Origin of the sequence: Peptoniphilus raoultii, assembly GCF_900099555.1 — a bacterium.
Classification (GTDB): Bacteria; Bacillota; Clostridia; order Tissierellales; family Peptoniphilaceae; genus Peptoniphilus_A; species Peptoniphilus_A raoultii.
In genome coordinates this window covers 1267378-1325048 of record NZ_FMWM01000002.1, presented here as the reverse complement: position 1 = coordinate 1325048, position 57671 = coordinate 1267378, and the positions used below count along the sequence as shown (strand labels likewise).

Annotated in this window: 63 protein-coding genes (2 of these 63 only partly in view); 57 read left to right on the top strand and 6 right to left on the bottom strand. The window is 31.5% G+C overall.

Annotation, left to right across the window (positions count from 1 at the left end; genetic code table 11):
* The 5 genes from guaB to BQ4446_RS06440 all read left to right on the top strand — a co-directional run.
* A protein-coding gene (guaB, locus tag BQ4446_RS06460; RefSeq protein WP_071027690.1) for an IMP dehydrogenase crosses the window boundary here: on the top strand, positions 1-195 show its end. It extends 1257 nt beyond the left edge of the window; 195 of the gene's 1452 nt are visible here — the last part of the coding sequence; the start codon falls outside the window, past its left edge; it ends in the stop codon at positions 193-195.
* A gap of 90 nt (positions 196-285) precedes the next feature.
* Entirely contained in the window at positions 286-978 is a 693-nt protein-coding gene (locus tag BQ4446_RS06455; protein ID WP_071027688.1) for a response regulator transcription factor, read from the top strand.
* A complete protein-coding gene (locus tag BQ4446_RS06450) occupies positions 979-2385 on the top strand; it encodes a sensor histidine kinase (RefSeq protein WP_071027686.1) in 1407 nt (468 codons plus the stop codon). It begins immediately after the preceding gene.
* Positions 2382-3794 (top strand): hypothetical protein, encoded by a 1413-nt coding sequence (locus tag BQ4446_RS06445; protein WP_071027684.1) that lies wholly within the window; start codon positions 2382-2384, stop codon positions 3792-3794. Before BQ4446_RS06450 ends, BQ4446_RS06445 begins: the two co-directional genes overlap by 4 nt.
* Positions 3795-3803: 9 nt before the next feature.
* Positions 3804-4136 carry a cytochrome C biosynthesis protein gene (locus BQ4446_RS06440; protein ID WP_071027682.1) on the top strand — a complete coding sequence of 111 codons (333 nt, stop codon included), beginning with the start codon at positions 3804-3806 and terminating at the stop codon, positions 4134-4136.
* On the opposite strand, the gene BQ4446_RS06435 is transcribed toward BQ4446_RS06440, so the two are convergent.
* A complete protein-coding gene (locus BQ4446_RS06435) occupies positions 4137-4433 on the bottom strand; it encodes a GIY-YIG nuclease family protein (RefSeq protein ID WP_071027680.1) in 297 nt (98 codons plus the stop codon). It abuts the gene before it with no gap.
* Complete coding sequence (locus BQ4446_RS06430; protein ID WP_071027678.1) at positions 4408-5016, bottom strand: regulatory protein RecX; 609 nt, start codon at positions 5014-5016, stop codon at positions 4408-4410. The genes BQ4446_RS06435 and BQ4446_RS06430 overlap by 26 nt, the downstream gene beginning before the upstream one ends.
* Positions 5017-5139: 123 nt before the next feature.
* Between BQ4446_RS06430 and BQ4446_RS06425 the strand changes: the two genes are divergently transcribed.
* The 11 genes from BQ4446_RS06425 (at position 5140) to prfA (ending at position 15101) form a co-directional block, all read left to right on the top strand.
* Positions 5140-5580 (top strand): FHA domain-containing protein, encoded by a 441-nt coding sequence (locus BQ4446_RS06425; RefSeq protein ID WP_071027676.1) that lies wholly within the window; start codon positions 5140-5142, stop codon positions 5578-5580.
* Positions 5581-6849, top strand: coding sequence for an FtsW/RodA/SpoVE family cell cycle protein (locus BQ4446_RS06420; RefSeq protein ID WP_071027675.1), 1269 nt, complete (start codon positions 5581-5583; stop codon positions 6847-6849).
* A complete protein-coding gene (locus BQ4446_RS06415) occupies positions 6836-8284 on the top strand; it encodes a peptidoglycan D,D-transpeptidase FtsI family protein (RefSeq protein WP_071027673.1) in 1449 nt (482 codons plus the stop codon). The genes BQ4446_RS06420 and BQ4446_RS06415 overlap by 14 nt, the downstream gene beginning before the upstream one ends.
* Positions 8285-8291: 7 nt before the next feature.
* A complete protein-coding gene (gene ispD, locus BQ4446_RS06410) occupies positions 8292-8987 on the top strand; it encodes a 2-C-methyl-D-erythritol 4-phosphate cytidylyltransferase (RefSeq protein WP_071027672.1) in 696 nt (231 codons plus the stop codon).
* A gap of 1 nt (position 8988) precedes the next feature.
* Entirely contained in the window at positions 8989-9462 is a 474-nt protein-coding gene (gene ispF, locus BQ4446_RS06405) for a 2-C-methyl-D-erythritol 2,4-cyclodiphosphate synthase (protein WP_071027671.1), read from the top strand.
* A gap of 1 nt (position 9463) precedes the next feature.
* Entirely contained in the window at positions 9464-10120 is a 657-nt protein-coding gene (gene fsa / locus BQ4446_RS06400; protein WP_071027669.1) for a fructose-6-phosphate aldolase, read from the top strand.
* Entirely contained in the window at positions 10120-11085 is a 966-nt protein-coding gene (glpX, locus tag BQ4446_RS06395) for a class II fructose-bisphosphatase (protein ID WP_071027667.1), read from the top strand. Before fsa ends, glpX begins: the two co-directional genes overlap by 1 nt.
* An 11-nt stretch (positions 11086-11096) precedes the next feature.
* Positions 11097-12848 carry a transcription termination factor Rho gene (rho, locus tag BQ4446_RS06390; RefSeq protein ID WP_071027665.1) on the top strand — a complete coding sequence of 584 codons (1752 nt, stop codon included), beginning with the start codon at positions 11097-11099 and terminating at the stop codon, positions 12846-12848.
* Between the two features lie 105 nt (positions 12849-12953).
* Complete coding sequence (gene rpmE, locus BQ4446_RS06385; RefSeq protein WP_071027662.1) at positions 12954-13157, top strand: 50S ribosomal protein L31; 204 nt, start codon at positions 12954-12956, stop codon at positions 13155-13157.
* 38 nt (positions 13158-13195) lie between these two features.
* The gene (gene prmC / locus BQ4446_RS06380) at positions 13196-14026 is read left to right on the top strand and encodes a peptide chain release factor N(5)-glutamine methyltransferase (RefSeq protein WP_071027660.1); all 831 of its coding nucleotides are present in this window, start codon (positions 13196-13198) and stop codon (positions 14024-14026) included.
* A gap of 1 nt (position 14027) precedes the next feature.
* Entirely contained in the window at positions 14028-15101 is a 1074-nt protein-coding gene (prfA, locus tag BQ4446_RS06375) for a peptide chain release factor 1 (protein WP_071027658.1), read from the top strand.
* Between the two features lie 22 nt (positions 15102-15123).
* Here the strand turns inward: prfA and BQ4446_RS06370 are convergent, their stop codons facing one another.
* Entirely contained in the window at positions 15124-16014 is an 891-nt protein-coding gene (locus BQ4446_RS06370) for a mechanosensitive ion channel family protein (protein ID WP_071027656.1), read from the bottom strand.
* A gap of 150 nt (positions 16015-16164) precedes the next feature.
* Here BQ4446_RS06370 and BQ4446_RS06365 point away from each other — a divergent pair, with 150 nt between their 5' ends.
* The 6 genes from BQ4446_RS06365 (at position 16165) to BQ4446_RS06340 (ending at position 26817) form a co-directional block, all read left to right on the top strand.
* A complete protein-coding gene (locus tag BQ4446_RS06365) occupies positions 16165-17361 on the top strand; it encodes an aminoacetone oxidase family FAD-binding enzyme (RefSeq protein WP_071027651.1) in 1197 nt (398 codons plus the stop codon).
* Positions 17362-17376: 15 nt separating this feature from the next.
* Positions 17377-18648: an NAD(P)H-dependent oxidoreductase gene (locus BQ4446_RS06360; protein WP_071027649.1), complete on the top strand. Its 1272-nt coding sequence runs from the start codon at positions 17377-17379 to the stop codon at positions 18646-18648.
* A 37-nt stretch (positions 18649-18685) separates the two neighbouring features.
* On the top strand, positions 18686-19093 hold the full coding sequence (locus BQ4446_RS06355) for an RrF2 family transcriptional regulator (protein ID WP_071027646.1): 408 nt from the start codon (positions 18686-18688) through the stop codon (positions 19091-19093).
* Between the two features lie 234 nt (positions 19094-19327).
* Positions 19328-22429, top strand: a complete 3102-nt coding sequence (gene ileS / locus BQ4446_RS06350) for an isoleucine--tRNA ligase (protein WP_071027645.1) — start codon at positions 19328-19330, stop codon at positions 22427-22429.
* A gap of 105 nt (positions 22430-22534) precedes the next feature.
* Positions 22535-25438: a UvrD-helicase domain-containing protein gene (locus tag BQ4446_RS06345; protein ID WP_083329051.1), complete on the top strand. Its 2904-nt coding sequence runs from the start codon at positions 22535-22537 to the stop codon at positions 25436-25438.
* Positions 25439-25473: 35 nt separating this feature from the next.
* Positions 25474-26817 (top strand): acetyl-CoA hydrolase/transferase C-terminal domain-containing protein, encoded by a 1344-nt coding sequence (locus tag BQ4446_RS06340; RefSeq protein WP_071027643.1) that lies wholly within the window; start codon positions 25474-25476, stop codon positions 26815-26817.
* Here the strand turns inward: BQ4446_RS06340 and mnmL are convergent, their stop codons facing one another.
* Both mnmL and BQ4446_RS08660 read right to left on the bottom strand, forming a co-directional pair.
* A complete protein-coding gene (mnmL, locus tag BQ4446_RS06335) occupies positions 26818-27516 on the bottom strand; it encodes a tRNA modification radical SAM protein MnmL/YtqA (RefSeq protein WP_245149708.1) in 699 nt (232 codons plus the stop codon).
* Entirely contained in the window at positions 27464-27760 is a 297-nt protein-coding gene (locus BQ4446_RS08660; protein ID WP_245149684.1) for a TIGR01212 family radical SAM protein, read from the bottom strand. Before BQ4446_RS08660 ends, mnmL begins: the two co-directional genes overlap by 53 nt.
* A 106-nt stretch (positions 27761-27866) precedes the next feature.
* Here BQ4446_RS08660 and BQ4446_RS06330 point away from each other — a divergent pair, with 106 nt between their 5' ends.
* The 20 genes from BQ4446_RS06330 (at position 27867) to BQ4446_RS06235 (ending at position 45382) form a co-directional block, all read left to right on the top strand.
* Positions 27867-28424: a DUF1836 domain-containing protein gene (locus BQ4446_RS06330; RefSeq protein ID WP_071027641.1), complete on the top strand. Its 558-nt coding sequence runs from the start codon at positions 27867-27869 to the stop codon at positions 28422-28424.
* On the top strand, positions 28417-29127 hold the full coding sequence (locus BQ4446_RS06325; protein ID WP_071027639.1) for a DegV family protein: 711 nt from the start codon (positions 28417-28419) through the stop codon (positions 29125-29127). The genes BQ4446_RS06330 and BQ4446_RS06325 overlap by 8 nt, the downstream gene beginning before the upstream one ends.
* Before the next feature lie 5 nt (positions 29128-29132).
* Positions 29133-30029 (top strand): tetratricopeptide repeat protein, encoded by an 897-nt coding sequence (locus tag BQ4446_RS06320; RefSeq protein ID WP_071027637.1) that lies wholly within the window; start codon positions 29133-29135, stop codon positions 30027-30029.
* Positions 30030-30043: 14 nt separating this feature from the next.
* Positions 30044-30799, top strand: coding sequence for a type I methionyl aminopeptidase (gene map / locus BQ4446_RS06315; RefSeq protein ID WP_071027636.1), 756 nt, complete (start codon positions 30044-30046; stop codon positions 30797-30799).
* An 8-nt stretch (positions 30800-30807) separates the two neighbouring features.
* The gene (gene trhA, locus BQ4446_RS06310; RefSeq protein ID WP_071027634.1) at positions 30808-31467 is read left to right on the top strand and encodes a PAQR family membrane homeostasis protein TrhA; all 660 of its coding nucleotides are present in this window, start codon (positions 30808-30810) and stop codon (positions 31465-31467) included.
* Positions 31464-32840, top strand: coding sequence for an MATE family efflux transporter (locus BQ4446_RS06305; RefSeq protein ID WP_071027632.1), 1377 nt, complete (start codon positions 31464-31466; stop codon positions 32838-32840). The genes trhA and BQ4446_RS06305 overlap by 4 nt, the downstream gene beginning before the upstream one ends.
* Positions 32841-32849: 9 nt before the next feature.
* On the top strand, positions 32850-33449 hold the full coding sequence (locus tag BQ4446_RS06300; RefSeq protein ID WP_071027630.1) for a peptidylprolyl isomerase: 600 nt from the start codon (positions 32850-32852) through the stop codon (positions 33447-33449).
* Positions 33450-33460: 11 nt separating this feature from the next.
* Positions 33461-34063: a thymidine kinase gene (locus BQ4446_RS06295; RefSeq protein WP_071027629.1), complete on the top strand. Its 603-nt coding sequence runs from the start codon at positions 33461-33463 to the stop codon at positions 34061-34063.
* Between the two features lie 77 nt (positions 34064-34140).
* On the top strand, positions 34141-35193 hold the full coding sequence (locus BQ4446_RS06290) for a carbohydrate kinase family protein (RefSeq protein ID WP_071027627.1): 1053 nt from the start codon (positions 34141-34143) through the stop codon (positions 35191-35193).
* A complete protein-coding gene (locus BQ4446_RS06285; protein WP_071027625.1) occupies positions 35180-36106 on the top strand; it encodes a pseudouridine-5'-phosphate glycosidase in 927 nt (308 codons plus the stop codon). The genes BQ4446_RS06290 and BQ4446_RS06285 overlap by 14 nt, the downstream gene beginning before the upstream one ends.
* A complete protein-coding gene (locus BQ4446_RS06280) occupies positions 36099-36590 on the top strand; it encodes an acyl-CoA thioesterase (protein ID WP_071027623.1) in 492 nt (163 codons plus the stop codon). The genes BQ4446_RS06285 and BQ4446_RS06280 overlap by 8 nt, the downstream gene beginning before the upstream one ends.
* A gap of 293 nt (positions 36591-36883) precedes the next feature.
* Positions 36884-37165: a DUF503 domain-containing protein gene (locus BQ4446_RS06275; protein WP_071027621.1), complete on the top strand. Its 282-nt coding sequence runs from the start codon at positions 36884-36886 to the stop codon at positions 37163-37165.
* A 12-nt stretch (positions 37166-37177) separates the two neighbouring features.
* Positions 37178-37816 (top strand): endonuclease III, encoded by a 639-nt coding sequence (nth, locus tag BQ4446_RS06270; RefSeq protein ID WP_071027619.1) that lies wholly within the window; start codon positions 37178-37180, stop codon positions 37814-37816.
* A complete protein-coding gene (locus BQ4446_RS06265; RefSeq protein ID WP_071027618.1) occupies positions 37816-39222 on the top strand; it encodes a VanW family protein in 1407 nt (468 codons plus the stop codon). Before nth ends, BQ4446_RS06265 begins: the two co-directional genes overlap by 1 nt.
* Positions 39223-39230: 8 nt before the next feature.
* Positions 39231-39806, top strand: a complete 576-nt coding sequence (locus tag BQ4446_RS06260; RefSeq protein WP_071027616.1) for a hypothetical protein — start codon at positions 39231-39233, stop codon at positions 39804-39806.
* Positions 39797-40624, top strand: a complete 828-nt coding sequence (locus BQ4446_RS06255; RefSeq protein ID WP_071027614.1) for a CvfB family protein — start codon at positions 39797-39799, stop codon at positions 40622-40624. The genes BQ4446_RS06260 and BQ4446_RS06255 overlap by 10 nt, the downstream gene beginning before the upstream one ends.
* Entirely contained in the window at positions 40614-41894 is a 1281-nt protein-coding gene (gene rlmD / locus BQ4446_RS06250; RefSeq protein WP_071027612.1) for a 23S rRNA (uracil(1939)-C(5))-methyltransferase RlmD, read from the top strand. The genes BQ4446_RS06255 and rlmD overlap by 11 nt, the downstream gene beginning before the upstream one ends.
* A gap of 327 nt (positions 41895-42221) precedes the next feature.
* Positions 42222-43073 carry an ABC transporter ATP-binding protein gene (locus BQ4446_RS06245; RefSeq protein ID WP_040551387.1) on the top strand — a complete coding sequence of 284 codons (852 nt, stop codon included), beginning with the start codon at positions 42222-42224 and terminating at the stop codon, positions 43071-43073.
* Between the two features lies 1 nt (position 43074).
* Complete coding sequence (locus BQ4446_RS06240; protein ID WP_071027610.1) at positions 43075-44283, top strand: hypothetical protein; 1209 nt, start codon at positions 43075-43077, stop codon at positions 44281-44283.
* A 13-nt stretch (positions 44284-44296) separates the two neighbouring features.
* Positions 44297-45382 (top strand): hypothetical protein, encoded by a 1086-nt coding sequence (locus BQ4446_RS06235; protein ID WP_008902146.1) that lies wholly within the window; start codon positions 44297-44299, stop codon positions 45380-45382.
* A gap of 156 nt (positions 45383-45538) precedes the next feature.
* On the opposite strand, the gene BQ4446_RS06230 is transcribed toward BQ4446_RS06235, so the two are convergent.
* The gene (locus tag BQ4446_RS06230; protein ID WP_071027608.1) at positions 45539-46153 is read right to left on the bottom strand and encodes a hypothetical protein; all 615 of its coding nucleotides are present in this window, start codon (positions 46151-46153) and stop codon (positions 45539-45541) included.
* 455 nt (positions 46154-46608) lie between these two features.
* Here BQ4446_RS06230 and BQ4446_RS06225 point away from each other — a divergent pair, with 455 nt between their 5' ends.
* The 15 genes from BQ4446_RS06225 to BQ4446_RS06160 all read left to right on the top strand — a co-directional run.
* Positions 46609-46980, top strand: coding sequence for a helix-turn-helix domain-containing protein (locus BQ4446_RS06225; protein ID WP_071027606.1), 372 nt, complete (start codon positions 46609-46611; stop codon positions 46978-46980).
* Between the two features lie 2 nt (positions 46981-46982).
* Positions 46983-47768, top strand: a complete 786-nt coding sequence (locus BQ4446_RS06220; RefSeq protein WP_071027604.1) for an ImmA/IrrE family metallo-endopeptidase — start codon at positions 46983-46985, stop codon at positions 47766-47768.
* 72 nt (positions 47769-47840) lie between these two features.
* A complete protein-coding gene (locus tag BQ4446_RS08420) occupies positions 47841-48005 on the top strand; it encodes a hypothetical protein (RefSeq protein ID WP_002834910.1) in 165 nt (54 codons plus the stop codon).
* Between the two features lie 335 nt (positions 48006-48340).
* A complete protein-coding gene (locus BQ4446_RS06215) occupies positions 48341-48859 on the top strand; it encodes a sigma-70 family RNA polymerase sigma factor (protein WP_071027603.1) in 519 nt (172 codons plus the stop codon).
* Complete coding sequence (locus BQ4446_RS06210; protein WP_071027602.1) at positions 48847-49218, top strand: hypothetical protein; 372 nt, start codon at positions 48847-48849, stop codon at positions 49216-49218. Before BQ4446_RS06215 ends, BQ4446_RS06210 begins: the two co-directional genes overlap by 13 nt.
* Positions 49160-49453 (top strand): hypothetical protein, encoded by a 294-nt coding sequence (locus tag BQ4446_RS06205; protein WP_071027601.1) that lies wholly within the window; start codon positions 49160-49162, stop codon positions 49451-49453. The genes BQ4446_RS06210 and BQ4446_RS06205 overlap by 59 nt, the downstream gene beginning before the upstream one ends.
* Positions 49453-50565, top strand: coding sequence for a DUF2800 domain-containing protein (locus BQ4446_RS06200; protein WP_071027597.1), 1113 nt, complete (start codon positions 49453-49455; stop codon positions 50563-50565). Before BQ4446_RS06205 ends, BQ4446_RS06200 begins: the two co-directional genes overlap by 1 nt.
* Position 50566: 1 nt before the next feature.
* Positions 50567-51118: a DUF2815 family protein gene (locus tag BQ4446_RS06195; RefSeq protein WP_019125147.1), complete on the top strand. Its 552-nt coding sequence runs from the start codon at positions 50567-50569 to the stop codon at positions 51116-51118.
* Positions 51119-51127: 9 nt separating this feature from the next.
* On the top strand, positions 51128-51328 hold the full coding sequence (locus BQ4446_RS06190; protein WP_002834902.1) for a hypothetical protein: 201 nt from the start codon (positions 51128-51130) through the stop codon (positions 51326-51328).
* Positions 51303-53234: a DNA polymerase gene (locus tag BQ4446_RS06185; protein ID WP_071027596.1), complete on the top strand. Its 1932-nt coding sequence runs from the start codon at positions 51303-51305 to the stop codon at positions 53232-53234. Before BQ4446_RS06190 ends, BQ4446_RS06185 begins: the two co-directional genes overlap by 26 nt.
* 12 nt (positions 53235-53246) lie before the next feature.
* Positions 53247-53447, top strand: a complete 201-nt coding sequence (locus BQ4446_RS06180; RefSeq protein ID WP_071027594.1) for a hypothetical protein — start codon at positions 53247-53249, stop codon at positions 53445-53447.
* A complete protein-coding gene (locus BQ4446_RS06175) occupies positions 53440-53826 on the top strand; it encodes a DUF7768 domain-containing protein (RefSeq protein ID WP_071027592.1) in 387 nt (128 codons plus the stop codon). Before BQ4446_RS06180 ends, BQ4446_RS06175 begins: the two co-directional genes overlap by 8 nt.
* Positions 53827-56055, top strand: coding sequence for a phage/plasmid primase, P4 family (locus BQ4446_RS06170; protein ID WP_071027590.1), 2229 nt, complete (start codon positions 53827-53829; stop codon positions 56053-56055). It begins immediately after the preceding gene.
* A 133-nt stretch (positions 56056-56188) separates the two neighbouring features.
* A complete protein-coding gene (locus BQ4446_RS06165) occupies positions 56189-56470 on the top strand; it encodes a VRR-NUC domain-containing protein (protein ID WP_019192408.1) in 282 nt (93 codons plus the stop codon).
* On the top strand, positions 56471-57671 hold the 5' portion of the coding sequence (locus BQ4446_RS06160) for a DEAD/DEAH box helicase (RefSeq protein WP_071027588.1). The gene runs 143 nt beyond the window's last position; 1201 of the gene's 1344 nt are visible here — the first part of the coding sequence; the start codon lies at positions 56471-56473; its stop codon lies off the right edge, out of view. It begins immediately after the preceding gene.

The window sequence follows — 57671 nt, the reverse complement described above, 5'->3', positions numbered from 1 at the left end:
AAGGGAAAAGTCGGGGACATCATCTATCAATTAGTAGGCGGTATAAAATCAGGTATGGGCTACTGCGGAGCAAAAAATCTTGAAGACCTAAGAGAAAATACAAAATTTGTTAAAGTTTCTCAAGCATCACTTCAAGAAAATCACCCACACAACATTACAATTACAAGAGAAGCTCCAAATTATAGCGTTAAATAAAAAATTAATAATACTTTATAAAACTCATATTTTCATTTAATTGAATTTATGAGTTTTTTTCTTTATAATTAATTAAAGAAGGTGAATAGATTGGCAACAAAAATTTTATTAGTTGAAGATGAAGAAGCGATTAGAAAATTTGTTAAAATAAATTTAGAAAGAGAAGGTTACAATATTTTAGAAGCTGGAAGTGGCGAAGAGGGAATTGAAATTGCTAGAAAAGAGCATCCTAAAATTTTAGTTTTAGATATAATGCTTCCCGGCATTGATGGCTTTGAAGTATTAAAAACCCTAAGGCCTGAATTTCCATCACTTGGAATTATTATGCTTTCAGCTAAGGCTGAAGATTATGACAAAATTATGGGCTTTCAATATGGGTCTGATGACTATTTGACAAAGCCTTTCAATCCAACTGAATTAACTTTAAGAATAAAATCTCTTGAAAGAAGACTTGAAGAAGATGATGAGGAAGCTTCTGAAAATATGCTTATCCAAGGTGCCTTTAAATTAGACTATTATTCCAGAAAATTTTATAAGGATGGAGTAGAAATTGAACTTACACCAACGGAATTTCAAATCATGAAGATTTTTATGGAAAATCCCAAAAAGGCCATGAATAGGGATGAGATATTAAAAATTGTATGGGGAACGGAATTTATTGGTGATTCAAAAATTGTTGATGTAAACATTAGAAGGCTTCGAGCAAAAATAGAAGAAAATCCTGCCAAGCCTGAATATATTGAAACAGTTTGGGGACTTGGCTACAGGTGGCAAGGTGAATAATTGAAAAACAGAATAGGTAAAAGACTTGTAAAAAGTTATTTAATCATAATCGTAACTACAATTATTATTGTTGATATATTTTTACTTATAGGATTTAAAAAATTTTACTATAAAAATGTAGAAAATGAGCTGAAAAATAGGCTTAAATTTTCTATTTCCATTTATAATAGAAATTTTTCTGAAAATTCCTTAAATGACATAATTTTAGATGATAATGACCTCTTGTGGACTTATACTAGGGCTCAGGTGCAAATTTTAGATCTAAAGGGCTATGTTTTATTGGACTCAATAGGTGCTATTTATAAGGATCCAATTGCTACTGATGATTTTTTGGCTGCAAAAGAAAATTCTTCAAGGGTTTGGACTGGGATTGACAATAAAACTTCCGCCCAAGTTATGGCCCTAACAAGTCCTCTTATTAATTCAAAAGGGGAAACTATTGGGTATTTAAGATTTATTTCTTCTTTAAATGAAGCTAATAAATCAATAATAAAAACAGTGCTGAGTCTTATAATTTTTTCTATAATCCTTACAATAATTACTGCCATTGTTTCAATTATTCTTTCAAAATCAATTGTTAAACCAATTGGCCGTCTCACTCAAATGGCTAAGAGGATGTCAAATAGCCAGTATGAAAAAAGTGAGGAGTCTTGGGAAGATGACGAAATTGGTGAACTTGCCAAGGCCTTAAATGTTATGGCAGATGAAATTGTAAAAAAAGATAAGATTAAAAATGATTTTATATCCTCTATTTCCCATGAATTAAGAACTCCACTAACATCAATTAAGGGCTGGGCTGTAGTTTTAAGGGATTCAAAATCTGAAGAGGAACTTATGGATGAAGGCCTTACAATTATTGAAAATGAAAGTGATAGACTTTCAAAAATGGTGGAAGAACTTCTTGACTTTTCAAGATATATTTCTGGCAGAATGACCCTAGATTTGGAACTTTTTGATATTTCTCAAACTGTAAATGATGTCGCAAAGCAAATGAAGCCAAGGGCAAATTCCAATGGCATTGATTTTCAAACAGAACTTATGGAAGAACCCATCCTTACAATTGGTGACGAAAATAGGATTAAACAGCTTTTAATTAATATTATTGATAATGCCATAAAGTTTACATTTGAAAAGGGTTGGGTAAAAGTTCAGTCAAGATCAGAAAATAATAAGTTTTTAGTTTTGGTTTCTGATAATGGATGTGGTATGTCAAAAAAAGACTTGCAACATGTTAAGGAAAAATTTTATAAGGGTAAACATTCAAAGTCCCATTCTGGCCTTGGCCTTTCAATTTCAGACGAAATTGCAAAGATGCATGGGGGCAATTTAGAAATTTTCTCTGAAGAAAATATTGGAACAACAGTTGAACTACAAATTCCCATTAAGGGAGAGGGGGAAAGTGCATGAAAAAAATAATAATCTTAATTTTAATGGTTTTTTTGTCAGCCTGTTCCTTTATTAATCCGGAGGGATCAAATATAGAAACACCTGAAACTGTAAAACCTCCAATTTATGGGAAGTGGGTTGTTACTAAATATATTTATTCAGATAATTTATCAAATGACAATTTTATGTGCAAGGAAATTATAGGTATGGACGTTTTATTCGCCAATAAAGAATCCTTTATTGCAGGAGAATATATTCAAGGTCCTATTTATAAGACAAAGAAAATTAATTTAGAAAATTATTTATACAACAAATATAATTTAAATCATGAGATTTTAAGCGTTGAAAATAAGGACGCCTATGCCATTTCCATAAAGCAAAGTGATTTGGGGGCCTATGAAATTATTAAAGTTACTGAAGATAAGGCCTTTATCTTTAGAAATGGATTTATTTTTCAGATTTCTAAATCTGATGATGAGATTAAAGATAATGAGCTTAGCCTTGCTATTGCCAGTAAAAAAGATGAAAACATTGACGCATCCATAGAAACTTTGGGATCAAAAGCTGAAAGCGGCCTTTTATTAGGTCTTAAAATTCCAGACACTTCCAAGCTTCCAACCTATAATTACAAGACAATTTATATTAAATTTTCAGATGCTGGAGTTGAAAATCTTTATGAAAGTTCAAATATTTTGCTTCCTAGACTTGATGGTTTTTCAGAAGTTGAAATACAAAGACTTTTTAAGGGAAACGAAACAACTGATAATTTAATTATAAAAAAGAGACTAGACAGCATTGATGAATCTCAAACCAAGGAAAAACCCATTCAAATTGAAGATAGAAATGTCCTTAAAAATATTATTTATATTTCTGACGACATAATAAATATTGAAAATTATGATACAAATATGGGGATTAAAAAATTAAGAATTTATGAAATAGATAAATTAGAATCAAAAAAAGCCTTGGAAGTTAAAGATTTTATAGATCCAGATAAAACTCAAGGGGAAAATCTATTAGATATTGAAAATAGACTAGAAGACTCAAGAAATATAGGAATTTTTAGGCAAAATGGTTTTTGGAAATTAATGGGTAGAAATTATAATGAAGAAAAAAATACCTATAATGATTTTGACTTAAATCTCGTTCTACCAACATCAATAAATAAATATAATTCACTGCCAATTCCCATGAATGAAATAAAAAAATTTCATTCTAGGATTAAGGATGCTTTTATTTCTCCTGACAATAAATTTTTAATAACATTGGAAAATGACATGCTAAAGATATATAATATAGAAAAAGGCGATATTATTGAAAATCCACTTTTTGAAAGGGAAATAGGAGACAACGCAGATATTATTATGAGCCAATGGGCCATGGGTAGGTATTCAAGGCTTTGGCAAAAAGAAATAAGCAGAAAAAATTAGAGGTGTAAAATGAGTGAAATAAAAGAATTAATTACAGCAAATGCTGATTATTTTATATTGACTATAGGCATAATTATTTTAGGTATTATCCTAACATTTATAGTTAATTTTACAGCCAGGGACTTGAAATTTTTAAAATATATTCCGGGTCTTATGTTATTTTTCATAGGTATGTTTTCAATTTTTATGGTAACGGATAAACTTTTTGAAAAGGAAAGTTTAAATAATTTAATAGTTTTTGTAATTGGAGTCAGTTCCGGGCTTATATCTTTAATATTTGCCCTCATTATTGGAATTGCATCATCAAATAAAAACAGATATAAGAGAAATGGCAGAAGATAGTCATTTCTCTATTTTTATATCTTCAAAGGATAATAGACCCTTGATTAGTTTTTCTTTTTTTGTTCTCGGCAGTTTTTTTATGGCAATTTCATATTTTAAGGCTGCTGACTTATCCTTGCAGGGGTGCTTATAAATAAGACTAACAGGAAGGCGGGACCTTGTATATTTTGAAGCGATACCCTTGTTGTGATTTATTAGCCTTTTTTCCATATCATTTGTAATTCCAGTGTAAAAAGAATTGTCACTGCACTTTAGGATATAGACAAAGTAATTATTCATATTCCTGTCTGACTTCATATAAAAAATCCTTAATCATTTCATAAGCATAACCTTTATTTATTAAATATTTTACAGCCTTATTAATATTTTCAGTACTATAGTCATCTTTTATTTTTCTTGTAAACAAATTTCTAATATTTTCTCTTTCAAGGTCATAATCAAGGCTTTCTAAAGCATCTTCTACAGTATATTTATCAATACCTTTTGAAATTAAATTATATTTAATCTTATTTTGACCATATTTGTTTAATTTCTGACTATCACGAATATAAAGCTTTGAGTAGTTTAAATCATCTAAAAATCCCTTGTCTTCAAGCCCAAATATTATTTCTTCAATAATTTCATCTGGAATTTCTTTTTTTCTTAGATAATCTTTAACATCTTTTGTTGCCTTAATATTTTTTAAATAAGAGCAGGCCAAATTAAAGGCCTTAATAAAATTATTTTCTTCCCTTAATTTTTGGGGAAAATCATCTGCAACTTCCAAATTTTTATAGAGATTAAATTTGACTAGAGTATCTTCAATTATATTTACCTTTTCAAAATTTGAAAATTCAATTTCATAAGAATTTTTATAAAAACTAATACTTTTTATAAACATAAGATCACCACCTCTAGTTTAACAAAATTTCCTAAAATTTGCTAAAAATTAAGTGAAAAAAAATTATTAGCAATATAGGCCTAAAAAGTATATAATGTAATAAGTATTTATTAGGAGTTTTATATGTTTGAATTATTATCCCAGGTTTTAAGATACATATTTATTATAATTATCTATCTATTTATCTTTAGTATCTTAAGGCTTATGTATTTAGATATAAGACAAATGGGCAAAAGGGGATCTTCACTTGACAATTCCTATTTAAAAGTTGTCAATAGACTCGACTCCTTATCCTTTAAGATGCAGGAATATTATGTGCTTGGAGGCTTAATAAGCCTTGGCAGGTCATCAAGAAATGACATTGTTATAAAGGATAAATTTGTCAGCAAAAATCACTTAACTATTAAAGAAATTAATGGCAGTTTTTATTTAAAAGACCTTCATTCAGCAAATGGCACTTATTTAAATGGAGAAATAATAAATCCTGATGAGCAATTTGAACTTTCTAATGGTGACAAAATTGGGGTTGGATTTATTCAATTTATTTTTGTGGAGAACAGATAGATGTTAAGTTTTTTATTGAAAAATAGGAGACCGGGAAATCTCTTATTAATATTTGAACTTCTAAGTATTTTTTTGTTGTTTTTTTTCAATAACAAACACTTGGACAGGTATATAGTAATTTTATTTATAGGACTTATTCTTATTGTCTACATTTCAAATTTGGTTTTGGGCAGGGTTTCGACAGGAGATAATTATTTATTTTTAATTGTGTCCATGCTTTTAACTATTGGAATTATAACAATTTATAGAATTTCACCGACCCTCGGTTTAAAACAGCTCGTGTGGGCCCTTGTTGGAATTTTATCATTTTATTTAACATATTTCGTCATTAGAGCCATGAGAAGGCTTGAAAATCTTACAAGTCTTTATCTTTTATTATCCATATTGTTTTTTCTTTTAACTCTTATTTTTGGTAGTGAAATTAAGGGTGCTAGAAACTGGATTGTCTTTGGTAATGATGCTTTTTCCATTCAGCTTTCAGAAATAACAAAAATCTTAACCATATTTTTAATAGCTTCCTTTTATACAAAATTTCAAAATAAACTTGAAAGACACGGTGTCAAACATTCGTCTTATTATTTGATGCTTGTAATGTATATTTTTGTGGGATTTTTATTTTTACAAAAAGATTTAGGAACAGCTGTTGTCTTTATGGCAATTTATACCTGTCTGCAATTTATTTATGACAAGGACAAGACATGCCTTTATAGCAATTTACTTTTAATGGTTATTGGCGGGATAGCTTCCTACTTTTTATTTTATCATGTTAGATCCAGGGTTGAGATTTGGCTTAGCCCAATGGGAATGATAGATGGAAAAGCGGGGCAAATAACTCAGTCGCTTTTTGCCATTGGAGAAGGGGGATTTTTTGGTCAAGGGATTGGACTTGGCTATCCAAATCAGGTTCAGGTTAATGAATCAGACTTTATCTTTGCAGTTATTTGTGAAGAGATGGGAATACTTGTGGGCATTGGTATAATTATGCTCTTTATGCTTTTAATTTATAGGGCAGTAAAAATTGCCCTTAATCAAGAATTTATTTTTTATAGAATACTTGCAGTTGCAGTTGCAGTTTTATTTGCAATTCATGCCTTTTTAAATATTGGAGGAGTTATAAAATTAATTCCTTCAACAGGTCTTACTCTGCCCTTTGTATCCTATGGGGGATCTGCTATGATTTCGTCCTTTGTTGCTCTTGGAATTTTGCAGTTTACAGGTGAAGACTTATCTTATTTATATGATAGGGGAATCAAAGATGAAAACAAATGAAAATAAAAGAATTTTAATACTTCTCATATTTCTTATAGTTCTTCTCCTATCACCAGTTATATATTTAACTTATTTTACAATTTTCAAGGCTCAAGATGCTATAAAGAATCCTGCCAACAGAAGGCCGGCACTTGCTGAAAATTCTGTTAAAAGAGGAAATATTTATGATAGGGACGGGAAGGTTCTTGCCTATTCTACAGGAGAAAAATATCAGTATCAAAGGGTTTATAATTATCCGGTAATTTATTCACACATTGTAGGCTATTCCAATAGAATAGTTTCTAAATATGGCATAGAAAAAGAATTTAATGAATATTTAGTTGGGAAAAATGGATCTAAACTTGCAAAGACCTTTAAATCCCTTGTAAATAAAAATATGGATTTAAATATGGGAGATTCAGTAACCTTAACAACAAATACTGATCTTCAAAAGAAAGTAAGACAGGTTCTTGCCGACAATTATGAAAAGGGTTCAATTGTTATGATGAATCCGAAGACGGGAGAAATTCTTGCCATGGTTTCCATTCCTGATTTCAATTCCCAAAATATTGCCAAGGACATGGAAGAAATAAATAAAAAAAATAACGGAGCTTTATTTAATAATTCTACACTAGGGAAATTTGCTCCTGGTTCAGTTTTTAAAATTGTAACAACTGCTGCAATTTTAGAGTCAGGAATTTCGCAAAATTATATAGATAAGGGTGTAGAAAAAGTTGACGATGGTAGGGAATTTAAAAATTCAACGGGCAAGGCCTATGGACATATAAATTTAAAAACAGCCTTTACAAAATCAATAAATACTTATTTTATAAGAAAGGCAATTGATGTAGGCACAAGTATTTTTTCATCAGTTTGCGAAAAATTTATGATAAATAAAGATGTAGACTTTGATTTGCCTCTTGAAGTTTCTACTTGGTCCTATAATAGGCAAGGCTTTGATAAAACTGCACTTGGCTCAGCTGGCATGGGTCATGATGATATTTTAGTAACCCCCCTTGAAATGTGTTTAATTACTTCAACAATAGCAAATGAAGGGCTTATGATGAAACCTTATCTTGTTAAGAGTATTGACGGTTCTGACGGAAAAAATATTTTAAGGAGAAATCCAGAAGTCCTTTCAGAAGTTATGACTAAAGAACATGCAAATTTAATTAGGGACATGATGGTTAATGTTGTAAATAATGGGACTGGAACTGAAGCCTATGTTAGGGGTTACCAAGTTGCTGGTAAAACTGGAACGGCTCAGTTTAACATTACAGAAGGAAAAAATAATGCTTGGTTTGTTGGTTTTGCACCAGCAGATGATCCTAAAGTTGCGATTTCGGTTGTAATTCCCAATATTGCAGATTATGGAGGAAAGGTTGCCGCCCCTCTTGCAAGTGAGCTTTTAAAATATGCTCTTGATAATATAAAATTTGAAGAAGTAGAAGATTGAGGTTTTTATGATTAAGGGAAAATTTGTAACTGCTTTTATTGCTGCTGCTGGCATGGGCAAGAGAATGAATTTAGGCATAAATAAACAGTTTCTAACAATTGATGATGTGCCAATTCTTGCCCACACCATAAAAAAAATTGAAGCATCATCATACATTGACTTTATAATTTTAATCATTAAACATTCAGATATTAATTATTTGGGAGAAATTATTTCCAAGTATAAAATATACAAGGACTATAAAATTGTTTATGGGGGCAAGGAAAGGCAAGATTCAATTTATCAGGGCCTTTTAAATATGCCTAAGAAGACGGATATAGTTTTAACTCATGACGGGGCTAGGCCCTTTGTTTCTGTTGAAAAAATTGATGAAGCCATAGAAAAAGTTTTTGTTACTGGAGCAGCAGCCCTAGCCAATAGGGCCAAGGATACTATTAAGGTTTCTTATAACGGAACAACAGTTGATTACACTCCAAATAGAGATTTTTTATGGCAAGTTCAAACGCCTCAAGTTTTTTTGTCAGATATTTTACTTAAGGCCTATGATCAGGCCTACAGAGAGAGATATTACGGAACCGATGACTGTTCTCTTGTTGAAAAGACTAATAGAAAAATTCTTTTAATAGATAATTCCTATAAAAATATAAAAATAACAACAAGAGAAGATTTGATTTTTGCAAGGGCAATTTTAAATAGGAGTTAAGATGAGAATAGGTATAGGATATGACGTTCATAAATTCGCAAGCGATAGAAAATTATTTATTGGTGGTTTAGAAATACCTTATGAGTACGGACTTTTAGGTCATTCAGATGCTGATGTTTTAATTCATGCAATTATGGATGCCCTTTTGGGAGCTATGGGAAAAAGGGATATTGGTTTTTACTTTCCTGATAATGATGAAGAATTTAAGGATATTGATTCAAAAATTTTGTTAAAAAAAGTTTTTCAAATGATGAAGAATGAAAATTACAAGGTAAGTAATATTGATTCAATTGTAATTTGTGAAAAACCAAAACTAAAAAATTATATTGAAGAAATGAGAAAAATTTTGGCGAAAATTTTGGAAACTTCTCCAAGTAATATTTCCATTAAAGCTACAACAACAGAAAAATTAGGCTTTACTGGAAGAGAAGAGGGAATTGCGGCTCAGGCTGTATGTCTTATAGAAAGGGAGTAAAATGAAATTATTTATAGATACGGCAAATATAGACGAAATTCGAGAAATTAATACATGGGGAGTCTTAAGCGGAGTTACAACCAATCCATCTTTAATTGCAAAAAATGGAGGTATTGTAAAAGATGTTTTAAATGAAATTTGTGAGCTTGTTGATGGTCCAGTTTCTGCTGAAGTAAATGCAGAATGTAGTGAGGGTATGATTAAAGAAGCAAGAGAACTTGTAAAAATTCATAAAAACATAATTATTAAAATTCCAATAACAGAAGAGGGTTTAAAGGCTTTAAAAATTCTTTCTAAAGAGGGAATTAAAACAAACCTAACTTTAATTTTTTCTGAAAGTCAGGCTCTTCTTGCTGCAAGAGCTGGAGCGACTTATGTATCTCCCTTTATGGGAAGACTGGATGACATTGGAGAAGACGGTTTAAAACTTGTAGAAAATATTAAAAAGATTTTTGCTCTTCATAATATTGAAACAGAAATTATAGCTGCTTCAGTAAGAAATGTAAGTCATGTAAGAGGAGCTGCCCTTGTAGGATCAGATATAACAACAATTACCTATAAGATTTTTAAGGAAATGATTAGGCATGATTTAACAGTTAAGGGACTAGAAAAATTTAAGGAAGATTTTAATAGAGTTTATAAGAAGGAGATAAAATAATGGATAGAAATTTAGCACTAAATTTAGCAAGAGTTACAGAAGCAGCAGCACTTTCTGCTGGCAGATGGCTTGGAAAAGGCGATAAAAATGGAGCAGACGGAGCAGCTGTTGATGCAATGAGAAGAATGTTTGATACAGTTGAAATTGACGGAACAGTAGTTATTGGCGAGGGAGAAATTGATGAAGCCCCCATGCTTTATATTGGAGAAAAAATAGGCACTAAATCTGGAGAAGAAGAAATTGACATTGCTGTGGATCCAATTGATGGCACAAATTCTGTTGCCAAGGGCGGAACAAATTCAATTGCTGTTCTTGCGGTGGCACCAAGGGGATGCCTATTAAATGCTCCTGATACTTATATGGATAAAATTGCCTGCGGACCAAAGGCCAAGGGAGCCATTAAACTTGATGATAGTGTTGAAGAAAATATTAAAAGAGTTGCAGAAAAATTAAATAAAAATGTTGAAGATATTACGGTTGCAATTTTAGATAGACCAAGACATGAAAAAATAATTAAGGCTATTAGAAAAATGGGTGCAAGAATTAAAAAAGTTTCTGATGGTGATATTGTTACAGCCATTGAAACCTGTTTTGATAATTCAGGAGTAGATTTAATAATGGGTAGAGGAGGAGCACCTGAAGGAGTTATTGCAGCAGCAGCGCTTAAATGCCTTGGCGGTGATTTCCAAGGAAGACTTCACCCCTCAGATGAAAAACAAGAAGAAAGATGCAGACAGCTTCATTCTGACTTAAATAAAATCTATGAAATTGATGATTTAGTAAAGGGAAATGAAGTAATTTTTGCTTTTACCGGAATTTCATCAGGAGAAATTTTGGAGGGAGTAAAATATTACGAAGGAAATATTGCAACAACAGACACCTTAGTTTTAAGACTTCCTTCTGGCACTCAAAGATTTATTAAGTCAACTCATAAACTTGATTTAAAACCAGATTACGCAAAGTAGTAGGAGAATTTATGGCAAATGAGAAAGATAATTCAAGGATTTTAAAAAATAAATCTCTGGAAGATTTAAAAAATATGGCCAGGTCCATGGGAATTAAAGAAGATAATTCTTTTACTAGAGATGACTATTATAATTTTATAGTTTATGGAAAGTTACCAGAAAAAGATATTTATAATCCTGAAGACTTAAAAAAATTAAATATTAAAGACCTTAGAAATTTGGCAGGTGAACTTGGCATAAAGTCTGCCTATAAATTTAAAAAAGATTTTCTTATTGATGAAATTTTAAAGGGAAAGAATGAATCTACCACTGATGAAGAATATGATTTAAATAAAAAAACTGTAGTGGATTTAAGGCAAATTGCAGAAGAACTTAATATTGAAAAGGCCTATTCCTATAAAAAAGATGAGCTTATAAAATTAATTGAGGAAACAAAAGAAATTTCTGAAGATGAAGACTTTTATAAAAATGATGACCTTGATGAAGAGCTAGAAAGTGATTTTTATGAAGAGGAAAAGAAAGAAGAACATTCTTTTGTAGCAGATGATGAAATAGATAAAAAAGAAAAGGCTAAGGCAAAAAAATTTGGCATTGAAATTGAAGGAATATCTGATAATGCAACAGTAGCACTGGGGCAAATGGATAATGCGGAATATGTCTGCGGAATTTTAGAACTTCACCAAGATGGCTATGGTTTTTTGAGATTTAATAATTATCTGCCATCGGACGGAGATATCTATGTTTCTCCATCACAAATAAGAAAATTCAAGCTAAGAAACGGGGATAAGGTTAAAGGAATTGTTAGACCATCAAAGGATGGAGAATCTTTTAACGGACTTATTTATATAGCGGAAGTAAATGATAGGTCGCCAAGCCTTTCAGTTAAAAGACCTTATTTTGAAAATTTAACTCCCCTATATCCAAGACAAAAGATAACCCTAGAAAATTCTGATGAGGATTTGGCAATGAGAGTTATTGATTTAATTTGCCCAATTGGAAAGGGGCAAAGGGGTCTAATAGTTTCTCAACCAAAATCAGGAAAGACTTCTCTTTTAAAGAAAATTGCAAAGTCAATTGAAAAAAATTACCCCAAGATAAAATTATTTGTATTATTAATTGATGAAAGGCCAGAAGAAGTTACAGATATGATTAGGTCTGTTAAGGGAGAGGTTGCCTATTCAACTTTTGATGAAACTCCAAAAAATCACACAAGGGTTGCAGAAATGGTAATTGATAGGGCAAAAAGAATTGCTGAACAAAAAGAAGATGTCGTAATTTTACTAGACTCCTTAACAAGACTTTCTAGGGCCTATAATTTAATTACTCCATCATCTGGCAAAACTCTTTCAGGCGGACTTGATCCTCTTTCCCTTCACAAGCCAAAGAGAATTTTTGGATCTGCCAGAAACTTGGAAGAAGGTGGAAGCCTTACAATTTTAGCAACGGCTTTAATAGAAACTGGCTCTCGTATGGATGACATAATTTTTGAAGAATTTAAAGGAACGGGAAACATGGAGTTACATTTAGACAGAAAACTTTCAGAAAAGAGAATTTTCCCGGCTATTGATATTTATAAATCAGGTACAAGAAAAGAAGAATTTTTGCTTAAGGATGAAGAATTAAATTTTGCCTATAAAATTAGAAATGCTATGGCCTATAATTCTTCAGGAGAAGTAACTGAATTTTTATTAGATGAACTTGTAAATAGCAAAAACAACCAAATATTTTTAAAAAAATCAAAAAACATGACTTTTTCTTATTAAGACTTGTAAAATAAGTAAAAAAGTTGTATAATACTTAAGTAATTCATTTGGAAATATCTATTTTTATGATATAATAAAAAATTAGATGAGATAGGGGGCTTGAGAATGAAAAAGGGAATACATCCGGAATATAAAGAAGCAACAGTAACTTGTGCTTGCGGAAATACTTTTAAAACCGGTTCAGTAAAAGAAGATCTTAAAGTTGAAGTTTGTTCAGAATGTCATCCGTTCTTTACAGGAAAACAAAAATTTACTGATACTGGCGGAAGAATTGAAAAATTCAACAAGAGATATAAGAGAGAAAAATAAAAGGTTAGCAGGCGCTAGCCTTTTTTAATTAAAAAATTATGAAGATAAAAGAAGCTTTAGAAATGGGTAAGGTCTATTTAAAGGGAAGAGAATATACTGACCCATCAAGGGAGTCTACAATGATTTTACTTGAACTTTTAAATAAGGACTATTCATTTTTAGAAATTTATAGGGAAGAAGAACTTACTAAGGAAATAGAAGATAGTTTTTTTGATATTTTAGAGAGAAGAAGGAAGGGAGAGCCCCTTCAATACATAATGGGAAAGGCAAATTTTATGGGCTATGAATTTAAAGTATATCCAGGAGTTTTAATTCCTAGGCAAGATACAGAGCTTTCCCTCGAATATTTATTAAAAATTATTAATGGAAATGCTATAAATTCTATGCTTGATCTTGGATGCGGAAGCGGAATTGTGGGTATTATGGTAAATAAGCTAACTAATATAGAAGTTCATGCTATTGATATTAATGATTTGGCCCTAAAGAATACTGAAGAAAATGCCAGAAAATTTGGAACAGACCTTAAAATTTATAAGAGTAACTTATTTTCTAAGGTCAAGGAAAAGTTTGACATAATCTATTCAAATCCCCCCTACATTAAAACAAAAGATATAGAAAAGCTTCAGGTTGAAGTTAGGGAATATGAACCGAGAAATGCCCTAGACGGAGGAGAAGACGGTCTTTATTATTACAGGGAAATCATCAAAAATTCTAGCGACTTTTTAAATCCCTTTGGATATTTAGTATTTGAAATTTCCTTTGACCAAAAAGAAGATTTAGAAAAACTAATGAAAGATGAGTTTTACCTAGCCTTTAAAAAGGATTTACAAGGCTTTGATAGAATAGTAATAGCTAAAAGAAGGTGTTAAAGTGTACGAAAAATTATCTGTTTTTGAAGACAAATATTTAGAACTAGAAAAAAATTTAATGGATGTAAATATTATAAATGATTCTAATCTTTATCAAAAAACAGCCATTGAGCATGCTGAACTTATGCCTATTGTAAATAAATATAGGGAATATAAGGAAGTTAAGAAAAATTTAGATGATTCTAAGGAATTGCTCAAGGACAAATTAGATGATGATATGAAAGAACTTGTTAAAGAAGATATATCTAATAACGAAAAAAGCCTTAATCAAATTGAAGAGGACTTAAAAATTCTCCTTATCCCAAAAGATCCCAATGACAATAAAAATGTAGTTGTTGAAATTAGAGCAGGAGCAGGAGGAGATGAAGCAGCACTTTTCGCCGGAGTTTTATATAGGCAATATGTTAGATATGCCGAAAGAAGCGGCTGGAAAGTCGACACAGTTTCAAGAAATGAAATAGGAATTGGTGGTTATAAGGAAGTTGTCTTTATGATTTATGGTAAGGGAGCCTATTCAAGATTAAAATATGAATCTGGGGTCCACAGAGTTCAAAGGGTTCCCGAAACTGAAAGTGGAGGCAGAATTCATACGTCAACGGCAACAGTAGCAGTTCTTCCTGAAGTTGAAGATGTGGAAGTGGAAATTGATCCTCAGGATATAAAATTTGATGTTTTTAGGGCATCGGGAAATGGAGGTCAATGTGTAAATACAACTGATTCTGCTGTAAGACTAACCCATCTTCCAACGGGGATTGTAATTTCTTGTCAAGATGAAAAATCTCAGCTTATGAACAAGGAAAAAGCTATGAAACTTTTAAGGGCAAAATTATACGACCTTAAGCTTCAGGAACAAAATGAAAAAAATTCTAAGGAAAGACTTTCGCAAGTGGGAACTGGAGATAGGTCTGAAAGAATTAGGACCTATAATTATCCTCAAGGAAGAGTAACTGACCATAGAATTAATTATACCACCCATCAAATTGAAGCCATAAATGATGGTGAGCTTGACGATTTAATAGATGCTTTAACGGCTCAAGACCAAGTTAAAAAACTTGAAAATTTAGATACAAATTAAGGACAGTTAGCTGTCCTTTTTCTTATTGTTTATCATCGCTATTTAAAATCACAAGTCTTCTTCTAGGCACTTTAATTTTATTTTTATCAAGTTCTTTTTTCATATTTTCAATTAAATTTGCCCTAGTTACAATATAATCAGAAGCCTTAACTTGGCCTCCCATGGCAAATTTTAAGGAATAGTCTGTAATTTCTATAAGCCTTAAATAATATCCTTTTTCATGAATTATATTTTTTTCATTATCTAAAACTTTCTTGCCAAGGGACTTTATAAAATCTTGGTCATAATTAAGAGGGACTTTAAAATTAATACTACATGAAATAGAATCCATTATTGAAAGGTTTGTAATCTTATTTTTCATTATCAAGGAATTAGGGTAGGAAATCATATAGTTTGATGAGTTTAAAAAAACTGTATTAAAAAGCTTAACTGAATGAACTTTTAAAAGCTCATCTTTGTCATCAATATATACATAATCACCAACCCTTAAAGGATTTATGGAAACTATCATAATGCCGCTTGCCAGGTCTTGTAAAGATTCTTTTAAGGCTAAGGCAATAGCTATACCAAAAGAACCAACAAGGGTAATAAGTGACGAGGTGTTAAGGCCTAGATTTCCTGCAATTATAATAATTAAGATAAAAAGATAGACAAAGGAAATACTTTTAACTAAAAAATAAGTAAAGGACCTATTAATATTTCGCCTGTCCATAATTTTTTTTATAACATTTGTAATAATTTTTAAAATATAGACTCCAACAATGTAAATGGCAAGGGCTAAAAGAAATTTTTTAAAAATATTTGACCAGTCAATGGATTGCCAAAAGCTAGGTTTTGTTACTTCTTCAATAACTTCATTTACATCATTTGCATTTGCAACTTTATTTGTTGTTCCAAGAAAAATTTTAGTCATTTTTACTCCTATCCTAAATTATTATATAATTATATTAACATATTTTGAATTAATACAAAAAGCATTTTAATTTATACCCACATCATGAACTTTATTTAGTGAATTATTGAAATTTAAAAGCTAAAAGCTTATAATATTAGGGGAGTGAATATGGATATTATAATAATTGGCGGTGGAGCCAGCGGAATTTTTGCTGCTATTAATTTAAAAAAAAATAATAACAGGGTTCTTATTTTAGAAAAAAATCCTAGAATTGGAAAAAAATTACTTGCCACAGGAAATGGAAGATGTAATTATTCTAACATGAATCTTAGTCCAAGTAATTACAACAATCCTGATTTTGTTAGAAATTCACTGGAAAACTTTTCAAATGAAGACTTAATAAATTTTTTCAAGTTAATTGGTTTAAATTCAACCTATGAAAATAATAGACTATATCCCGTAACTTTAAAGGCAAATTCTGTCCTTGCAGTTTTAATGGCCCAGCTTAAGAGAAAAAAAGTGGAAATTGAAACTGATAGCGAAGTTATAAATATTAAAAGGCAAGGGAATAAATTTAAATTATTTACTAAGGATAAAGTTTTTAGTTGTGATAAGCTTATTTTTGCCTGTGGGGGATCATCTATGCCTGGGTCTGGTTCTGATGGAAGGTCTTATAAACTATTAGAAAATTTAGGCCATACTATTACTAAAATATATCCTGCACTCACACAAATTAAATTAAAAAGCTCATACCTAAAACACCTAAGTGGAACAAAAGTTGTTGGCGAAGTTAAAATATATGCCGGTCAAAAATTAATTGACAAGAGATATGGGGATTTGCTTTTTACTGAATATGGAATTAGCGGACCTCCAATCCTTGACCTATCTAAATATCTAAGCTTATATAATGACATTAATCTAAAGATGCCCTTAATAAATCACTCCGAAAATTTTAATAGAGATGAAATTTATAGTTTTTTCTATATGCATGGAGATTATTCTATTGAAGATTTATTAGTTGGTCTAGTGGATAAAAAATTTATTCATTACATTTTGGGAATATTAGAAATTGATAGGAATGAACCTGTAGGAAATTTAGAAAAGTATTACAGGCCTATAATTAATATGCTTTTTGAATCAGAATTTGCTGCAATTAGCACAACTGGTTTTAAAAATTCTCAGGTGACAGGTGGAGGAGTTACGACAGATGAAGTTTCAAATATTACATTTGAATCAAAAATCCAAAAGGGTCTTTATATAATTGGGGAGGTCCTTGACATTGATGGAGACTGCGGAGGCTATAATCTTCATTTTGCCTTTGCATCTGCTTATAATTTAGGAATAAATTTTTATAACACAAAATGATTTACTGGAGGATATATGTTTTATTTATTAAATAAAATTAAAGATAGAGATCCTATTAAGGTCGGAATTGTCGGTCTTGGAATTATGGGCAAGTCTTTACTTACTACTTTAAGAATTTTAGATGGTTTTGGTCCAGCCTTAATTGCAGCAAGAAGAAGAGAATCTTTGACTGAAGCTTTTGGCGTTGCGGGAATTTCTGAAAATGAATATATAATTACAGATGACATTGACAAGGCTAGAATAGCCTTAAAAAATAATAAGTATGTTGGAAGCCTTGATATAAATCTTGCCTCAACTCTTACAGATGTTGTTGTGGATGCAACAGGAGATACAAATACAGGTACAATTATTTCCCTTAATGCCATTAAAAATAAAGTTCATATAGTATCCTTAAATGTAGAAATGGATTCAACAGTCGGTCCTTATCTTAAGGATTTGGCAAAAGATGCTGGTGTTGTTTATTCAGGAACAGCTGGCGATGAACCTGGAGCAATTATTGATTTATATGATTTTTGTAAGTCTTGTGGTTTTGATGTTTTAGTTTTAGGTAAGGGGAAAAATAATAAACTTGATAATTTTGCAAATCAAGATGACCTAGCAGATGATGCAAAGAGGAGGGGCATAAATAAAAGAATGCTAACATCTTTTGTGGACGGAACAAACACTATGCTTGAACTGAATGCAGTATGCAATGCAGTTGGTTTTGCACCAGATGTGAGAGGTTGCCATTTCTTTACATCAAGTCCTAAAAAACTTACTGATGATATAAAATTAAAAGAAGATGGAGGACTTTTAAATTCCTATGGGATAGTTGACTTTGTCAAGGGAATTGCACCTGGAGTTTTTGCCATAGTTAAGACAAAATCTACCTTCATCACTGATGAAATGAAATATCTTTCCATGGGAGATGGAGAAAATTTTGCAATTTATAGGCCCTACCATTTAACAAGTCTTGAAACTCCAAAATCAATTATGAGGGCTGTAATTCTTGGGGATTCTACAATTGCACCTAAGGATAAACCCTATGCAGAATCTGTAACCGTAGCAAAAAAAGATATTAAAAGAGGAGAAAAATTTGACGGAATTGGTGGTTATACAGTTTTTGGATCTTTGGAAAAAGCTGAAATTCAAAAAAGAGATATACTTTTACCAATTGGGATATTGACAGAAGGTGCTCTTGCAAAAAGAGATATAAAAAAGGGAAGCCTTATAACTTATGATGACGTAGACTTAAATGAAGAAAGTCAAATAGTAAAGATAAGAAGATTGCAGGATGAAATTTATTGACATAATTTTGAAATTATAATAGAATTAGGAGAGATTAATGAGAATTACGCAAGAAACGGATTACGCCTTTAGAATAGTTAGTTTCTTAGCTAAGCATGAATTTGAAATTATAGGAGCACCAATAATAGCTAAAGAAGAAGGTGTAAGTGAAAGATTCACTCTTAGAATACTCAGAAAATTAAATTTAGCTGGTATTACTTATGCTTTAAGGGGTGTTAAGGGTGGTTATTCTTTAAAAAAACCTAAGGAAGAAATTACTCTATATGATATAATAGTTGCAGTTGACGGTCCGATAATTATAAATAAATGTTTAGAAAATGGACCCTATTGCTCAAAACACACTAAGGACGGAATGAAACACTGCAAATTTCATGTTAAGTTAAATAAAATTCAAAGCAGTATAATTAATATGTTTGAAAGTGAAACAATAGATAATTTTATATAAAACTTTGAAGAGAATGGTATAAAAAAGCTCTCACAAGAGAAGAACTGGTTGGTGAAAAGTTTTGATCTTTTTTATACGGATCAGCTTGGAGTTTATGGTTAATAGCTATATATATTTTGAGAGATTTACCTAAATAAATAGGGTGGTACCGCGGCATGTTCGTCCCTTCTTTAAAGAGGGGATTTTTTTATTAGGAAAAAATAGTTAATTTGTATATATAGAGAGGAGATTTAGATGAGTAAATTTAAAAATTTATCCAAAGAATCGGCTTGTCAAAGAGAAGGCAATATTTCAAAATATTGGGAGGAAATTGATCTTCTTCACAAGTGTGTAGACGCAAAAGAAGGCGGGGAATCTTACATTTTTTATGAGGGTCCACCAACAGCAAATGGCAAACCAGGAATCCATCATGTTATGGCAAGAACTTTAAAGGATTTAACTTGCAGATACCATACCATGCTAGGCTATAAAGTTAAGAGAAAAGCAGGTTGGGATACTCATGGACTGCCAGTTGAAATTGAAGTTGAAAAAAAATTAGACCTTCATAACAAACAGGATATTGAAAAATATGGTATTGAAAAATTTAATGAAAAATGTAAAGAGTCTGTATTTGAATATGAAAAAGAATGGAGAACTCTTACAAAAAGAATGGGATATTTAATTGATTTAGACAATCCATATATAACTCTTGACAATAATTATATTGAAAGTGTTTGGAATATTTTAGATAAGATGTTTAAAGATGGCCTAATCTATGAGGGTCATAAAATTCTTCCCTACTGTGCAAGATGCGGAACCGGTCTTGCATCTCACGAAGTTGCTCAAGGATATGAAGAAATTACTACAACAGCAGTTACAGTAAAATTCAAGAGAAAAGATGGGGACAATGAATACTTTCTTGCATGGACAACAACTCCATGGACCCTACCTTCAAATGTTTCCTTAACAGTGCATCCGGATGTAGATTATGTTAAGGTAAAAATGGAAGACGAATTTTATTATTTAGCTGAAAATTTACTTGAAAAAGTTTTACAAGATAGGGACTATGAAATTGTAGAAAAAATGAAGGGAAAGGATCTTGAATATATTGAATATGAACAGCTTCTTCCTTTTATAAAAGTAAATAAAAAGGCCTTTTTCATCACTCTTGCAGATTATGTAACAACTGAAGACGGAACCGGTATTGTCCATTCTGCACCAGCCTTTGGTGAAGATGATTATCAAACCGGAAGAAGGTATAATCTTCCTGTTGTAAATCCTGTTGATGAAGAAGGGAAATTTACAGAAACTCCTTGGAAGGGAAATTTTGTAATTGATAGCGACCCGGAAGTTATTAAATATTTACTTGAAAATGATATTTTATTCGCCAAGGGTAAAATTAAACACAATTATCCTCACTGTTGGAGATGTCATACTCCATTAATTTATTATGCACACCCATCTTGGTATATTGAAGTTACAAAATTTAAGGATAAGATGGTTGAAAATAACAAGGGAGTAAATTGGTTCCCAGACTTTGTAGGAGAAAAGAGATTTGGGAACTGGCTTGAGAATCTAAATGATTGGGCAATTTCCCGTTCCAGATATTGGGGAACTCCTCTTCCTCTTTGGAAATGTGAATGTGGTCATGTTGAATCAGTTGGATCAAGAAAAGATTTAAAGGAAAGAGCAATAGAAGATATTAATGAAGATTTAGAACTTCACAGACCCTATGTTGATAATGTTCATTTAAAATGTCCTGATTGCGGAAAAGAAATGAACCGTGAAAAGGATGTAATTGACGTCTGGTTTGATTCTGGTTCTATGCCTTTCGCTCAATGGCACTATCCCTTTGAGCATAAAGAAGATTTTAAGGATCTTTTCCCAGCTGATTTTATCTGCGAAGGGATTGACCAAACAAGAGGATGGTTCTATTCTTTAATTGCAATTTCAACATATCTAACAGGAAAAAGCCCTTATAAAAATGTACTTGTAAATGATTTAATCCTAGATAAATTTGGCAAAAAAATGTCTAAGTCCAAGGGAAATACCGTTGCTCCCTTTGAACTTTTCGATAAATATGGGGCAGATGTTGTAAGGTGGTATTTAATTTATGTTTCACCACCATGGACTCCAACAAAATTTGATGAAGACGGCCTTAAAGAAGTTGAATCAAAATTCTTCAGATCTTTAAGAAATACCTATAATTTCTTTAGTCTTTATGCCAATACTGATAATATAGATCCAAGAGAATTTAATGTCTCATATGAAGTTAGAGATGAAATAGACAAGTGGCTTCTTTCAAAATACAATAAACTTTTAAAAAATGTAAAAGAAGATATGGATAAATTTGAACTTACAAAAGTTGTAAGAGAAATTCAGGATTTTGTAATTGAAGATCTTTCCAATTGGTATATTAGAAGAAACAGAAGAAGATTTTGGAAGACAGATAAGGATGATTCAAAATTTGCAGTATATGCCACAACTTATGAAGTTTTAGTTGGAATTTGCAAAATAATTGCACCGATTGTACCCTTTATTTCAGAGGAATTGTTTAAGTCCTTAACAGATGAAGAGTCAGTTCACCTTGCAGAATATCCACTCGCTAATGAAGAACTAATAAATCCTCAAATTGAAGAAAAAATGGACCTTGTAAGAGATTTAGTTGCTCTTGGAAGAGCTTCAAGAGAAGATGCAAAAATTAAAGTACGTCAACCACTTTCAAAAGTAATAATTGACGGAAAATATAAAGACATTATTAGCGATTTAACTGAACTTATTATGGAAGAATTAAATGTAAAAGAAGTGGATTTTGAAAATGACCTATCTCAATTTATGAACTATGAATTAAAACCAAACTTTAGAGAAGTTGGAAAAATTTTAGGACCAAAGATTAAAGAATTTTCAAAATATTTAAATGAGGTAAATCCTAAGGATTTTATAGAAAAATTAGAACAAGGACCAGTTAGCTTAAAATTAAATGGGGAAATTGCAGAAATTACAAAAGATTATATTTTAGTAAACATTAAATCCAAGGAGGGATTTGACGTTAAAATGGAAAATAACATCTTTGTAATTTTAGATACTGAACTTAACGAAGGCCTTATTAATGAAGGTTATGTTAGAGAATTTATTTCTAGAATTCAGCAATTTAGAAAAAAACTTGACCTTGACGTTTTAGATAATATTAATATTTTCTACAAGTCAGATGAAGAAGTTACAAATGCATTAAAAGCTGAAGAAGAATTTATTAAAACAGAAACCCTTGCACAAAATATTGGAATTAAAGATAATGACGGGGAAGAATCTAATTTAAATGGCCACGACATTAAAATAAATATTGAAAAAGTAAAATAATTTTTAGCAAAGCCTTTTTATAGGGCTTTGTTTTTTGCCTTATTTTAAATTTTCACATTTTATTATATACTAGTAATCAGATAAAGAATAAAAAGAGGAATTTATATGCTGAAATTAAATGAAACCCAAAAACTTGCTTCTACAAATTTAAAGGATAATATTTCCCTGGTGGCAGGAGCTGGCACTGGTAAGACTAGAGTTTTAAAGGAAAGATTTATAAATATTGTTAAGGCTCAAGGGGGCAGATGTGACAATATTTTAGCCATAACTTTTACAGAAAAGGCTGCTAATGAAATGAATAACAGAATTTGTGAGGATCTTGCAAATCTTCCTTATTCATCTTTTCTTGAAAATTTAAATATTATGACTATTCATTCCTTTTGCAGGGATTTAATTTCTTCTTATTCAAGATATGTTAATATCAATCCTCAGTCCATTGTTGACAGCGAGTGGACTTGTGCCAATTTATTTGACCTTGCCCTTAATGAAATTTTGGACAAGAGGAAAGATGACTTATATTTTAATTTTATTCTTGATTTTGATATAAATAAAAAGATTTTTAAAAATATAATAGCTGGTCTTTATAATAAAATTATTGATAATGGCATAGGAATTGATGATTTAGAAAATCTTACTTTTAAAAACTATTCAAGTGCTTATAAATTTGAGGACCTAAGAGATTTACTAATTGACCTATCGTCAAATAAGTCTTTTAAAAAATTAAGAAATTTTATGGAAGAAGATTTTGATAGTATTTTTGCAAAAGATATTTTTTCGGAGGAAGATTTAAATTTAGTAAGGGATTTATTTTCAAGTATAAAAAAGGAAAATCCAAAAATCACAAAAGTAAGAGAAATTATAAGTTCTCTTTCCCTTAGTCTTGATAAGAAAAATCATCCCTACTATAAACTTATATTTGAAATTTTATGGACCTTAAAAAAATCTTATGAGAAAATGAAAAGGGATAATAAACTTTTAGATTATAACGACCTTTTATTTTATGCCCAAGAACTTGTTAGTCTTCCTGAAATTAAAAATAAATTAAAATCTTCTTATGACTATATTCTTGTCGATGAATTTCAGGATACAAATATGGTTCAAAATGAGATTATTAAATCCTTTGAAGGAGCAAATTTATTTATTGTTGGTGATCCCAAGCAATCAATTTATTCTTTTAGGGGAAGTGACATCTATTCCTATTATGAAATGACAAAGACCTTTGAAGAAGAGGGCATTAGTCTAAATATGGATATTAATTATAGGACGGATGCAAAAATTATAGAAGATATAAATTTACTTTTTCAAAATAAATTTGATAATTATCAAGGCCTTGAAGGTGCAAGAGATAAAACGAGGGGTGCTGAATATTTTATAGAAGAAGATGATAGGTCTTTTATTAAACTGATAAAAAGCCTTTTAAAGACATCTGAAATGAAAGATATAGCTATCCTTGCAAGAACAAATAATGAAATAAATAGCCTTGAAGAAATCCTTAAAGATGAAAATATACCTGTAAATAAAGGGACAATAAAATTAAAGAACCTTGAAATTATTAAGTTTTCCTTAAATTTTATTGAACTAATTTATAATAATAATGACTTTAAGGCTTTTTCAACTTATATTTCATCACCCTTTGTAAATCTTTCCTTTGATTATCTTGTGAAAGTTCTTTTAAGGGGAGTAAGAGATATTTCAAAAGCTCTTGACTTGGAAATTGACTATAAATATAAAAAAGCCATAGATTTTTATAAGAAATATGCAAATATTAAAAATTCTTTAGCCCTTGATGATTTAATAAAAAATATTATAGGGGATCTTGCAAATTTTACAATTGACAGAAATGATATGGACTATCTCTATGAATTTTATAATTTAGCTGTAGAATTTACAGATCTTGGATACAAAAACCTAGGACTTTTTTCTAAGTATCTTGATATTAAAGAAACAGAAGATCTTTCAAAGGGTCTTAATCTCTTGACAATTCATTCATCAAAGGGTCTCGAATTTAATAATGTAGTAATTTACAATATGTCAAAAAGTTTAAATTTATCTTCCTCTTGGAAAGTTAATTTTGATAGGGAATATGGCCTTGCTATAAATTCGGATAGGTCATCAGGAAAATATTTTTTAGTTGAAGATAAGTATAAAAATGAGGGGCTGGAAGAGGAAAAAAGGATTTTATATGTTGCCATGACTAGGGCAAGGGATAGGCTAATACTTGTAAAAAAACCAAAAGATGGTTCTAATTCTTATATCAGCCTCTTAGAATCTTATGATAACTTAAGTATACTTGAAATTCAAAATGAAGAAGAATTTAAAGCTTTAGATAAAAAGGCTAGATTATTTTTAGATAATGATATAGAATTTTTATATAAGTATAGGCAAAATTATTCAGTTACAGATTTCTTAAATTATAAATTGGATCCTAAGGCCTATTTTGATAAATTTTTCTTTGACAAGGAAGTAAAAGTTCTTGCTGGCAAAACATTTTTTGTAGATGCAAAAAATAGGGGTAATATTATTCACCTATTTGCCAAGACCTATAGGGAAGGAGAAAATATTGACTCTCACCTTAAATCTCTCTTTAAATTTTTTAGGGAGGATATAAACCAAGAAAAATTTAAAGAAATTAAGGACCTTGCAAATAATTATTTGAAGCTTAAGGATAAAGATATTTTGTTCAAAGAACTTGAATATTTTTATGACTTTAGGGGCAATATTGTAAGAGGATTTATTGACCAAATAATTTATAATAAGGGTATTTATATTGTGGATTTAAAAACATCGGATCTAAATGAAGAGGAACTTTTAAAATATTATAGTCCTCAGCTTAGACTTTATTCTAAAATTTTTGGTCATAATTATAAAAAAGAAGTTAAGGGAGCTTATATTTATTCCCTAAAGCATGGAAAGAAAATTCCCGTAGACCTTTCAAGGGAAGCCATGAAAAAAACGGAAGATGAATTTTTTGACTTTATTGAAAAATCTAAGAAATTAGAATTTAAATAGATTCCATAGATATATGTTTTAATTAAGGAGGAAATATGGATTATAAGAAAATTTTTAATGAGAAATTAATAAGTCCCAAGCAGGCCGCAGGACTTGTTAAAGACGGGATGAAAATTGATTACGGCTGGGCAGCTGGCATGTGCCAAACATTTGATAAGGCCTTAGCAAAAGACCTTGACAGATTAAATGAAATACAGGTTAGTTGCGGGGTTATTCTTTGGAAGCCTGCAATTTTTGATGCAGATCTAGATGGCAAAAAAATAATTTGGAACTCTTACCACTCAGGTGGTCCTGACAGAAAAAGAATTAATGCAGGTGAAGGTGGATTTTATGTTCCCCTAAGATATTCAGAAGTTCCAAGATGGATTAGAGAAAATATTGATATTGATATTGCAGTTGTTGTTGCTACACCAATGAATAAGCATGGATATTTTAATTTTGGAATAAGTGCCTCTCACCAAATGGCAGTAATTGAAAAGGCAAAAAAAGTTATAATTGAAGTTAATGAAAATGTACCTTATTGTCAAGGTGGAATGGAACATGAAATTTCTGTAAATGACGTTGACTATATTATTGAAAGCGGAAATCCGCCACTAGTAGAAATCCCTGAAGGAGCTTTTACTGATGTTGATAGAAAAGTTGCCAATTTAATTGTAGAAGAAATTCCAAACGGTGCAACATTACAACTTGGTATTGGTGGAATGCCAAATGCAGTAGGATCACTTATTGCAGAATCAGATTTAAAGGATTTAGGTGTTCATACAGAAATGTATGTTGACGGATTTGTAGATATGACTTTAAAAGGAAAAGTTACTGGAGCAAAGAAAAACATAGATAGATTTAGACAAGTTTATGCTTTTGCTGCTGGTTCAAAAAAACTTTATGACTTCTTGGACAACAATAGTGAAGCCATGGCAGCTCCAGTTGATTATACAAATTCAGCTGCAACTTGTGCACAAATTGACAATTTCATTTCCATTAACAATGCAGTAAATATTGACCTCTACGGCCAAGTATCTTCTGAATCATCTGGTTTAAAACATATATCAGGCGCAGGCGGACAATTTGACTTCACTCTTGGAGCATATTTATCAAAGGGAGGCAAGGCATTTATCTGCTTGTCATCACAATTTGCCAATAAAAAGACTAATAAAAATGAATCAAGAATAGTTCCTCAATTTGATTATGGAACAGCTATTACAATTCCACGCCCATGTACTCATTATTTAGTTACTGAATATGGAAAATTTAATTGCAAGGGTCGTTCAACTTGGGAAAGAGCAGAAGGAATTATTAACTTAGCTGCTCCGGAATTTAGAGATGACCTAATTAAAGAAGCTGAAAAATTAAATATTTGGAGACATTCAAATAAGAGATAATTAATAATTTTTCCAATAAGAAACAGCCTTATTAATATCCTCGTCCTTTAGGATGGGGATATTTTTTTCTTTTAATATTTTATCTATAGTAGAAACAACCTTTAATTTGTCGCCACACCATCTTGGCCTATAAAGAGTTTTTATGTCTGGGTCTCCTGTAATCCTATGGACAACTGTGTAGTCATTTAAAGTTATAAGGCTTTCAATAACAAGGTCAATATATTCATTCATCGAAAGAAGATTAAAGGGATTTTCTAAATAATAGGCATAAATGGGAGAATTTTTTTGTATATATAAATTATGAAATTTTATCCCAAAGGGTTTCAAAGAATTGGCATATGTAAAAGTATTAGTAAAATCTTTTTTATCCTCTCCTGGAAGACCATAAATAAGATGAAGGACATATTTTATTTTATTTTTATCCAGCTTTTCTATAACTTCATTAAATTTATTATGGCTATAACCTCTATTTATTAATTTTAAGCTTTCATCCTTTGTAGTTTGAAGACCAATTTCAAGCCACAATAATTTTTCCTTAGATAATTCTTTTAATAATTCAATTTTTTGATCATCAAGGCAGTCGCATCTTGTTGCAATTGAAAGAGCCTTAATATCATCCCTATTTATTACATAGGAGTATAAATTTTTAAGGTGGAAAAAATCTCCATAGGTGTTGGAAAAATTTTGAAAATAAGCTATGTAATTTTGGGCTTTCCATTTTTTTAGACAATTTTATTTTTTGATCTTTAATTTGGTCTTCAAGAGAAAGTTTCTTAGAAGATGTAAAATCGCCACTGCCAAAGTCAGAGCAAAAAAGACAGCCTTCAAAAGACAAGTTGCCGTCACGATTGGGACAGGTAAATCCACCGTCAAGGGAAAGCTTAACACTTTTTCCTGACAAATAAATTTTAAAAAAATCATTAAAAGATAAAAATCTTCTCATATTCTCACCAAGCTTATTTTATCAAAATAAATATTTAAATAAAAGAGCTTGCTTTATGCAATGACATGTTTTATACTTTATTTAGTATTAGAAACTAGGTGATGATATGATAAATTCTGATGTAGTAAAGTATTCAAAATCTTTAGAAAATTTGCACATTGCAAGGTGGTACGAACTGCCAGATTTTGATTTATATGCAACGCAAATTATAGAAATTGTTAAGAAGGAACTTTTTTTTCTTAGTATTTTTGATGAAGAGTTTTTAACAAAATCCATGCTAAATAACTATGTAAAAAATAAAGTTATCCCTAAGCCAGAAAATAAAAAATATACTAGGGAAGCTTTGGCAAAACTTATAGTTATAACTCTTTTAAAACAAATTATGGAAATTTCAGATGTTAAAGATGGAATGAGACTGCAAATCCAAAATTCAGGTGGAGTTGAAAAAGCCTATAATCTCTTTTGCGGTCAAATTGAAGAAGCTGTGAGGTTGATTTTTGTCAATAATTTAAAAACTGACAAGACTTTTGACCTTACTATAAAAAATATTGACAAGATAAATATTATTACAAACCTTGCTGCTCTTGCCCTTGTTTCAAAACTTATGGTTAAAAAAGTTGTGAGCTCCAATGGTTTTATAATAAAAAATGATGATTATGAATAAGATATTTTATATTGTTGAAGGCCCTCCAAATCTGGGTGAGGATAACATTGAAAGCTTTGAATTTTTAAATTCTGAAAAATCTCCCATTGACTTAGTAGAAGAGTTTTATAATAAAATTGATACTGAAAATATTTTTATAATATCTTCGTCTAAGGCTCTTAGTGGAAGGGAGTATATTTTCAGATCTGCAAGGCCCTTTGGAAAGAATGTTTACTTTCTTGAAAGTAAATCCTTAGGCTCAGGACCTTATCTTTTAGCTAAATATGGCTCTACCCTTGAGAAAATAGGTTTTAGACCAAGAGAGGTCTATAATATATTAGCTGATAAGAGAAGGGATTTAAAATTTTACTGCCTACTAAATAATTTAGAATCCCTTAAGGATAAAAATATTCTAGGAAATATTAAATATAAAAAACCTATTTTTAAGGATAATTATTATTTATTATCAGTAGATGAAAGGGGAATTTTGTACGAAATTTCAAAGGCCCACTCTCTTAAAAAAGTTTTATCTAAATTCGAGGAACTGATTAAAGAAGATTTAAGGCTGAAATTCAACTATTCTATGACAATGACCTATGGAGATGAAAATTTAAGAATTGAAAGTGAAGAAATTATCTTAAGGGATATTGAAAAGGCAAATTTTTATAAGGCTTTAGAAATTAATCTTCCTTATGGTCTTTTGACTGTGAATATATTAAAATAGATTTCATGGGAAATAAATATAATAACTATATAATTATAGCTAATGAATTTTTATATAAGGAAGAATATAAGTCTTCCCTTGAAAGTTTTGAAAAGGCCCTGAAATTTGCAAATAATGATAAGGAAAAAATTGATGCTTTATATGAAATGGCAGACCTTAATATAATTTTAAAAAATTATGAATCTGCCCTTGATAATTATAGGCAAATTTTAAGTCTTGATGAAAATCAGCCTGGGGCCCATTATGGGCTTAGCATTTCAAATGACTTTTTGAAAGGCGATTTTGATTTTTCCATAAGGCATTATCATGAGGCCATAAAGCTTGATCCTTCCTACGATAGGGCCTATTACTATCTGTCCAGCCTATATGACAAAATAGGTGAGGGTGAGAAGGCAATTGAGGCCTTAAAAAAATGCGTTGAATTAGATCCTTATGACTACACAAGCCATAATATTATTGCTGCAATATACGAGTCAATGGATCAAAACCAAAAGGCTTTAATCTATGCTAAAAAGGCTTTAGAAATAAATCCCAATTTTGGGGATGCACTTTTCAATATGGGAGTTATAAATAAGAAATTAGGAAATAATAGGGAGGCTTTAAAATATTATGAAAAGGCCCAAAGTGAATTTTTAAATCCTAATTTATACTTAAATATGTCTGCCATTTATATTGAAGAAGGAAACTTTAAAAAGGCAGAGAAAATTTTAAAGGAAGGCTTAAGGACCTATCCGGACTCAGTAAATCTTCATTACAATTTAGCCTGCACCTATAAAAATTTAGATGAAATTTCCCAGGCTCTCTTAGAGCTTAAAGATACTATTAATATAGATCCTGAGGCCCTCACTTGGGTAAAAAAGGACGACGATTTAAAAGATTTAATAAAATTTATTAAAGACTGATTTGAGGTGAAATTATGGTAATAATAAAGACAAAAGAAGAAATTGAAAAGATGGTTTTGGCAGGAAAAATTCTTGCAGATGTTCATCATAAATTAAGAGATTTTATAAAACCTGGCGTAAAGACAATAGAAATTGATAAATTTGTTGACGACTATTTAATTTCACGAGGGGCAACAGCAGAAGAAAAAGGGTATGAAGGTTATCCCTATAGCGTATGCACTTCCGTTAATGACGAGGTATGCCACGGTTTTCCTTCTGAAAGAGTTTTAAAAGAAGGAGATATTTTAAATGTTGACCTTGTAGTAAATTACAAGGGATGGCTTGCAGATTCAGGCTGGTCTTATGAAGTTGGAGAAGTTTCTGACGAGGCTAAAAGATTATTACAAGTTACAAAAGAATGTATGTATAAAGGAATTGAACTTGCTCAAATTGGAAATAGGCTTGGTGATATTGGCTATGCTATTCAAGAGCATGCTGAAAAAAATGGTTATTCAGTTGTTAGAGAATTTGTTGGTCATGGTATCGGCAGAGAAATGCACGAGGATCCGCAAGTTCTTCACTATGGAAAACCTGGCCATGGATTAAGAATTAGAGAAGGAATGGTTTTTACTATTGAACCCATGATTAATCAAGGAAAAAAGGAAATTTATATAGATAAAAATGGCTGGACGGCGAAAACTAAAGATGGGTCCCTTTCAGCCCAATATGAGCATCAACTGGCCATAACGAAAGATGGTCCAATAATAATTACAGATCAAGGAGATTGTTAGGTGATTAAATGGTAAATTATGGATCTTATAATTTTAAAGAAGAAATTTTTAATGCTATCAGTCATTGGATTGGTTTTGCCCTTGGTATAGTGGGTCTTATATTTTTAGTAATTTTTGGAGCGAAAAATAAAAGTACCCTTCAAATAACAGGATTTTCTATTTATGGAGCTTCCCTTATAATTTTGTACCTTTGCTCAGCACTTTATCATTCAATTCCTTTCATGAGAGCAAAAAATGTCCTTAGAATTTTAGATCATCTTAGTATTTACCTACTTATTGCCGGAACATATACTCCAATTATTTTAAATTCCTTTAGGGGTAGGGAAAGGATTATCTTAATCTTCGTAATTTGGGGTCTATCTCTAGCGGGAATAATTTATAAATTATTTATAAAGGGTAAGTTTTCTAAATTTGCAAAGCTGTCAACTTTTATTTATTTATTTTTAGGATGGGTTAGCCTTCTTTTAATTAAACAAATTTTGCTGACAACGTCAATAAATTTTGTAGTTCTACTATTTGTTGGAGGTATTCTTTATTCTATTGGATCAATATTCTACATTGACAAGAAAATCCCTTACAACCATTTCATTTGGCATATATTTGTCTTGGCTGCATCATTTTCTCATTATCTTGGAATTATGGGTGCCTATGCCTTGGGAGGAATATGAAAAGAAATTTAAACTTACTTGAAGGAAATATTTTAAATTCAATACTTGCTTTATCAGTGCCTCTAATGGCAACTGCTTTTGTTCAAATGTGCTATTCTTTAGTGGACTTAATGTGGCTGGGAAGACTTTCAACGGAGGCAGTAGCCGCAGTGGGCTCTTGTTCATTTTTAATATGGATTGCCCAAGCAATTACTCTTATTGCTCACACTGGACTTTCAGTTGGTCTTTCTCAGGCCTATGGCAGAAACAATAAGAAAGAAGCTGGAGATATAATGGTTGCTGGTTTTTGGGTTAATTTATTTTTTTGTCTACTTTTAACTGGCATTTATTTAATTTTCAAAAAACAAATTTTAGGTTTTTATAAATTGGAAGAAGGAGTTTTTTCCCTCGCCATAATTTATTTTACAATAGTTTCTATTGGTCTTATTTTTACATTCTTAAATCCTGCTCTATCAGCAGTTTTTTTATCTAGGGGAAATTCTCTAACACCCTTTATGATTTCCATAATTGCCCTTGTATTTAATATTATCTTTGACCCATTAATGATTTTTGGTTTAGGTCCTTTTCCAATAATGGGAATTGGAGGAGCAGCCCTTGCCACAGTTTTAGCACAAGCTTTGGCGACCTTTCTTTATATTTTTTCAGGCATAAGGTCAAGAGAAATTTTTACAAAAGTTAATTATTTTATATTTCCTAAATTTAAATATTTTATAGATCAATTAAAGCTTGGTCTTCCGCCATGTCTTCAGTCTTCAGTTCAGGCTCTTTGCGGAATTGTTTTGACAAAATATATTGCAGCCTATGGAGCAAGTTCTATTGCAGTATATTCAATTGGCTCTCAAATAGAATCTATTTCTTGGATGACAAGTGATGGATTTTCTGTTGCCTTTGCTACTTTTTTTGGACAAAATTATGGTGCAAAAAATTATGAAAGACTAAAGGAGGGAAGAAGTGCAGGACTTAAAATAATAAATTTTGTAGGAATTTTTTCTTGCCTACTTTTATTTATTTTTCCAAGGCCCCTTTTCAAATTATTTATACCAAATGATATAAAAGTTATAAATGAAGGTGTAACTTATTTAAGAATCCTTGCAATTTCGCAATATTTTATGCCGGTGGAAATTGGAACGACAGGAATGATGAATGGTCTTGGCCTTACAAACTATCCTGCCATAAATGCTATAATTTTAAATTTAGCACGTATTCCTTTTGCCCTTTTAATGATGCCTTTTATTGGAGTAAATGGAATTTGGGCTTCAATGAGTCTATCATCAGTTTTAAAAGGCATTAGCCTTACAATAATTTATTTTTATTTGCGTAATGTTACAAAAGGTTTTAAAATAAATATGAATAAATATGTTTCAAGAGAATAAGGAGAAATTATGTTAGAACAATTACAAAAGCCTCAAAAGGGCGAAAAAGTTGCTGTGCTTACAACAAATCACGGTGAAATAAAAATTAGATTATTTCCTGAAGTTGCACCAAAGGCAGTAGAAAATTTTATAGGACTTATAAATAAAAACTATTATGATAATACTGTTTTTCATAGGGTAATTAATGCCTTTATGATTCAAGGTGGAGATCCAAGTGCAACAGGTCGTGGAGGAGAAAGTCTTTGGGGCAAATCCTTTGAGGATGAATTTGATCTCAATCATAGAAATATAAGGGGAGCTCTTTCTATGGCAAATGCTGGCCCGAATACAAATGGTTCGCAATTTTTTATAGTTCAAGCACCAGCTGTTGAGGAAGATATAATTAATCAAATGAAAGCAGCAGGAGAAGCTAAGGGCTTTCCCGAAGATGTAATAAAGGCTTATGAAGAAAATGGCGGAACTTTTTGGCTTGATGGCAAACATACAGTTTTTGGACAAGTCTTTGAAGGTATGAATGTTGTAGATGAAATTGCTTCACTTCCAACAGATTTTATGGATAAGCCCCTTGAAGATGCTACAATAATTAAGGCAGAAGTTATAGAATATTAATTGGAGGAATTATGCATCAATATAAGGGCAGAATGATTCTCCACACGGGATCAATGTTTTCAGGAAAGACAAGTTCCCTTGAAAGAGATTTAAAAAGATTTGCCATTGCAAATTATAAGACAATTGCCTTTAAACCCAAAATAGATTCTAGGTATTCAAAAACTGAAATTGTTAGTCATGATCTTAATAAATATACTGCAATTCTTGTTAATGATTCAGAGGAGATATATGACTATGTTATAGAAAATAATCCCCAAGTTATTGGAGTCGATGAAATTCAGTTTTTAAAAGATAGACCAGAAGAACTTATAAAAAATTTAGGGAAAATTTTAAGCCTTGGAATTACAATAGTAATTGCAGGCCTTGATATGGATTATTTGGCAAAACCCTTTGAACTTGTCAAAGAACTTATGCCCCTTGCTGACTATGTAAATAAACATCATGCAGTATGCAAAAAATGCGGCTCTGATGCTTGGGTAAGTCATAGAAAAGTTAAGGGACAGTCAAGACTTGTTTTAGGAGCAGAAGAAGAATATGAGCCCCTTTGCAGATCTTGTTATATTAAGGCTTTGGAAGAAGATAAGATTAATTTAAATCAGGAAAAATTTTTATAGGCATGAAAGTGCCTATTTTTGTTGACAAAATTTCATATTTTCAATAATATTTAATCAAATGATTAGGAGGATTTATTATGACTCCAATAGGAAGAAATATAGTAGATTTATTAATAAATAATCCATTTATAACTAAGGAAGAAATTGCTGGAAGGTTAAATATTAGCCCTAAAATTGTTGTAAGAGAAATTGAAAAACTAGAAAGTCAAAATAATTTAAAGACTGGAAAGTATGTAACAGTTGTTGGGGCTTGCAATATTGATATTTCAGGAGCAAGCACAAATAATCTTGTAGCTAAAGATTCAAATCCTGGAAAAATTTCAAATTGTATGGGCGGCGTTGCCAGAAATATTTGTGAAGATTTAGCAAGGCTTGAAATAAAGACATCATTTATTTCGGCCCTTGGGACAGATAACTGGGGAGATTTAATTGAAGGTCATTTAAGATCTTTAAATGTTGATACATCAAATTTAGTTTTTTTTAACGAAAATACATCTCAGTATCTTGCAATTTTAGATGAAAACCGTGATATGGCACTTGCTATTTCAGATATGGACCTTATTAAAAAGATTGACCCAAAATTTTTGGCAAGTAAGAGAGAAATTATTGAAAATTCTCAGTTCACAATTTTGGATACAAATTTAACTGAAGATGCCCTAAATTTTATTCTTAATAATTTTAATGGAGATTTTTTAATAGATGGAGTTTCAACTGCAAAAGTTGTGAAATTAAAGGGACTACTTGAGAAAATTAAATTTTTAAAAGTTAACCAATATGAAGCCCAAATTTTATTGGCTGAAAATATTACAGATCCTGTTGAAATAGGCAAAAAGCTAATTGATAAGGGTTTAAAAAGTCTTGTGATTTCTATGGGTAAAAAAGGTGCCATGTATTTTCAGGATGATTATTTCTATTTTGAAAAGGCAAGACCTTGCAAGGTAAAAAGTGCATCAGGAGCTGGAGACGCCTTTATGGCAGGATATGCCTATGGGCTTTTTAATAACATGGAATTAAAAAATAGACTTGCATTTGCTTCTGCTGCTGCAAGAATAGCCTTAAAATCCATAGATGCAAGTTCGGAAGAATTTAATATTAAAAATATAGAAGGAGAAATGTATGACAATAAATAAAAATTATGAAAAATATCTTGAGTTTTCAGATGAAGTAAAAAAAGCAAAAAAAGAAAACAAGCCAATTGTTGCCTTAGAATCTACAATAATCTCTCATGGTATGCCCTATCCAAAAAATTTGGAAACAGCTAAAGCCTGTGAAGATATTATTAGAAAGGCAGGTGCTGTACCAGCAACAACTGCCATAATTAATGGAAAAATTAAAGTTGGCTTAAGTGAAGAAGAGTTAGAGTTTATGGCAAGTTCTAAGGGAATTATTAAGACTTCAAGTAGAGACATTCCCTATATTATTGCCAACAAATTAAATGGTGGTACAACTGTTGCCTCCACAATTATCGTAAGCCGTTTGGCAGGGATTAAAATTTTTGTAACTGGAGGAATTGGCGGAGTTCATAGGGGTGCTGAAAAGACATTTGACATTTCGAGAGACCTTGAAGAACTGGCAGCAAATGATATTATGATTGTATGTGCTGGATGCAAATCAATATTAGATATTGGGCTAACTCTTGAATATTTGGAAACAAAAGGAGTTTCAGTTTTAGGATATAAAACTGAAAAAATGCCGGCATTCTTCACAAAATCAAGTCAATTTAAGGTAGATTATAAAATTAACGATCCTAAAGAAGCTGCGGAAATTGCTAAAGCAAAATGGAATTTAGATATTAAGGGCGGAATTTTACTTGCAAATCCAATTCCTGATGAGGATTCTATGGATGAGCAAGCAATCGACAAGGCAATTGAAGATGCTTTAAAAGAAGCGGAAGAAAAGGGAATTCATGGCAAGGAAACTACACCATATTTACTTTCAAAAGTTTTAGAAGAAACAAAGGGAAAATCACTTGAAGCAAATATTGCTCTAGTTAAAAATAATGCAAAAATCGGTGCGGAGGTAGCAAAGTATATTTATGAGTAAAAAAACAGTAAGCGAGTCAAAAGTTTATTATGATTATGGAGTTATGGCTGGTGATTTAAACACTGGCGGCTCTATGTATGGCCCAAAAATTATTGATATTTGCGACCATTGCTCTGGTCAATGTGCAACAAGACACATCAGGGGGCCTGTTGCAACAATTTCTGTTGACACGGTTCAGTTCATTAGACCCTTATTTTTAGGAGATTTTCTTCATGCTGAATCAATGGTTTCTGGAGTTGGTAATACATCAATAGAAATTTTTACAAAAATATTTGTTGAAAAACCCCTTACAGGTGAAAAAAATCTTGCCTGCATTTGTTTTCTAACATTTAAGGCCAAGGAAGCAAAAAAAGGAGAACTGCCTGAAATAATTCCTGAAACAGAAGAAGAAAAACTTTTAATTGTTGGCTACGAGGAAAGAAGAAAAATTAATAAAGAAAGACAAAATTACAACCAAAAAATCAGAGATTTTTATGAAAATTAATTATTTAATTTTCAAATTTTAGGAAGGAGTTATTTAATTGAAAAAAACATTTTTTATGTTTTTACCATTGGCTTTGTCATTGGTGGCATACCTAATTCTACTTACAATTGGAATACTTGTAATACTTGCCCTAATTAAATATTTAAAAAAATAATTGCATAATATTATAGTGAGATTATCTTAAGAATATTAATTAAATTTAGTGCTTATAAATTTTATAGGCACTTTTTTATTATTTTATACAAATAACTTTATGATTATGTAAAATAAAGAACTTATGTTATAATTAAGCTATGAATGTTGGAATTTGTACTTTAGATTTATATATTTACAATGTAAATTCTCTTAAAGAAAAAAGATCAGTTATAAAATCTTTAATAAATAAAAGTAAAAATAAATTTAATATATCTATAGCTGAAACTGGCGAAAATGATAAATGGCAAAAGAGTATTGTTTCTTTTGCCTGCCTTTCAAACGACAAAAAAGTTATTGATAGCACAAAAGAGACCCTTATAAAATTTATTTTATCTAATTATGATTTAGAAATTTTAAATATAGAATCTGAAATTTTGTAAGCAGGTGATCTTATAAAATTATTAAATAAAAAAGAAACTGACCTGTGTTTAGATATTTTGGAAAATACTTATCCAGACGCTCATTGTCAGCTTGATTATAAAAGCCCTTTTGAACTTTTACTTGCAACTATTTTGTCAGCCCAATGTACTGATGTAAGAGTAAATAAGATAACAGAAGAGCTTTTTAAAGGATATAATAAGCCTTGTGATTTTTATAAAATGCCCCAAGAAAAGCTTGAAGGTCTAATTAAATCTGCTGGATTTTATAGGAACAAGGCCAAAAATATAATTGAAACATCTAGAGTTTTAATGGACAAATATGGGGGCGAGGTGCCTGGAAATTTTGAAGACCTTGTAAGACTTCCAGGTGTTGGAAGAAAGACGGCAAATGTTGTTCTTTCAAATGCCTTTAATGTTCCTGCCTTAGCAGTGGATACTCATGTTTTTCGGGTAACTAATAGAATTGGAATTGTTGCAGAAAAGACTCCTGAGGATACTGAAATTTACCTTTGCAAGAAAATAAAAAAAGAAAGATGGTCAAAGGCCCATCATTTATTTATTTTTCATGGCAGGAGAATTTGCTCTGCAAGAATAGCTAAGTGTCAAATCTGTCCATTAACAGATTTGTGCCGATATTATAAGGAGAATTAATGGAAAAGACTAAATCTTTATCTAATAAGTCGAAGTCAAAAGTTAAAACTAATAAAAAACTTCATATTGGTCTTATAATTCTTGTCTTTGTTGGAATTTTGCTTATTATTTCCTATGCCTCACAAAAGAGAAAGGACGTTATTTATAGTGGGGTTAAGGTTTCAGGCATAAAACTTACAAATTTGTCAAAGGCAGAAGCCTATGATTTAATTAAATCCAAGGGTGATGAAATAATTGCTACAAGGGATTTGAAATTTATAGATGGCGAAAATGTCTATGTATATCCTATAAGCGATTTTGGCTATAGTCTTAACTATGAAAAAGCAATAGAAGAGGCTTACAACCAAGGAAGATCAGATAGTAAATTAAATAATTTTTTTAGAGTATCAGTTGGAAATTTAAAGCCGGTAAATATTAAACTTGAAGAAAGTTATGATCATGATAAAACTGAAAAACTTGTGGAAGACTTGCAGGAAAAAATTTATGTAAAAGCTCAAGATGCTGCCCTTTTTGTAAGTCCTGAAAAAACCATTGAAATAGTTAAGGAAGTTCCTGGAAGATACTTAGAAAAATCTGAAACCTTAAATTTAATTAAAGATAATCTTTTAGAGGGTGGAGAAATAAAGCTTCCCATTTATAAAATTGAACCAAAGGTTATGAGTACAGATTTTGGCGGAATTGACAAACTTATTGGTGAATTTTCTACTAACTATGAAAAATCAGAACAAAATAGAAAGGATAATATTGCCAAAGGTGCTTCATTTTTTAATGGCAAGCTTGTAAGGTCAGGTGAAGAAGTTTCCTTTAACAAAACCATTGGTGAAATTACAGAAGAAACTGGTTTTAAAACGGCTGGAGTTATTGTTAATGGAGAATTTGATAGGGGAGTTGGCGGAGGAATTTGTCAAGTTTCCACAACATTATATAATGCTCTTTTAAGAAGCGACTTGGAAATTATTGAAAGATCAAATCACACAAGGCCTATTTCCTATGTACCTCTTGGAACAGATGCTGCCGTTGCAAGTGGTTATAAGGATTTAATCTTTAAAAATAATACTAAGCATCCAATATATTTACTTGCAAAAGCAAATGGCACTGACCTTGATTTTATGATTTTTGGAAATGGAGTGGACAGAGATTATCAGGTTAATATTGTGCCCAAATTAAAGGATGTTATTGAACCAAAAACCAAGGAAAAATATACAGAAGATATGGAAGTGGGCGAATCAATTGTTGAAAAGAAAGGATCCAAGGGTTATTCTTATGTAACTTTTAAGGAGATTTTAAAAAATGATGAAGTCATAAGGACTGAAGAAATTTCCAAATCCTATTATTCACCCCAAGATAGGGTAGTTTTAGTAGGTGATAGGGATCCAGATGATAATAAAGATAGGGAAGAAGATTAAGTTATTCAATGAAATTATTTAATTTTAAAAATAAAAGGCAGAGCTCCATTTACAAGGACATAATAAGGACAAACTTTGATAGGGAGAGATTAAAGGCCCTTAAACTTTCAGATGGGGAATATGAATATAGGATAGTTTGCGGAAAGGATAAGATAAATAGTATATCAACAAGACCAATAAATAATGCCCTAGATAATTTTTATGCCAATGAAAAATCATCTCTTAAGGAATTTGATGATTTTTTTAAAAGCAACAGGGCTTTAGAAGCAGAAAATCCTTTTTTAACAAATCTACTTCAAAAAATTGAATTTTCAGAAGATAGGCTTCTTGGACTTTCAATACTTTTAATGAGAGATTCACAAATAGAAGAATCAGTTAAATTTGGCATGCTTTTAAGTAAGTATTATGATTTAAGAAATTATAATAAAGTTGAAAAAATATTTATAGATTTAATGAGTCATCCCACCTTTGTTTACTATGGTTTAGACTACTTAATGACAGTTGACTATTCAATAATTGACGAAATATATGAAAATAGTTTTTATTTTGCTAAGCAAATAATAGAGGAGAAAGTATGGATTTAGGGAAAATTCAAAATCTTAGGCTAAAAAAAATAGAAAATTCTAGGGGAATTTTAGTTGATGATGATGGAAATGAAGCCTTAATTGACAAGGAAGAAATTAAGGATGTAAAAATAAGTGAGGAAGTTAGGACCTTTATTTATAATGGCCATAAGGGAGAAATTTGGGCAACTAGAAAAAAACCCTATATTGAACTTGGACAGCTTAAAAAATTAAAACTTTCTGAAAAATCAAAGTTCGGATATTTTGTTGACATTGGACTTGACAAGGATATTCTTTTACCCTTTGCAGAAAGTTATGGAAGATTAAATTTAGGTAAAGAATATCTTTTATATTTGTATCACGACAGATCAGATAGACTTGCCCTAACTATGAACATAAAAGATAAATTAAAAATAAATGATAAATTTAAGGTAAATGATATGGTGAGGGGAATAATTTATTCTATTGGTAAGCCCGGATATTTTGTTGCAGTAGATAATACTTACGATGCCATGATCCCAAAAGAAGAAGTCAAAGGTCTTTATGTTGTTGGAGATGAAGTTGAGGCGAGAGTTGCAAGAATTTTAAAAAATGGATTTATCACTTTAACCTTAAGAGAAAAGGCCTACAAGCAAATTGATGCGGATGCTGACGAAATTTTGGATTTATTAAGGGATAACAGCGGAATTATATATCTTGGTGATAAGTCCAGACCTGAAGAAATAAAAGAAATAACAGGTCTTTCAAAATCAGCCTTTAAAAGAGCCTTAGGTAAACTTTACAAAAAAAGACTTGTAGAATTATATGATAGGAAAACAGTTTTAAACAATGGAAAATAAAATATTTACAGGCATAATTTCAGATTTTGACTATAAAGCTATGGGGATTACAAAATTAGATGGAGTCCCCGTTTTTTTAAATGGCGGAATAATTGGAGATAAAATTGAATATATAGTTACAAAAGAAAAGAAAAACTTTTTTGAAGGAGAGATTTTAAAAACATTAAAAAATTCTAAATTTAGAGTTGAAAGTCCATGTCCATATTCAGAGGAATGTGGTGGCTGTGATTTTTTGGAATATGATTATCAAAAAACATTAACTTGGAAAAAAGAAAGAGTTGATAACAACTTTTCAAAAATTGCAGGCTTACATGAAAAAGCTCAAAATATTAATGAAAGCCCCAAAAGATTTGCCTATAGAAACAATATGCAATTTCAAGTGAGAGATGGAAAAGTTGGCCTTTATAAAAAAAATTCAAGAGATATAATAGACATCAAAAACTGCCTAATGCAAAGCCACAATGCCAATAAAGTTTTAAAAATATTAAGAAGCTTTAAAAACCTTAAAGAATTAAAAACACTTGGAATTAGGACAAATTATAGAGATGAAGTTATGGTAATTTTATCCTCAAAAAAAAGAATTTCAAAGCTTAATCTGTTAATTGGAAATTTAATAGATGCAAATGTAGTTTCGATTTATGAAAATATAAATAAAAAAAATAAATTTCATTATGGAGAAGAATTTAATTTAATATATGGCAATAAATATTTGGAAGATAAAATTAATGACATAAGCTATAATTTATCACCCCAATCATTTTTTCAAATTAATAGGGGGCAAGCATCAAAATTATATAGAAGAGCTATGGAATATTTAGATGTAAGTAGCCAAGAAAGGATTTTTGACCTATATTGCGGAGTTGGCACTTTAAGCCTTGAAATAGCAAAAAGGGGCGGAAATGTTATAGGAGTTGAAATAGTAGACTCAGCTATAGAAGATGCCAGAAAAAACGCAGAAAAAAATAAATTAAAGGCAAGATTTATAAGAGGAAAGTCAGAAGAAATACTAGAAAAATTAGAAGAAAATGAAAAAATAAGAGCAGATAAAATATTAGTAGACCCGCCTAGAAAAGGTCTCGATAAAAATTTGCTTGAATTTTTGTGTAAAAAAGAATATAAAAAAATAGTTTATATATCATGCAATCCCGCAACCCTCGCAAGAGATTTAGGAATATTGAAAGAAAAATATAGGCTAGAAAAAGCCGAAGTGTTTGACCTATTTCCAAATACCGTCCACGTTGAGACTATAGTATTGATGTCAAAGAATTAAGATAAGAAGTTATAAGACTGCTGAAATCAATGGCTTTTAGGATTTTTAAGAAAATCTTAAAAGCCATTTTTCTATTAGAAAAACACCTTGTGGGAACATATTAATAGTAAAAATCGTAGGGGTGTGTAGACAGGATAGATATTTGAAGTTGTGTGGACAGGATGGTTTAAAACATAAAGTAAAAGATAATAAATACTACTAATGGAGTATAGCCTGAGAAAAACATTAAAAATGCAATATATTTGATTTAGTGGTAAAATATATTTAGTGAAATGCTTATTGTGTTATCAATTTTTTAAATTGTGCAATAAAAAGGGGTGTGTAGAGTTGAATATAGTTGAACTAAAAGATATTGGTAAAAATTATGGGAAGAAAGTTGCCTTAAAATCGGTGAACTTACAAATACCAGAAGGGATTTATGGTATCTTGGGAAACAATGGAGCTGGTAAAACAACTCTATTACGTATGATAACCAACGTAATGAAACCTTCGACAGGTGAGATTCTTTGGAATGACAATAATATTATGTCCATTCAAGATGCGTATAGGGATGAAATAGGATACGTTCCGCAAGAGTTTTCAGTTCATCCTGCCTATACAGCAAAAGATTTTTTATCTTACATAGGAGCGCTTAAAGGATTAAGAAATCAGGAATTAAAAACGAGAATTGAGGAGGTCTTGGATTTTGTTAACTTGTCTGATGTGGCAGATAAAAAGGTGTATAGTTTTTCAGGGGGAATGAAGCGTCGAGTTGGAATTGCACAAGCGATATTAAATGATCCGAGCATTCTAGTTTTAGATGAGCCAACAGCAGGATTAGATCCAAAAGAAAGAAATAGGTTTTCCAACATTATCAGTAAGATGAGTAGTGAAAAAATTATTTTATTTTCTACACATATTATCTCCGATATTGATGCTATTACCTCGAAAGTAATTCTTGTAAACAACGGTGCAGTGAGTGGCATTAAAAAGGTTTCTGAATTGGTAGATTCTATTCATAATATATACGAGATTACAGTTAATACAGATACCTTTGAAGAATTAAGAAAAGATATTTTTATTATACGTATTAAAGTAATTGATGGGGGGATGATTGTACGCTATCATGGGCCAAAAATTGAAGGGGCTACTGAAGTCAATAGTAATTTAGAGGATTATTTTATTGTAAAAGGAGATTGATATGAAAGGATTAACAAGGTTAGAGCTTAAAAAAATCATACATAGCAATAGTGCCATATTGCTTGTTATTTTTTTTCTTATCATACTATCCTCCATTGTCTCCATATCAAGTGTCGATATTATAGACAACAATGGTGAATTTTATAGTGGTATAGGTGGATGGAAAATATTATCAGAACAAGCCAAAGTTTCGGATGGATATGTCACCAAAGAATACATGCTTAAAGAAAAAGAACGTTATGATAGAAGTAATGGGAAACCATATATCGAAGGAACTCGAACAGAGGATAGGAAACTTGGATTAAAATTAGTCTATCCACAAGATTTTCTATTCATGACGTTAAATGCTCCCTATGGACAAGATATTTTAACGACCTATATAGACATGAATTTGACAGAACAAGAAATGGAAGATTTTTATGTTAATTGGCCAAAGACAGTTATTGAAGTGCTTAAAAGGACAGAAACGCCGTATTCTGACCAAGAGTATAAATTAATATATTCCAAAGCGAAGGCGGTCGAAGAACCTTTCTATTATGCGTATAATATGGGGTGGCAGGCGTTTTCGAATTCTTTAGAACAGACTTGGTGGGGTTTTGCGATTTTTTTAAGTGTCCTCTTTGCATCTGCATTTCAAAAAAATTCAACGGTAGGCATGAGTGAAATTACGCTTTATAATCGAGAATCAAGAAAGAAATTATATGGTCATAAAATATTCGCTCAATTGCTATTTGGAGCAAGTATATACTTAATGTATATTTTATCAATTCTTCTAATTGTAGGTGTTATTTATGGACTTCACGGTTGGAATTCGTCCATACAATTTATTGATTCAATGAATATCTTTTCTCTCAAAGTATGGCAAGGGATATTATTTAAGATAGCAGTAGGGTTACTAGCTACGTTTATTTATGTATATTTTATATCCTTTTTATCTTTGTTATTAAAAAACGATAAAGGAACAATTGTAGTATTTACTTTATTAGAAGTGTTGTTAACATATAAATCTAATTGGCTGGCTAACACTTCTGAAGTAGTATTCAATCTACTTCCGCAAAATTTTATTCGTGGGATATTGAGTACGAATAAACTTTTTTTTATAGGAGATCAGATAGTTCCGTATGGGTTTGTAACAATACTAGTTGGCTGTCTATACATTCTTATTCTCGAATTTGCTAGTAAATGGTTATTGAGAAATTATTATGTTTAAGGAGGGATCAGGAATGAAAAAGTTAAATACACTCCACAATGAAAACTTAAAAACGCTCTTAAGAGAAAAAATTGTTTTTGTTTACGGAATAGCCATTATCTTCATCATCCTATCCGGCCTTTTCAGTGTCTCAAAAGAATATTTATATCAAGAAAATATGGAAATTAGTGATGGAACAGAATGGAGATTTTTTATTGAAGATACTAAATTGTCTAATGAATCAATTTCTACAATGATAAAAAAATATATAGATGCTGATGTCTCCGAACGAAATACGATTGATGTTCAAGATCAGTTTATTGTAGAGAAGATAAAAAGAGTATATGGGGAAAATTGGAATACTCTTGAAAATGCCAATAAAAAGTTTTTTGGTGAAAGGGCGAAACTTATTGAATCACAAGATTCAGGAAAAACACCTACTTTACAATCATTACAAGATGGTTATGTCGAAGGTTGGAAAGTTATCGATACGCTTTTCCCACAAACACTTTATGTAATATGGCTATTTATTATGCTCATGTCAATCCCTATTTACCATAAAAGTAAAAGATCGGGATTTCATGAAATAAATATCAGCACAAAATATGGAAAAGACCAAATTAATAAAATCAATTGGATTAATGCCTATGAACTTTCAACTGGTATGTTCATCTTTGGGATCGTACTTCTCTACTTATTTGTTTGGAGTAGGTATAGCCTAAATGGATACCATCTAAATATTCAAACAATACCTAAATATTTTTTAGCAACGACATCCTGGAGCATATATAAAACATTTATAATGCAAATCCTTATTGCTTATATAGAAACACTTGTCATAGTAAATATTAGTTTAATTATCAGTATTCTAAGTAAAAGCGTCAAAGTGGGTTATGGTCTAATGGTTTTATTGGGTGCATGGCAGTTTACTTTGTTGAAATTATTTAGAAATAAGAGTCATATGATTTTCGTTAACTACTTACCTTCTGAAATTTTTAAAATTGAAAATTTCATCTATGTGGGGATAAAACTGGTGTTATTTCTCGTCTTATTATTTTTGATAAGTGAGTTGATCCTTTATGGATTTATTAGAAAAGTTAAAGAGCATGAATATGTATAGTACTTTTTTAATGTTTCAGAGGGCTGAGCATAAAAAACTATTCAATACTCATGAAGGATCGACAAAGTTATAGATAGGTGGAACAAAAAAAGTAATGGGAGTATATGATGTCCCATTACTTTAGATAATCTTATATTTTAAAAATTAAAAAACAATCTATTTCTTAAATAAATCATCTTTAATCGAATAGTAATTGCCAACAAATAAAACTTCCCAAACTCCATCAGTATTTTTTTGCATAAGGACATCATCATAATTGCCATCAAGTCTTCGTGCTTCCATAACAATCAAATCAGATTTGTCGACATTAGCTATTAACTCGCTATTAGCTCGTGGTTCTCCATAAATTAATTTTTCAAATCTAGGGTCTACTGAAGTGCCTACAGTCATTTCTTCAGAGAACTCATCATATTTTGGATAAAGATCAGGATGCTCATCAATGTACTTGCTAAGCCCATTCATTATAGATACAAAATCTTCTTTTGATCTTTTTGGAGCTAATCCACTTCCAGCGACAAAAGTACCAGAAATTCCATCTTCTTTATATGTCTTTTCATTTTTCTTGCGTTGTTGAGAAATCTTTTGATCTATTGCAATATCTTCCTTACTTCTATCGAATTCATCCAAGTTATCATTAGACGTTAATTTAGAATTATTCATATTAGACTCAGTAGATTTGATATTTTTATAACCTGAAAATTTATTAATAGAAAATAATAGAAGTATAATTACAACGATAAAAACTGGTAAAATAAGATATTTTCTTTTCATTATTTTCTCCCCACCTCCAATTACTACATGTATTATACTCCTTTATTCTATAAATAGCAATTGAATAGACTAGAAACAAAACAATCAGGTCCTGGATGTCAATGCTCTTGTAACGGTAGTACAAATTACGCCTACAATAAGGATTCAGCTAGAAATTAACTGAGGAAAAATCTTTAAAAAAGTGCACAAATATATAGTGTGGTAGCTAAGTATTAGTGCATAATCAGTCGTAAAAGTATAATGTGTCATGCATAGTGAAAGGGATGTTGCGGGGGTGTTTCCGTAACATCCCTTTTTCATATTTTCAAACATAAGCTGAATTATACCATTTTTTCACAACACTATCAATTTTTTTTACTTACAAAGGACTTATGGTAGGCTATTGACTTAAGAAAAACAAAGATGTATAATATTTTATATTAGCAGATTAGCTAATAAAGTAATAGGAGGTAATCATGAACAATCACGAACTGACTTTTGGGAATTTTATTTCTCAGAAGAGAAAGGATTTAAGAATCACCTTAAAGGATATGGCGGACAGGCTTAATATTTCCTCACCGTATCTAAGCGATGTAGAGAAAGGAAAAAGAGATTCCTTTGACTTAGAGAGGTTGAACCAAATTGCTAAAATATTAAACTTGGATGAAGAAGAATCATCCATTATGATGGATTTAGCTGGAAAGCAAAGAAATACGGTGGCACCTGATTTGCCAGAGTATATTTTAAAGACTAAAGGTGTAAGTGTAGCTTTGAGAAAGGCTAGAGACTTAGATGTTAAAGAAGAAGAATGGATAAAATTCATTGAAGAAATTGAAAAAGAGAGGTAGGCATGTATCAATACAATTTTAGTAAATCGAGTACAGGTGCTCCATTTATTACTTTACATCAAATTGAAGAACTGACTGAAAATATTCTCAACAAATATTGTCCATCTGCAATCGAAAATTTTGAAGCAGTAGATATTGAAGGACTGGCAGAATTTGATCTAGGATTTAATGTGGAGTATGCCTACTTATCTAACAACGGATGCTATGCAGGAATGATGGTCTTTAATGATGACCAAGTAATAAGAACAATGAAAAGCCTAATGCCAAATATAAAAACGGGACAATGGGAATTAGAATATCTAACAGATAGAGCCAATACTATTCTAATAGATAAACAATTAGACAATCCAAGAGATAAGGGGTTTAGAAGGTTTACCCTAGCTCATGAATGTGGACATGGAGTAATCCATCCGTGTGTATTCTATAGAGATCCAAACCAACTATCTTTTTTTAATGAAGAAGAAAAGCCTGCTTCACTAGCTTGTCGAACTGGCGATGTTAATAAGAAGAAAAATAAACGCTGGGGATTTATGGATACAATAGAATGGCAGGCGAATACATTTGCTTCTTGTCTTTTGATGAATAAAAAAGCGATTATAAAGTATCTATACTATCTAGGTTATGATAAGCACATTAAGGATGAAACTTATCTATTTGATTTCATCATGAAAGTATCAGAGCAATTCCAAGTATCAAAAACAGCAGCATTAGTTCGATTAAAAGTATTAGGCTATGCTCCTAATGACTTTGAATTAACAAAAGAACTATATAACGAATTTAGTTTTTAAAATATAGCTTAGCTATATTTTTTTAAGAAAGAAATTAGCAAAGAAGCTAACAAGGAAAGATAAGGAGGTATTATGGAACAAATGGCATGTCCAGTCTGTAAAAAGAGATTTTTTGATGTATCAAGAATTCCTTTAGAGAAAATAGAGATAGCAGCAAAATGTCCACACTGTGGGAAAATCTCAACACTGGAAATATCAAACAAAAATAAGAAAAAACCATACCGAGCAAAGAAGTAAATGTAACTATCAAATAGCCGGATGAGTATTCGAAGGAAACTCATCTGGCTATTTTTATATACTAAGGAGGTGATCCTATAGAAATAAGGAACAAAGAAGGAAAAAGAGTCTGTGATATTAGTGAAGACAAGAAAAAGCTAACTATCAGACGAGGTAAAAGTACAACCATAGCCTATGTAGTTAAAGGCGAAATTAAAATTTTAAATAAGTAAAAGATATCCGCAAGAACGCTAGACGGCAGTCGGAAAACCAAACCATGGTTTTCTATTGCCGTCTTTTTTTGTTTTTACGGATGGCCTTCTTGCGGATCTAGAGATTTTGCAAGGAGGCAAAAGATGGCAAAGAAAAGATATTTAGAAATAAATGGCAAAGAAATCGAAGTTAGTGAAGAAGTCTACAAAGAATATATGAAACCAATCTGGAGAGAAAAAAAGAGAATCCAAAGAGCCTACAAGAATTTAGAAGGGCTACAGGATAAAGAAAGAATTAAAACAGCGGCTGAGAAAAATGGAAACTACGTCCAAGCAGGAAGCTTAGAAACAGGATTTGTCGAAACAAAAGAATATGGTCTTCCCTTATCCCTTGATGTTGCTGAAGAAGAATACGACTTTGAAGTAACTAGCGTTAAAAATACTGAGGACATAGTAACGTACAAACTTCTAGAAGAAGCATTCTTAGAAGTCATTAGTGAATTTTCTGAAAGAGATAAAAAAGTTCTAAAACTACTTTTTCTCTACGAAATGAAAGAAAGAGAAGTCGCAGAAGTAGTAGGAATATCCCAAAAAACAGTTAATAACATCAAAAATAAGCATTTACCAAAGATTCAAGAGAAATTGAGACCTTGGAAAAAATAATTACTCAAAAACTTACTAGATGTCCTAAGGAATATGAGGGAAGAAGTCTTACTCAAATACAAACAGGATGTCCTAAGAAGTGTGAGGAGATACAACTTACTCAAAATGAAGGCAAATGTCCTAAGGAGTATGAGAGGAGAAATCTTACTCAAAAATTTAATGAATGTCCCAAGGAGTGTGAAAGGAGGAACAAAGTGGACTTAGTAAAAAACGAACAGATGGCAGAAAGTTTAATAGCCATCTCAATTGTTGCCAAGAAGATAGCTATGGAATTAATGCAACCAGAGAAAGGAGAAAAAAGTGTCAAGAATAAAGCTACTAATGGAAATCAAAGAAGATGCAGAGAATCTTGCATCTAGTATAGGCATCCTTCTCACAGCACTAGAAAGTGATGAGGAACTACCTAAAGAGGAAGTAAAACAAAATGAAAAGACCTATGAGATTGAAGATGTTAGAAAGATACTAGCCGATAAATCAAGATTAGGTCATACAGCTAAGATAAGAGAACTTTTAGAAAAGTATGGAGCTAAAAAGTTATCTGAGATTGAACCAAGTAACTATGAAGACTTGATAGCAGATGTGGAGAAACTCTGATGGGTGATCACGCAATATTATCTGCATCAAGTAGTTCACGCTGGATCCACTGTCCACCAAGCGTTAGGCTTTCTGAAAAATATGAAGATGAAGTTAGTCCCTATGCCCTTGAAGGCACCTCAGCTCATGCCTTAGCAGAATATAAACTAAAGAAGTTATTAGGCTTGGATCTCAAAGATCCTACTGAAGATTTGGATTTTTATGATGAAGAAATGGATGAGTTAACTGAAGGATATGCCTCATATGTAACAGAAGTAATAAGTAGTTATGAAAGCCCAGCCGTATTTGTAGAAGAAAGGCTTGACCTATCAGAATATGTTAAGGAGTCTTTTGGTACAGCTGACTGTGTAGTTGTTGGAGGAAAAGAACTTCATGTAATAGATCTAAAGTATGGTCAAGGAGTTTTAGTAGATGCTAAAGAGAATTCACAACTCATGTTATATGGACTTGGTACTCTGACTCTCTTCGATGGAATTTATGATATTGAGAAAGTAATTCTTCATATATATCAACCAAGAAGATGCAATATCTCAACTTATGAAATTAAGAAGATAGAACTATATGAGTGGGGAGAAACCATACGAGAGATTGCTGAGAAAGCATATAAAGGCGAGGGGGAATTCTCTTGTGGAGAATGGTGCATCTTTTGCAAAGCTAAGAATAAATGTAGGAAAAGAGCGGAAGAAAACCTGAAACTAGCACAAGAAGAATTTACCCTACCACCAGAACTATCTGATGATGAAATTGAAGAGATTCTACCAAAACTAGACGAACTGGAACAATGGGTCAAAGATATCAAGGCCTATGCTTTAGAAAGAGCAATGAAGGGCCATAGATGGAAGAACCTAAAACTTGTCGAAGGCAGGTCAAATAGAAAATACCGAGATGAAGATGAAGTTGTAAAAAAAGTAAAAGAACTGGGATTTAATCCCTTTGAAGAGAAGTTACTTGGCATCACAGCTATGACTAAGTTACTAGGTAAAAAAGTCTTTGATGAAAATATCACTGACTTATTAGAAAAACCAAAAGGAAAGTTAACCCTAGTTAGCATTGATGACAAGCGAGAAGAAGTAAAAATTGACAATGTTAAAGAAGAATTCGGAGGTAAATAATATGTCAAATATGAATAAAACAAAAGTAATTACTGGTGAAGTTAGATTAAGCTATGCGAATGTTTGGGAGCCAAAGTCAATCAATGGTGGCAAAGAAAGATACTCAGTATCTGTCATTATTCCAAAGAGCGACCAAAAGACAATTGAGAAGATTGAAAAAGCAGTAGATGCTGCTATTGATGAAGGACTTTCTAAATTCAATGGAAAAAAACCTAATAAAAAAGCTATCAAACTTCCATTAAGGGATGGTGACACAGAAAAAGATGATGAGGCTTATGCTGACGCATACTTCTTAAATGCTAACTCTATGACAGCACCTCAAATTGTGGACAGAAATGTAGAACCTATTCTTGATAGAAGTGAAGTCTACTCAGGAGTTTATGCAAGGGTATCCCTTAACTTCTACGCCTACAATGTAAATGGGAATAAAGGAGTGGCCGTTGGCCTCGGAAATATTCAAAAACTAAGAGATGGTCAACCTCTAGGAAATAGGTCTAATGCAGCAGATGACTTCGATGCTATGGACGATGATGATGAAGATTTCTTAGCATAGGAGGTAGAAATGGACTATTTAATTACAGCGATAGTTTTAGCTATTTGGTCCTTTTTATGGTATAAGCTTGGATTTTTACAAGCTCAGCTAAAAGAACTAGATAGAGATATCAGAAAAATAGAAAAACAAATAAAAGAAGATAGAAAAAATAATTTAGCAGAATTAACAAAGCTTAGTGATAGCTATGAAGAAATTGTCCATAGATCTTGAGACCTATTCTTCAGTTGATTTAGGCAAAAGTGGTGTATACAAATATGCCGAGAGTGAGGATTTTGAAATCCTCCTCTTTGCCTATTCTATAGATAATGGAGAAGTGCAGGTTTTAGATTTGGTAAGTGGAGAGATTATTCCTGAAGAAATATTGTCAGCACTTAGTGATGAAAGTATAGAAAAGTGGGCCTTTAATGCAAACTTTGAAAGGGTGTGTCTATCTAGGTTTTTAGGTAAGAGACTAAAACCTCAAGGTTGGTATTGCACCATGATTTGGTCGGCCTATCTTGGTCTACCTCTATCGCTTGAAAAAGTAGGAGAGGTTTTGAAACTTGATAAGCAAAAGATGAATGAAGGCAAGGCCCTTATTAGATATTTTTCTATTCCTTGTAAACCAACTAAGACAAATGGTATGAGGACAAGAAATCTACCACATCATGATTTAGAAAAGTGGTCTACATTTAAGGAATATAACAAAAGAGATGTGGAAACAGAAATGGCGATTAAGAAAAAATTATCAGCATTCCCTATGCCTCAATCAGAATGGGAAAACTACTGGATAGACCAAAACATCAACGGCAGAGGAATTTTAATTGATGAAGTTTTAGTTGATTCAGCTATTAAATTTGATGAAATCTTACGAGAAGAAAACATGGATAGAGCCATAGAGTTAACTAACCTTGAGAATCCAAATTCTCCCTTACAGCTTAAAGAATGGCTTAATAAAAAAGGCTTAGAGATAGATTCTTTAGCTAAGAAAGATGTAGAGTCTGCTCTTAAAAATGCAGAAGGAGATATTAAAGAAGTGCTGGAACTTAGACAGGAATTATCTAAGTCTTCAGTTAGAAAATATGATGCTATGAAAAATGTAAAAGGAAAAGATAATCGAGCAAGGGGTCTGATCCAATTTTATGGAGCAAATAGAACTGGAAGATATTCAGGCAGGCTTATTCAAGTCCAAAACTTAAGGAGAAACAATCTAAAAGATTTAGACCTAGCTAGAAATCTTGTAAAAAATAGAGATTACGAAACTATGGAAATCCTCTATGAATCCCCGTCTGATGTTTTATCTCAATTAATAAGGACAGCCTTCATACCAAAAGAAGGCACTAGATTTATTATTTCAGACTTTTCAGCAATAGAGGCTCGTGTTCTTGCATGGCTTGCAGGAGAACAATGGGTACTGGACGCTTTTGAAAATGGAGAAGATATCTATTGCAGAACAGCATCAAGGATGTTTGGAATGCCAGTTGAAAAGCATGGAGTAAATGGTCATCTCAGACAAAAAGGAAAGATAGCGACTTTGGCCTGTGGTTATCAAGGGGCATTGGGAGCTCTTAAAGCAATGGGTGGAATTGAGATGGGTTTATCTGAAGACGAACTTCAATCAATAGTCGATTCTTGGAGAGAGGCTAATCCTAACATCGTAAGCTTGTGGTGGGATATAGATTCTGTCGTAAAAAGAATTGTAAAGACTAGAAGTAAAGAAGAATACAAGAACCTAGTTATTAGCTATGAAAAAGGCATTCTTTTTATAGAACTTCCTTCAAAAAGAAGACTTGCTTATCCAAAAGCAAAAATCGGGATGAATCGATTTGGTGGAGAATCAATTGTCTATGAGGGAATCGTAGTAGGAAACAAGTGGGACAAGATTGAATCCTATGGTGGAAAATTTGTAGAAAACATAGTTCAAGCCATCGCAAGAGATATTTTAGCTGAGACTATGATGAGACTTGAGGAAAAAGGATTTAATATCGTCATGCATATTCATGACGAAGTTGTTATAGAAAGTGATTCATCTAATATCGAGGAAGTAAATCAAATTGTGTCCGTTGTTCCAGAATGGGCGAATGGACTTATCTTAGATGCAGATGGATTTGAAAGCGAATTTTATAAGAAAGACTAAGGAGGTTTATTCATGTTTTATGTTAAAGAAAAAATAAATGATGCTATGGAAGTAAGCATTGAAATAAATGATGAGAATGTCTTTTGCACTTGCCCAAAGTGCGGAAAAGAAGTTCGAGTAGATTTATTTGAAGTATTGGAAGAAGGAGATTTATTTTCTACTCAAGTTTGCTGTAATACTTGTAGTGAAACAATGAGGGATATTTATGAATAAAGAACTATACAACAGGAGTGGGTGCAAGGATCCCACTCCTTATCAAGCAATTAAAAATGCAGAGAAGAGATACTATCCCCTGGTATATATCTGCAGTCCATTTTCTGGAGATGTAGAAAATAATGTAATCAAGGCAAAGAAGTATTCTCGCTATGCCTTGGATAAAGGAAATATACCAATAGCACCACATCTTTTATTTCCTCAGTTTATGAGTGATGAAAGTGAGAGAAGACTTGCCATGCATTTTAATTATGTCCTTCTTGGAAAATGTGAAGAAGTATGGGTCTTTGGTGACTATATAAGTCCCGGAATGGCTGAAGAAATAAGAGTTGCTGAGAAGAGAAAAATGAAGATTCGCTATATAAAGGGGGTAGCCTAATTGAAAATATACACCTCAAATTTAATAGGAGTGGAGTCAAACTGTGTTTATCCAAATGAGATTAATGCAGTAGATGTAAGGTCTTTTGAGAAAGCAGCAAGTTTTGATCATGTAATGGCTAAGTATAAAAATTCCTATCGATCCAACGATAATTTTATAGAGTCGGAATGTGTTCCCATGGATATAGACAACGACCATTCAGAAAATCCAGATGATTGGATTTCATCTAATGATTTAAAGAGAATATTTGACGGAGTTAAATTTGCCATAGTTTACAGCAGAAACCATAGAAAAGAAAAAAATGGAAAAGCTGCAAGACCAAGGATGCACATATATTTTCCAATCCCAAATGCAACAAATCTTGATGAATATGTAGGCATAAAAGAAAGGCTGGCGGAGACCTATGCTTTCTTTGATGGAAATGCCCTAGATGGAGCGAGGTTTTTCTTTGGAGTAAAGAACCCTGCTGTTGAAATAGTTAGGGGAAGGAAATATATAACTGATATTCTAAAAGATGACTTTGAAGACTTCGATAACTCTCAAGACTTAATTCAGCAAGGCTCTAGAAATTCAACTATGAACCATTTTGCTGGTAGGGTTCTAATTCGATATGGAAATACAGATGAGGCAAGAGAATTATTCGATAAAAAAGCTAGTCTTTGCTCACCACCACTTTCAGATGATGAACTAGAACAAATCTGGAGGTCAGCTTGTAAATTCTATAAAAAGGTAGCTGCAAGTGAAGATTATGTTCCACCTGAAGAATACACTGAAGGCATAAATTTGAGACCATCTGAATTTTCAGACATAGGTCAAGCAGAAGTTTTTGTAAGAGAATACCAAGATAGAATTCGTTTTTCTCCTTCTACAGGTTTTCTTGTGTACAACGACTCCTACTGGGAGGAATCTGAACTAAAAGCACAAGGATGTTCTCAAGAATTGGTTCTAAAGCAACTAGCAGAAATAGACAACGAGTTTCTAAAAATGGAAGAAGAAATAAAGAAATCTGGTGTTAGAGAAGCAATGTCTTCTATGAGTGAGAAGAAAGCCTTGGCATCTTTTAATGACAATCAGAAATCTCTATACTATAAACTTATTTCTTTAGAAGCATATAAGAAATATGCTGTTAAACGAGGGGACACCAGAGCCATCCATGCAACTTTAAAAGAATCAAAACCAATGCTCGAAATAGATCAAAGAGACCTTGATACGGATGAATTTTTGCTTAATACACCATCTTTTACAGTAGATTTGAAAACTGGAGAGTGTAGAGACCATAAGGCAGAAGACTATATAACAAAAGAAACATCTGTAGATCCAAGTGATGAAAATATGGATATATGGCTTGATGCCTTGGGTACATTTTTTGTAAAAGATAGTGAACTTATAGAATACGTGCAGAAAGTTGCAGGGATTTCTCTAATCGGAAAGGTCTATATCGAGGCTCTAATTATAGCTTATGGTGATGGAAGAAATGGGAAGTCCACTTTTTGGAATACTATCTCAAGAGTTCTAAATCTATATAGTGGGTCAATCTCAGCAGATATTCTTACTGTTAATTCTAAGAGAAATGCTAAACCTGAACTTGCTGAAACAAGAGGTAAAAGACTTTTAATTGCAGCTGAACTTCAAGAAGGACTAAGGCTAAATACTTCAAATGTAAAACAGCTTTGTTCTACAGATGAAATTGTAGCAGAGAAAAAATATCGAGATCCATTCAAGTTCATACCCTCTCATACCCTTGTCCTATATACTAACCACCTACCAAAGGTGGGTGCCTTAGATGAAGGAACCTGGAGAAGACTTATTGTAATTCCGTTTGAGGCAAAGATAGAGGGTAGTAGTGATATTAAAAACTACACTGATTATTTAGTAGATAAGGCTGGGGGAGCAGTTCTCAAGTGGTTAATCGAAGGCGCTAAAAAGGCTATTGATGAAGATTTTAAATTCAGCCTACCTAAAAAAGTAGCAGATGCCATCAATGAATATAAAGAATCGAATAACTGGTTCAAGCATTTCTTAAATGAGTGCTGTGAGCTTGATTCATCCTATGAAGAAAAGTCTGGAGAAGTCTATCAAGAATATAGAGCCTATTGTTTAAGAACTGGAGATTATGTAAGGTCTACAACAGATTTTTATTCTGCTCTTTCATCCAATGGATTTATGAGGAGAAAAACTAATCAAGGAATTGTGATTAATGGACTTAAATTAAAGTCAGATTTTGTGTAAAAATACAAGAAGTGCAGGTCGTGAATGTCATATATATAACTATTATATAGTAAGTAAATTAAATTTTAGTTATATATAAAGGTTATATAATAGAGTTTCACGACTTGCACAATGGCTAAAAATAGAGGTTTATATGTTAGAAAATGAAATAGAAAAAGCCTTAGTCGACAAGGTAAAACTCCATGGTGGTCTTTGTCTTAAATTTACATCTCCTTCAATGACGGGAATACCAGATAGGTTAATACTTCTTCCTAAAGGAAAGATAGGATTTGTGGAAACAAAAAGACCTGGAGGAGAACCAAGACCAATTCAGAAAAAAAGAATAAGACAATTTAAAAAGTTAGGTTTTAAGGTTTATGTTCTTGATTCCAAAGAAAACATTGACGAAATAATAAAAAGAATCGGAGGTGACTAATTGGAATACACTCCACATAAATACCAAAACTATGCTACTGAATTTATAAAAGAAAACAAAGAATCAGCACTTCTACTTGACATGGGTCTCGGTAAGACGGTTATAAGTCTAACCGCCATAAAAGACTTACTCTTTGATTCTTTTGAAATTTCTAAAGTTTTAATCATAGCACCACTAAGAGTTGCCAGGGACACTTGGAAGGAAGAAATAGAAAAATGGTCTCACCTTGATATCTTAGAATATTCAGTAGCAATAGGAAGTGAAAAAGAAAGAATAAAAGCATTAGAAGAACAAGCAGATATTTATCTAATCAATAGAGAAAATGTAGACTGGCTAATAAATAAGAGTGAAATACCCTTTAACTACGACATGATCGTAATTGATGAACTATCATCCTTTAAATCTCATAGGTCAAAGAGGTTTAAAGCTTTGATGAAAGTTAGACCAAAGGTAAAAAGAATAGTTGGTCTTACTGGAACTCCATCATCTAACGGACTAATGGATTTATGGGCTGAGTTTAGACTGCTTGATATGGGAGAGAGACTTGGTAGATTTATTGGTCAGTACAGGGAAATATACTTCAAACCAGATAAGAGAAACGGACCAATCATTTATTCCTATAAGCCACTTCCTTTTGCTGAAGATGCAATCTATGAAAAGATATCAGATATCACAGTTTCTATGAAAGCTGAAGATTACCTAAAAATGCCAGAGAAGATAAACAATGAAGTCTTTGTAAATCTATCAGATAAAGAAAGAGATATCTACGAAACCTTAAAAAAAGACTTGGTTGTTAGTATTAAGGATAAAGATATAGATGCAGTCAATGCTGCTGCACTTTCTAATAAGTTACTTCAAATGGCATCGGGTTCTGTTTATGATGAAGATAAAAATATGATTCATATTCATGATAGAAAGCTTGATGCCTTGGAAGATTTAATAGAAGGGGCAAATGGTAAGCCTGTTCTTATTGCTTATTGGTATAAGTCAGATTTGAAAAGAATAAAAGATAAGTTTGATGTAAGAGAACTTAAGACAAGTGAGGACTTTAAAGAATGGAATAAAGGTAATATTCTAGTAGCTATTATTCATCCAGCATCTGCTGGTCATGGACTTAACCTACAAGCTGGAGGGTCAACACTTATTTGGTTTTCTCTCACTTGGTCCTTAGAACTTTATGAACAAACCAATGCCAGACTTT

Bases quoted from the DNA above. Each gene is read 5' to 3' on its own strand.
- BQ4446_RS06445 (WP_071027684.1), top strand. From the start codon at position 2,382: ATGAAAAAAATAATAATCTTAATTTTAATGGTTTTTTTGTCAGCCTGT.
- BQ4446_RS06440 (WP_071027682.1), top strand. From the start codon at position 3,804: ATGAGTGAAATAAAAGAATTAATTACAGCAAATGCTGATTATTTTATA.
- BQ4446_RS06435 (WP_071027680.1), bottom strand. From the start codon at position 4,433: ATGAAGTCAGACAGGAATATGAATAATTACTTTGTCTATATCCTAAAG.
- BQ4446_RS06430 (WP_071027678.1), bottom strand. From the start codon at position 5,016: ATGTTTATAAAAAGTATTAGTTTTTATAAAAATTCTTATGAAATTGAA.
- BQ4446_RS06425 (WP_071027676.1), top strand. From the start codon at position 5,140: ATGTTTGAATTATTATCCCAGGTTTTAAGATACATATTTATTATAATT.
- BQ4446_RS06420 (WP_071027675.1), top strand. From the start codon at position 5,581: ATGTTAAGTTTTTTATTGAAAAATAGGAGACCGGGAAATCTCTTATTA.
- BQ4446_RS06415 (WP_071027673.1), top strand. From the start codon at position 6,836: ATGAAAACAAATGAAAATAAAAGAATTTTAATACTTCTCATATTTCTT.
- ispD (WP_071027672.1), top strand. From the start codon at position 8,292: ATGATTAAGGGAAAATTTGTAACTGCTTTTATTGCTGCTGCTGGCATG.
- ispF (WP_071027671.1), top strand. From the start codon at position 8,989: ATGAGAATAGGTATAGGATATGACGTTCATAAATTCGCAAGCGATAGA.
- fsa (WP_071027669.1), top strand. From the start codon at position 9,464: ATGAAATTATTTATAGATACGGCAAATATAGACGAAATTCGAGAAATT.
- glpX (WP_071027667.1), top strand. From the start codon at position 10,120: ATGGATAGAAATTTAGCACTAAATTTAGCAAGAGTTACAGAAGCAGCA.
- rho (WP_071027665.1), top strand. From the start codon at position 11,097: ATGGCAAATGAGAAAGATAATTCAAGGATTTTAAAAAATAAATCTCTG.
- rpmE (WP_071027662.1), top strand. From the start codon at position 12,954: ATGAAAAAGGGAATACATCCGGAATATAAAGAAGCAACAGTAACTTGT.
- prmC (WP_071027660.1), top strand. From the start codon at position 13,196: ATGAAGATAAAAGAAGCTTTAGAAATGGGTAAGGTCTATTTAAAGGGA.
- BQ4446_RS06370 (WP_071027656.1), bottom strand. From the start codon at position 16,014: ATGACTAAAATTTTTCTTGGAACAACAAATAAAGTTGCAAATGCAAAT.
- BQ4446_RS06365 (WP_071027651.1), top strand. From the start codon at position 16,165: ATGGATATTATAATAATTGGCGGTGGAGCCAGCGGAATTTTTGCTGCT.
- BQ4446_RS06360 (WP_071027649.1), top strand. From the start codon at position 17,377: ATGTTTTATTTATTAAATAAAATTAAAGATAGAGATCCTATTAAGGTC.
- BQ4446_RS06355 (WP_071027646.1), top strand. From the start codon at position 18,686: ATGAGAATTACGCAAGAAACGGATTACGCCTTTAGAATAGTTAGTTTC.
- ileS (WP_071027645.1), top strand. From the start codon at position 19,328: ATGAGTAAATTTAAAAATTTATCCAAAGAATCGGCTTGTCAAAGAGAA.
- BQ4446_RS06345 (WP_083329051.1), top strand. From the start codon at position 22,535: ATGCTGAAATTAAATGAAACCCAAAAACTTGCTTCTACAAATTTAAAG.
- BQ4446_RS06340 (WP_071027643.1), top strand. From the start codon at position 25,474: ATGGATTATAAGAAAATTTTTAATGAGAAATTAATAAGTCCCAAGCAG.
- BQ4446_RS08660 (WP_245149684.1), bottom strand. From the start codon at position 27,760: ATGAGAAGATTTTTATCTTTTAATGATTTTTTTAAAATTTATTTGTCA.
- BQ4446_RS06330 (WP_071027641.1), top strand. From the start codon at position 27,867: ATGATAAATTCTGATGTAGTAAAGTATTCAAAATCTTTAGAAAATTTG.
- BQ4446_RS06325 (WP_071027639.1), top strand. From the start codon at position 28,417: ATGAATAAGATATTTTATATTGTTGAAGGCCCTCCAAATCTGGGTGAG.
- BQ4446_RS06320 (WP_071027637.1), top strand. From the start codon at position 29,133: ATGGGAAATAAATATAATAACTATATAATTATAGCTAATGAATTTTTA.
- map (WP_071027636.1), top strand. From the start codon at position 30,044: ATGGTAATAATAAAGACAAAAGAAGAAATTGAAAAGATGGTTTTGGCA.
- trhA (WP_071027634.1), top strand. From the start codon at position 30,808: ATGGTAAATTATGGATCTTATAATTTTAAAGAAGAAATTTTTAATGCT.
- BQ4446_RS06305 (WP_071027632.1), top strand. From the start codon at position 31,464: ATGAAAAGAAATTTAAACTTACTTGAAGGAAATATTTTAAATTCAATA.
- BQ4446_RS06300 (WP_071027630.1), top strand. From the start codon at position 32,850: ATGTTAGAACAATTACAAAAGCCTCAAAAGGGCGAAAAAGTTGCTGTG.
- BQ4446_RS06295 (WP_071027629.1), top strand. From the start codon at position 33,461: ATGCATCAATATAAGGGCAGAATGATTCTCCACACGGGATCAATGTTT.
- BQ4446_RS06290 (WP_071027627.1), top strand. From the start codon at position 34,141: ATGACTCCAATAGGAAGAAATATAGTAGATTTATTAATAAATAATCCA.
- BQ4446_RS06285 (WP_071027625.1), top strand. From the start codon at position 35,180: ATGACAATAAATAAAAATTATGAAAAATATCTTGAGTTTTCAGATGAA.
- BQ4446_RS06280 (WP_071027623.1), top strand. From the start codon at position 36,099: ATGAGTAAAAAAACAGTAAGCGAGTCAAAAGTTTATTATGATTATGGA.
- BQ4446_RS06275 (WP_071027621.1), top strand. From the start codon at position 36,884: ATGAATGTTGGAATTTGTACTTTAGATTTATATATTTACAATGTAAAT.
- BQ4446_RS06265 (WP_071027618.1), top strand. From the start codon at position 37,816: ATGGAAAAGACTAAATCTTTATCTAATAAGTCGAAGTCAAAAGTTAAA.
- BQ4446_RS06260 (WP_071027616.1), top strand. From the start codon at position 39,231: ATGAAATTATTTAATTTTAAAAATAAAAGGCAGAGCTCCATTTACAAG.
- BQ4446_RS06255 (WP_071027614.1), top strand. From the start codon at position 39,797: ATGGATTTAGGGAAAATTCAAAATCTTAGGCTAAAAAAAATAGAAAAT.
- rlmD (WP_071027612.1), top strand. From the start codon at position 40,614: ATGGAAAATAAAATATTTACAGGCATAATTTCAGATTTTGACTATAAA.
- BQ4446_RS06240 (WP_071027610.1), top strand. From the start codon at position 43,075: ATGAAAGGATTAACAAGGTTAGAGCTTAAAAAAATCATACATAGCAAT.
- BQ4446_RS06235 (WP_008902146.1), top strand. From the start codon at position 44,297: ATGAAAAAGTTAAATACACTCCACAATGAAAACTTAAAAACGCTCTTA.
- BQ4446_RS06230 (WP_071027608.1), bottom strand. From the start codon at position 46,153: ATGAAAAGAAAATATCTTATTTTACCAGTTTTTATCGTTGTAATTATA.
- BQ4446_RS06225 (WP_071027606.1), top strand. From the start codon at position 46,609: ATGAACAATCACGAACTGACTTTTGGGAATTTTATTTCTCAGAAGAGA.
- BQ4446_RS06220 (WP_071027604.1), top strand. From the start codon at position 46,983: ATGTATCAATACAATTTTAGTAAATCGAGTACAGGTGCTCCATTTATT.
- BQ4446_RS08420 (WP_002834910.1), top strand. From the start codon at position 47,841: ATGGAACAAATGGCATGTCCAGTCTGTAAAAAGAGATTTTTTGATGTA.
- BQ4446_RS06215 (WP_071027603.1), top strand. From the start codon at position 48,341: ATGGCAAAGAAAAGATATTTAGAAATAAATGGCAAAGAAATCGAAGTT.
- BQ4446_RS06200 (WP_071027597.1), top strand. From the start codon at position 49,453: ATGGGTGATCACGCAATATTATCTGCATCAAGTAGTTCACGCTGGATC.
- BQ4446_RS06195 (WP_019125147.1), top strand. From the start codon at position 50,567: ATGTCAAATATGAATAAAACAAAAGTAATTACTGGTGAAGTTAGATTA.
- BQ4446_RS06190 (WP_002834902.1), top strand. From the start codon at position 51,128: ATGGACTATTTAATTACAGCGATAGTTTTAGCTATTTGGTCCTTTTTA.
- BQ4446_RS06185 (WP_071027596.1), top strand. From the start codon at position 51,303: ATGAAGAAATTGTCCATAGATCTTGAGACCTATTCTTCAGTTGATTTA.
- BQ4446_RS06180 (WP_071027594.1), top strand. From the start codon at position 53,247: ATGTTTTATGTTAAAGAAAAAATAAATGATGCTATGGAAGTAAGCATT.
- BQ4446_RS06175 (WP_071027592.1), top strand. From the start codon at position 53,440: ATGAATAAAGAACTATACAACAGGAGTGGGTGCAAGGATCCCACTCCT.
- BQ4446_RS06165 (WP_019192408.1), top strand. From the start codon at position 56,189: ATGTTAGAAAATGAAATAGAAAAAGCCTTAGTCGACAAGGTAAAACTC.